Origin of the sequence: Bradyrhizobium sp. 62, assembly GCF_023073035.1 — a bacterium.
Classification (GTDB): Bacteria; Pseudomonadota; Alphaproteobacteria; order Rhizobiales; family Xanthobacteraceae; genus Bradyrhizobium.
Map to the genome: position 1 here is coordinate 255,470 of NZ_JADPIT010000031.1, position 57,671 is coordinate 313,140.

Sequence of the window (57,671 nt, forward strand, 5' to 3'; positions counted from 1 at the left end):
AATCGTGCCGGCCCCGCCGAAGGTCTGGGTGTCGAGGGCGTGCACCATGGCGTAGGAATTCGTAAGGTGGATCGTACCGTTCAGCGTCATACCGCCGCTGACGCGCAGCCGTGCAAAGTTACCCGAGACGGTAAGGTCGCCGTCGAGCGTCACCGCATTGGTAAAGGTGCCCGAAGCATTGTCCGCCGCGAGCATGAGCGACGCTGCGTCGGCGAAGACGACCGTGCCACCAGCGATCGTCCCGTAGAAATTCCACGAGCCGCTCGCCGCGTTCAGCGTCAGTATCTTTCCGGCGTTGTTCAACGTTCCGGTCAGGTTGACGGTGCCGCCGGTGCGGTTGATAGTCCCGATGGCGGCCGTCGCAAAAGCGCCGCCAAGGTTCAACATCGAATTGACGATGTTTATCGCGCCACTGTTGATCCAGTTGCCGCCCAGCGTTATTGTTGAATCGGTCGCCGAAGCTATGCCTGTGCTGGTGATCGAGACGTTGTTGGCGACTGCGGTGCCACCGTTCGCGGCCTGGAACATCCCGGCATTCGTGAAAACGCCTGCGACACTTGCCGTCAGGCTCTGCCCGGCAACGTTGGCATTGATCAAACCATTGTTGACCAGATTGTTGGTGCCGTTGGTCTCCCACTGCTCGCCGATCGTGCCGTTGCCGCCGACGACATTGAAGGTGCTGGCAAGCGTCAGCGTCGAGGCCCCTTCGATTGTCAGGCGACGCGGCGTCCCAGTCGCCCCTTCAAACGAAATCGTCCCGCTGCCGCCGAACGTCTGGGTGTCGAGGGCGCGCACCATGGCGTAGGAATTGGTCAGGTGGATCGTGCCGTTCAGCGTCATACCGCCGCTGACGCGCAGCCGTGCGAAGTTACCCGAGACGGAAAGGTCGCCGTTGAGTGTCACGCCATTGATGAAGGTGCCCGACGCGTTGTCGGCGGCGATCAACAAAGCAGCCCCATCGGCCAGGACAATCGTACCAGCGCTGATCGTCCCGTAGAAGTTCCACGAGCCGGTCGCCGCGTTCAGCATCAGTGTCGCGCCGGCGTTGTTCAACGCTCCGGTCAAGTTGACGATGCCGCCGGTGCGGTTGATGGTGCCGATACCAGCGGTCGCGAACGCGCCACCAAGGTTCAGCGTCGAATTGACGACATTGATTGCGCCGCTGTTGATCCAGTTGCCGCCGAGCGTCATCGTGGAATCGGTCGCCGACGCTATGCCTGTGCTGGTGATCGAGACGTTGTTGGCGACTGCGGTGCCGCCGTTTGTCGCCTGGAACACGCCGGCATTCGTGAAAACGCCTGCGACACTTGCCGTCAGGCTCTGCCCGGCAACGTTGGCATTGATCAAACCATTGTTGACCAGATTGTTGGTGCCGTTGGTCTCCCACTGCTCGCCGATCGTGCCGTTGCCGCCGACGACATTGAAGGTGCTGGCAAGCGTCAGCGTCGAGGCCCCTTCGATTGCCAGGCGACGCGGCGTCCCAGTCGTCCCTTCGAACGAGATCTTGCCATTGCCAGCGAACGTCTGGCTGTCGAGGGCGCGGACCATGGCGTAGGAATTGGTCAGGTGGATCGTGCCGTTCAGCGTCATACCGCCGCTGACGCGCAGCCGTGCGAAGTTGCCCGAGACGGTGAGGTCGCCGTTGAGTGTCACGCCATTGGTGAACGTGCCCGACGCGTTGTCGGTGGCGATCAACAGCGCGGAGCCATCGGCCAGGACAATCGTACCGCCGCTGATCATCCCGTAGAAATTCCACGAGCCCGTCACCGTGTTCAACGTCAGTGTCGCGCCGGCATTGTTCAAAGTACCCGTCAGGTTGATCACACCGCCTGTGCGGTCGATCGTACCAAGGCCTGCGGTAGCGAATGTACCGCCCAAATTGACGGTGCTCGCGGCGTTGGCATCCAGATGCAAGGTGCCGGTATTGGCCCAACTGTTCACGAGTGAGAGAATGCCGCCAGCCACGGCTTCCATTGTGCCGGCATTGGAGAAGCTGGCGCTATAAGATGCCGTCAGGGTCTGGCCGGCAGTGTTCGCAGAGATCAAGCCATTGTTGATAAGCTTGTTGGTGCCGTTGGTTTCCCACTGCTCGCCGATCGAACCATATCCACCAACGACCTTGAAAGTGCCCGCCAGCGTCAGTGTCGACGCGCCTTCGATCGTCAGGCGGCGCGGCGTGCCGGTCGTCCCCTCGAAAGAAATCGTGCCAGCCCCGCCGAACGTCTGGCTGTCGAGGGCTCGCACCATCGCGAAGGAGTTTGTCAGGTGAATCGTGCCATTCAGCGTCATACCGCCGCTGACGCGTAGGCGCGCAAAGTTGCCGGAGACGGTGAGGTCGCCGTTGAGCGTCACCCCGTTGGTGAACGTGCCCGAAGCATTATCCGACGCCAGCAAAAGCGAAGCCGCGTCGGCGAAAACGACCGTGCCTCCTGTGATTGTTCCCAAAAAGTTCCACGAACCCGTTACCGAATTCAAGGTCAGCGACGCGCCGGTGTTGTTCAAAGTGCCCGTCAAGTTGATCACGCCACCGGCCCGGCTGATCGCTCCAATCGCGGCAGTCGTAAACGTGCCGCCGAGATTTACGCTGCTGGCGGTGTTGGCGTCGAGGCGCAGAGTGCCGCTATTAGTCCAGGCGTTCGCCAGCGAGAGAATGCCGCCGCCGACGGCCTCCATGGTGCCGCTATTGGCGAAGGTGGTGCCGACGGCCACCGACAGTTGCTGGCCGTTGACGCTCGCGGAAATCAAGCCGTTGTTGACCAGACCATTTGCGCCGTTTGCTTCCCACTGCTCACCGATCGTGCCGTAGCCGCCGACAACATTGAAGGTGCTGCCAAGCGTCAGCGTCGATGCCCCTTCGATCGTCAGGCGGCGCGGCGATCCAGTCGTGCCTTCGAACGAGATCGTGCCGTTACCGCCGAATGTCTGAGTGTCGAGGGCGCGCACCATGGCGAAGGAATTGATCAGGTGGATCGTGCCGTTCAGCGTCATGCCGCCGCTGACACGCAGCCGCGCAAAATTGCCCGAGACGGTAAGATCGCCGTTGAGCGTCACACCGTTGGTAAACGTTCCCGCGGCGCTGTCGCTGGCCAGCAGCAAGGCGGCACCATCCGCCAAGCTGACCGAGCCGCCGCTGATGGTGCCGAAAAAATTCCATGATCCGGTCGTCGCGTTCAGCGCCAACGTCGAACCGACATTGCTAAGGGTCCCGGTCAGGTTGACGACGCCACCGCTGCGGTTGAACGTACCGATTCCGCCGGTAGCGTTCAAACTACCACCGAGATTGACCGTGCTGGCCGCATTGGCGTCCAGATGGACGCTGCCCGTGTTGGTCCAGGAAGCCGGCGTAATCGTCAGAACACCGCCGGAAATCGCTTCGACCGTGCCAGCGTTCAAAAAACTGATGTAAGAGAGCAGCGTCAGCGTCTGGCCGGAGGTCGACGACGAGATCAACCCGTTGTTGATCAGGTTCTTGGTGCCGCCGCTCTCCCAGTAGTCGCCGATCGAACTGTAGCCACCGACGACCTTGAACGTGCTTGCGATGGTGAGCGTCGACGAACCTTCGATGGTGAGGCGGCGGATCGAGCCGGTGGTTCCCTCGAACGAAATCGTACCGTTGCCTGCGAAGGCCTGGTCGCCAAATGAACGAACCTGCGTGCTCGCGCCCGCGACGTGAATCGTGCCGTTGAGCGTCAGCCCGCTGCTGACGCGCAGAACTGAGTTTGCGCCGGTGATCGTGGCGTCGCCGTTCAGCGTCACGCCGACCAGATTGCCTGCACTATTGTCGGTGCTGACCGTGATCACCGCGCCGTTGGTTTCGCTGATGACACCGCCCTGGATGGTGCCGCCGGCAAGGGCGATGTTGCGCGAGGTGTCGAAGGTGGCCGCCTGCAGTGTCGCACCGCTCGCGATGGTGATGGGGCGATCCGAGTTAAGGCTCGCGATCTTGACCACTCCAGCGGAAGAGCCGATCGTGATCGCGGGGTCACCGGGTGCCGCCGCGATTGAAGACGGAATCGCCCGCGCCCGGAACAACGCCACCACTCCAGTTCCGCGCGTCGGCCCAGGACGCGCCGTCGCCGCCGCCTGTCCACTGCACTGTCGCGAGCAGATGATCATAGGAAGCCAGTGCAGACTCTGCCACTGGCAGCGTGGCCTCGATCGGCCCCGTGCTCTTTTCCAGGACCCAGTCGCCGCCTTGCTGTAGTCCGCCGGTGTCGTCGATCGAAGCCGCGACATTGGCGCCCGTGAGTTCTGCGAAGCGGTTGATGAAGGTCGAACCGTCGTCGCCCGCAGCGATGTCACAGCCGTAGAGCAGAATGTCCGCGCCCGGCTGCAACGCCACACGCCAGCTTGCGAGCTCGTCCGCGTGTTCATTCAGTCCGGCCAGATCGAGTTGCGTTCCACCCAGGCCGACGCTGGCCTCGAATCCGTGCGAGAATATGTGCACAGCCGTAACACCAGTTCGACCGGCGAGAGTATCCGTGATCTGTGCGATCTCGGGCTTCGTCGAGTCGAGCACGACGATATCGGTGTTGGCTGCATCCGGGCCGTCAGAAATAGCTCCAACAATATTCTCGTAATCCGGCAACGCGGAGTCGATGAAGACGATCGGCTTCGAGTTGGCTATTGCGAAACCTGGCCCCTCAGGAACGTGGCCCGTCCCGGGCTGCAGGGTTGCATTTTCCTGGCCAGAATCGAAGTTAGTGGAAGGCACCGAAATTGAAGGTGTCTGCGTTACTGAAGATCCCACCTCGCTTGCCGTTGGGGGATTGCCGGCCATTGCAAATCCAGAGCCCTCGGGGACATGCATCGCCTCAGGGGCGAGCTGTCCGAGATAGCTCGTCGGGCCGGCGGCTGGTTCTCGGCTCGGAAGCTGGAACTGATAGCTACCTACGGCGTCCCCCGCACCTTCGACTTGTAACGTGAAGCTTGCCGCAACGACATCGCTTCCCACCATCGAAGGAGCCTGGGCATTGTCGAGGTCCGCGGCGGGCACATCCGGCAATACTCTCACATCAGCCGCAGGAGCGTACAGGGGCACAGCCGGCGGCAGCGACAGCAGGTCGGTCGGGGTCTCCGGCGTATGCATCGTCGCAGTCGGCGCAAGATCAGCCGAGAGCAGCACACGTGGCTCCATCGTCTCGAACAGAAAGCGACGAGACGCGCTCGCCATCAGCTCGTTCTTGCGATGATTGCTGGGTGCCGGTGCTCCGGCGAGTACGCATCGTACCCGCGACATCAGCTCGGTACGCGACTTACCGGATCCGAATCTCGAACGGCCACGCTTTTCAAAAAACATATTGCCCCAACGGAGAGCCGAAATACATGGCGCCTGGTTGCTGGCTAGGAGTGCAATTGAGGGTGCGTTCGAAAAAATATCGCCCGCGCGCGGGCCTAGAAATAAGTGGCCCGTCTCGTAAAAACCTCAACCGAATGTCAGCCGGGTACCGAGCCGACACTCTCCCCCTTGCCAATCACCACGCGAGTGCAAGTTAACGAAAGCTTAATCCAAGAAACGAACGGTAACAATCTGGAACTTTCCGACATCTGGATTCGAAGTTGCGCATCCCGCTGGGGAGACAATTAGCTGGCTCGCGCCCCTGATCGGGCAATACTTAACTGTGAAACGCGAGTGACCGATCCGGCTGTTGAACTTTTTCCCCCGAACAAAGACTAAGGCAGCCACACTGCCGTCCGGGCCTGCCGTATGAACGGGGAACTAGGGACCTCAAAATGTTAGTTTCGAACTGCCAAGATGATCCTGCAGGCCATCTCAACCTTTTGGTCGAGAGAAAGCTCAAGCCGCCAATGCTGCGTTAGGCGGTGATGGAACTCTGGCGGCGTCGTCCTGCAAGTTCTGCCGGCCCAAGATATACGCCCGAGCGCCCACACGCGCGGTTTCGTGTTTTAGCCACGGGTTTTGCAGATGAGAATTCGATGATCTGGTGAAGATCGTTTGATGGGCGCTGCGCTTATGTCCAAGTAATCAACGCTTCGTGTCCGCTGCTAACACCCTTTGCAGATCGGGCGCAGCCTCTGTTTCATTACTTCTTCTTCCGTTCCGTAGAAATCCGCGCCCGATTTGGTCCTTGGACTGGTTTCATTTTTTCCCGGCGGGTAAAGCTTGTCGTAGCAAATAAGCCGATCGGCCGGCACTTTCTGCTCCCTGCATTTTGGCTCGTCTGCTGGCGCAATCGTGGGCCACAAAGAGGCAAGGAACACAAAGCCAAAACATAGATTTCGCACGGCTATCCTCCAAAACAGATCTATCGCACTCTCGTAGCATCTTCTGCATAGGCTTGAGTAAACCGCCACCCAAATGAGCGGGGTGGACGCGGGCGAAAAAATCCAGCTACATCGTACGCGCGCAAGCATCTTGCCAGCAAATTTCCGCGTGAAGACAACCCGCTTCATCAAGGTCGCATGTGCTCTGGCTGCACTGCACTTCACGTGTTTGCCACCGCCCCGGTCGATCAACTCCGAATGTTAAAGGCTATCCCTAGCTGGGAGTATATTGCCTTTTTCATTGAGCTTCGCGAGCGGCAACACTCGACAAGGTTCGATTGAGCAAATAGGCCTCGTAGGTTCGCAGGACCCCGTTCTCAAGCGGGGTCGTCGCGCGCCAGCCGAGCCCTTCGAGGCGGCTGACATCGAGCAGCTTGCGCGGCGTGCCGTCGGGTCGCGAACTGTCGAAATTGATCTCGCCGGTGTAACCGATAACGCCGGCCACGACGCGCGCGAACTCGGCGATGGTGATGTCCTCGCCGGTGCCGATGTTGACCAGTTCGGCACTCGAATAGGTCTTCATCAGGTGTACGCAGGCATCCACCATGTCGTCGACATAAAGGAACTCGCGCCGCGGCGTGCCGGTCCCCCACACGACGACACTCTTCGCGCCCGAAACCTTGGCCTCGTGGAAGCGGCGGATCAAGGCGGCGACCACGTGACTCATTTCGGGGTGATAATTGTCGCCGGGGCCGTAAAGATTGGTCGGCATCACGCTGATGAAGTCGCACCCGTACTGGCTGCGATAGGCTTCCGCCATCTTGATCCCGGCGATCTTGGCGATCGCATAGGGCTCGTTGGTGGGTTCCAAGGGGCCGGTGAGGACGGAATCCTCGCGCAAGGGCTGCGCGGCGTGCTTCGGATAGATGCAGGAAGAGCCCAGAAACATCAGTTTCTCGACGCCGTTCTGATGCGCGGCCTGGATCACGTTCGCAGCGATCGCGATGTTGTCGTAGATGAATTCGGCGCGCAGGGTATTGTTGGCGACGATGCCGCCGACCTTTGCCGCAGCGAGAAAGATCGCCTGCGGCCGCGTCTTCGCGAACCACTCAAAGACCGCGGCTTGGTTGCACAGATCGACCTCGCGCCGATCCACGGTGACAAGCTTGACATCCTCTCGTTCCAGCCGGCGCACAAGCGCGCTGCCGACCATGCCGCGATGGCCGGCGACATAGACGCTCTTGCCTTTCAGCTCAAAAGGTGCGTTTGCCACTCGACGCATCCCATTTTGCGTTCGCCAGATCGCTCGCCATCATCTCCGCGACGAGCTCTGCAAAGCTTCGCTTCGGCGTCCAGCCAAGCACCTCGCGCGCCTTGCTGGCGTCGCCGACGAGGAGATCGACCTCGGTGGGGCGGAAATAAGTCGGATCGATCTTCACGACCGTCTTGCCGGTCTTGGTGTCGACGCCGGTCTCCTCGACGCCCCCGCCGCGCCATGCGATGCGACGGCCGACCTGCGCGAACGAGAGCTCGACCATTTCACGCACCGAGTGCATCTCGCCGGTGGCGAGCACGAAATCGTCGGGCTTGTCGGCCTGCAGGATCTTGTGCATGCCCTCGACATAGTCGCGCGCATGGCCCCAGTCGCGCTTGGCCGAGAGATTGCCGAGATAAAGCGTCTCTTCCAGCCCGACCTCGATGCGGGCGACAGCGCGTGTGATCTTGCGGGTGACGAAGGTCTCGCCGCGGATCGGGCTCTCGTGATTGAACAGGATGCCGTTGCTCGCGAACATGCCATAGGCCTCGCGATAGTTCACCGTGATCCAGTAGCCGTAGAGCTTTGCCACGCCGTAAGGCGAGCGCGGATAGAACGGCGTGGTCTCCTTCTGCGGGATCTCCTGGACCAGGCCATAGAGCTCGGAGGTCGACGCCTGGTAGAACCGCGTTTCCTTCTCCATGCCGAGGATGCGGATCGCTTCCAGCAGGCGCAGCACGCCGATGCCGTCGGCGTTAGCGGTGTATTCCGGGCTCTCGAAGCTGACGGCGACGTGGCTCTGGGCGGCAAGATTGTAGATCTCGGTCGGCCGGATCTGCTGCACCAGGCGGATCAGATTGGTCGAGTCGGTCATGTCGCCGTAGTGCATCAGAAACGGGACGTTGCCGAGATGCGGGTCCTGGTAGAGATGATCGACCCGCGCGGTGTTGAACGAGGACGAACGCCGCTTGATGCCGTGCACGACATAGCCGAGCGACAGCAAATATTCGGCGAGATAGGCGCCATCCTGTCCTGTAATGCCAGTGATGAGAGCGATCCGCTTGCTCATCTAAACTTCCCTCTGCAAGGTAAGATCTCGCCCGCGCCCTTTGCCGGCCGCTGTGGATTAGTTCGTGGTCCCAAGGCGACTGCGGTCACGTTCTCGACCAGATCGAGATCAACGTCAACCAACAGCTGAACCAGAAGGCAATGTCGGCTTCGCACATGGCTCATGGATTCTGGCATTCCGAATAGAACACGCCGTTCGCGGCAACGATCTGCTCTAGGCACTGGCGTTTATCCGTGACTTTGCCTCCGACCGAGAAATCAAAGGCCTGACCATTGAGTGCCAATACGTAGCGGCCAGGAGACAATGTGAGATTTGGATCACGCGGAAGGATCTGATACATCCCCGGCTCGTCCTTCAGGGGAGCAGCATGGTAGGGGATAGAGACATTGCGGATTACCCAGCTCTCCTCGCTCGAAACGACCGGCTTCCCCAATGCGTCGAACTTCGTCGCCTGCTTGACCTGCGCGACGACGCGCAGTTCGACCGGATCCTGGGATTCAGCCATTGGCGTTTCGCGGCGGAATACGATGAAGCGGATTTGTCCGTCCGGCAATCGTGTGTCACTAGGTCTGGTGATGGCCGCTGAAATCGCCACGCGCGGATCAGGAACTCGTCCCAACAAAGACTGCAGCTCAAACAGGTGATCCGCGCTTACGGCGTACACACCGTATGCGGTTGGGACCAGCGGGTCGACCTTGCGCTCAAGGTCCTTGCTTAAGGGGGTGAAACTGTCCGGGGCGGCACTGGGCTCACGCGCTACTGTCAGCTCGGATGTCTTCGCCGAGCGGTAGCTCTCCACGAATCTCTCGAACGACGGCGGAGACCATCCCCGCCGCTGTGCGACTATTAAGCCCGCGAGGCCGGCAAAGAAAAACAGCATCGCAAGGTAGCGCAGCGGAGTGGACGATGACCATCGCCGACGGCCGCTGCGCGTAGATGACGGCGCCGGTTTCGCGTTATTCCAACTCTGCTCGGAAATCACCCCGGCTTCAGCGCCAGACGGGCCGACCAGCGCCTCCGTGCGTTGAACCCGCACCGGACGGGGCAGCGGCCCGCCCCCGCTCGGATACTTCCTTGTGTACGCCTCAACACCCGAAATTGCCGTCTCTAGAGCCTGCATGAGACGCTCTCTTTCGGCAGGGTCCTCATGCGAGAGCTGATCGAGCTTGTGGCGCGCGAGGTCGTAGACAGCACTTCGAAGCTGCTCCGGATCCGATTGCAACAAATCGATCGTCCGCGCGAGCACCAGCGCAAATTCCACTTCGGGATGACCCGAAGCGATTTCTTTCGCCGAATTCTGAAGTGGAACTGACGCCATCCAACAGCCGCTCTTCCATCCTTCTTCAGCGAGTCCGGAGGGCTGGCTCTCGCAACGGATGATTAATCACACGAAGCGTCGCTGCATAAGCGGTACGCAAATAAATTCTTGCGGACGGTATCATAATACTTAGGTCAAGCGGTTAACCCGGGGAGTATGGCCGCTGTTTCAAAGCTAGAAAGCCGCCGGCGAGGTATCCGAACTGCACGCCGGTCAAACTAACAATTCCCCACACGAGCGTGGTGGCAATCCCCGCCTCCAGACGAAGGGCGAGCCAGCAGACAATCCCGAGCACAAGGGGGAGCACCAGGACCAGCGCGGCGACCCGGTATCGCGTCCCGATGGCCGCGCCGAACATCAGGGCCAGGCTGAACAGAATTGCTGCCATGCCCCAGCTTCGTCCGCGAGGAGTTAAGGATTTATCAAAACGACGCATGGGGTCCTCGAGCACGCGCCGAAAGCGCGAGAGGATCAGGATGAAGCATCATCCGCGTTTGGCTCATTGTTGAGCCTGATCGTCCCGGAGACAGCTCCGCAGATCTCTGGACGAAGCGTTAGCTCACGGCCGCCAACCAGCGATTGTGGGCGATCACGCGCCCGTCCGGCAGCACACGCCGCCACCAGGCAGTGTCTATGATCGATGTGCGGTAGCCGCGTTTTTCCAGCCAGGTCCTGCAATTTGTTTCCAGCTGCTCGGAATGTGTTTCGATGAGCATAGAGATCTGTCCGGCGTCGAGGAGGCTCCCGGCACTCCTGAGAACCTCCATCTCCGCGCCATCGACGTCAATCTTAATGAAGCCCTTTCCGTGCAGAGGACCACGGAGGTCAGCCAGCGAAACGGCGCCGTCATGCCCGCCGACCTGCTTAGTAAGAATTTGGCAGGCATCGAGCGGAAGACCATTGAGCCGGAGATGACGACGAAATGCCTCAACCTCAGCTGCATTTGGCTCAACAGCGACAACCTTTACGGGATTTGGCCGGGAAAGGAAGTAGAGTGACATTTCTCCACTTCCCGCCCCAATGTCGATGAACCACTCCGCGTTGGCCCCTTCTAGCCGTACAAAGGAGTACGTCTCACGCTCCCATAAGCCAAGCAGCATTTGGGTCTGTGAGCGAAGGTCCAGATCGAGCTTGATCCCGCTGTAGAGCCCGAATCTGACCCGGCGCGGGCTCCGGGTGTGCGGGACGAGGGCGTTCTTGACAGCCGAGAGTAGGCGCATCGATTCAGGTTAACCTTCTATTTCCGCTCTATCGAGGCAATCGCAAATCTGGCAAAGGCGTCTCATAGAGAGCCGGGTGATGGAGCTTATCAATCCCGGCTTAGAATTGTCTGAATTTAACGAATTTGGATCAAGGTCGTTGGAGTTCTCAGGTCCAGCCACAATGACAGCCCTCACCCTTAATTTTGTCGCGGTCCGGCGGAGGATCCGCACCGCGTTTGCGGCCTTCTTGTTCGCCCGAACGGTTCGCGTTGCCGAACAGCTCATTCTGGTCCCTCTTTTTCTATCAAGCTGGGGCGCGCGATCCTATGGCGAGTGGCTGGCATTGGCTGCGCTGGCTGGATTCGCGGCGCTGGCCAATGTAGGTGTCGGACAGGCGGCCGCAGCCGAGGTCATTTTGCAATCGACGCGGGGCGAGTTTGAGAAGGCATCCCGCACCGTCGCTACCGCCCTCGTCACGCTTACCGCCAGCATTGCTGTTGGTGTTGCGGTCCTGAGTCTTGCGCTGGCTTTGGCCGACCTGCGGACATTTGCGGGAATTTCGCTCGACGACATGCCCGAGCCAAAGCTTCTTGTGGTCATGCTAGGCAGCGCAACACTCGTTACCTTCCTCAGCGAGCCGCTCGCCGGCACTCTGTCGGCAGCTAAAGGCGCAGCCTTGCCGAATGCGATTGCAGCAGTCTCCAAGATGATCGAGCTCATCTGCATTGGACTGGCCCTCGGTTCGGGCGCGGGTCCGCTGGTCGTGGCTGCGCTCATGCTCATGGGAGCAATGCTCAACGTGGTGCTTCATCTGATCTGGACGGTGCAAAAAGCAACATGGCTTTCACTCTCGTGGACCAAGTTCGACTTCGAGATCCTTAGGCGCATTTGCAGGCCGGCTGCGGGCTTTTTCGTGATCTTCATCTGCGTCAACATTCTGGGCGTGTACGCGCCGCGCCTGTTGATCTCGCATAGTCTCGGACCAATTGCGCTCGCCACGTTCGGTGTGCTGGCGACATACACCAAGACCGCGAGAAATCTGGCCACGATGACCTCGCAAGCCACCCAAGTGGAGATCGGCCGGATGTGGGCGGGGGGCGACATCCAGAATGTTCGCCAGCTCATCCGGAAAATGCTCCGGAACGCCACATTAATTGCAGCAATGCTTCTGGTTGCGGAGCTCTTGCTCGCCCCTTTGATTATTCCGCGCTGGACAAGCGGGCATATCGCGTTGGACTGGGAGCTCATGTTCGCTCTCGCACTGGTCGCGCTGCTTGGATCCTATTTTGACGGAACTCTGCTTGCAGCCAGTGCGCTCAACCGGGTCGAGCTGATTTCGTTCGGCTACGCAACGGGCCTCGCTCTTGGCATATGCGCTGCGATCTTCCTGCTCCCTGTCTCAGGGCATCTCTGGATGATCGGACTCTGCCTCCTCTTGCCCGAGATCGGCGGAGTGATTTCCGGCCATCGCACACTAAGCAGATTGACTGGCAAGCACGCCTTGATGTGAGCAGGATGCGGGCAGCGCGCCTAAGTCTCCGAGCGCGGAATGCGCGACCCGATCGCGACGGCGGGGTGGCCGCCTACCATCGTCATGGGTGGGACGTCGCGCATCACCACAGCGCGCGCCTGCACCACCGCTCCGCGGCCGATCCTGACGCCCGGCGCAATGAAGCATTGCGCAGCAACCCAGACCTCAGGCTCGATTACGATCGGGCGCGCGAAAATGGAGAAGTCCGCCTTCAGGTGATCGTGTGAGCCGGTGCACACATAGGTTCCTTGCGAAACCACCACGTCGTGACCAATCTCGATCTCGCCCAAGCTGTATAGATTGACATCGTCCCCAATCCAGGAATTCGCCCCGATTGAAACCTTCCAGGGATAAACAATCCGCACCGACGGTCTGATCAATACCCCCTCTCCGATCCTGGCGCCGAAAAGCCGCAGGATGAACCGACGCCAGCCAAAGAATATCTGGGGTGTCGGCCGAACCAGGAGCGCCTCGACCATCCACCACAGCTGCACGAAGAGCGCCGAGCGGCCACGAAAACCTTTCGGATTGGCAAATCTGGAAAGATCCTGCACGCGGATTTCAGTATCTGGCATCTTCAGAATGCTCTCGCAATTAACCGCCGACCCACCTCAAATGCCGTTCATAATGTTCTGAAACGGCTGTTTCGTTAATAGGGCATAGCGTCTAAAGATCAGATTTATTCTGCCCGTTTGGCTGCTCGTTCAGCCGAAATTGCAAGGACTAAGGACATTGGGACGTGCGGGCGAAAGCAACGCGCCTTTCGTACATGGGGTTTGGGGGACTCGTTCTTTTCCATGAAAATTCTGGCGTATGGCCTCAACTACGCTCCTGAGCTGACCGGAATCGGAAAATACTCCAGCGAGCTTTGCGAGTGGTTGGCGGGGCGCGGTCACACCGTCGCGATGGTGACGGCTCAGCCCTATTATCCTACCTGGAAGGTGGCCGACGGTTACAATAACAGGTCCTATCAGCACGAGATCAGGAACCAGGTTAGCGTCCATCACTGCCCGCTCTACCTTCCCGGCAACCTGCCGGCGGGCAAGCGCGGCAGAATTCTGAGCCATGCATCCTTCGCAGCATCGAGCATTCCTAAGATACTGTCATCGGCTTACAGCTTGAAACCCGACGTCCTGCTGGCCGTCACGCCCTCATTCCTGATTGCGCCGACTGCATTCGCCGTCGCACAGCTCTCTGGCGCCGCAAGCTGGCTTCACATTCAAGATTTCGAGCTCGATGCTGCCTTCGAGCTCGGCATGCTTGAAGGCAGCGCGCTTCGGCGCACTGCCATGTCGATGGAATCCTTCATTTTGCGTCGCTTCGACCGGGTATCGACCATCTCACCCCGCATGATCGAGCGGCTTCACGATAAGGGCGCCTCGCCGAAGAACAGCATCGAATTCCGCAATTGGGTGGACACTGATTTCATCAGTCCCGCCGACCGGATGACCGAACTCCGCGAGCAACTCGGCCTGACGGATCGCCACATCGTCGCTCTCTATTCGGGAAGCATTGCCGCCAAGCAGGGTATCGAGACTCTCGCGGAAGCCGCGGCCGAGCTGAAGGACAAGGCGCCTGAAATCGTTTTTGTTTTTTGCGGCGGAGGAGCATTGCTCAATCACCTCGTCGAGCTCTCCTCAACCCTTTCCAACGTGAAGTTCCTTGACCTGCAACCCAACGAACGGATGCAGGAGCTTCTTGCGACGGCGGACATTCACCTGATCCCGCAACGCGCCCAGGTCGCCGACCTGATGCTGCCCTCCAAACTCGCACCCATTCTGGCCTCGGGCCGGCCAGCCGTCGCGATGGCGAAGGCAGGTACCCAACTTGCGACCGAGATCGAGGGCGCCGGCATCGCCGTTTCCCCCTCCGATCCGCGCGGGCTGTCCGAGGCGATATTGAAGCTCGCGCGAGACAGCGCTATGCGAGCGCGGATGGGAGAACGAGGACGCGTTCTCGCGTGCGAGCGGTGGCGCAAGGAAACCATTCTCGGCGCGTTTGAGAAGCAGCTCGGCGAACTCGTCGCCTTGAGGCGTAGCCATGACTGAAAGCTTTGAACCAAGCGTCAATATCGCGGTCTGTGGCGACTTCAAGCAACTTCAGCTCGTCCCTGAGCTGAATAAGGCGGCGCGTCTCCAGCGCGTCTACTATGCCTCACGGGTGTCAAACGATGCCGCGCGACTGCAGATCGCGCCATCGCAGGCGCGGAATCTGTTTCTTAAGGAATATCTGCTGCAGTTCCACGCGAGGTACCTCCACCACGCCTTCGCTGACACGGTTTATCCGCTCTATGATCGGCTATGGCGCGCCTCAGCCCATGCCGCCTGGCAGCCGAGCGACGTGTTGCACGCGGTGACCCAGGGCAAGGCGCTCAGCTTGCTGCGCCGGGCCAAGGACGAGGGAACGGCAATCCTCGGTCATCCCATTGTCTGCCATCCCAGTTTCTTCGAGCGAGAAATGCGGCTGGAGCTTGATCGCCTGTCGATCTCGCCGGCTCCCTTTCTCTCCGATATTGCCGACACGCTCGCCGAGATCAATCTTTGCGACAGGATCTACTGCCTATCCGGCCTGGTCCGCGACAGCTTCGTGGCTGAAGGATTTCCGGCCAGCGCCATCGACGTCATTCCGCTGCCGACTGACCTTCAGACATTCGCTCCGGCGCCGGAGCAGGTCAACGATCGGCCGTTCCGCGTTCTTTGCGTCGCTGAACTCAACCCGATCAAGGGACACATCTATCTCTTGGAAGCATGGAAGGCACTCAAGCTACAGAATGCCGAGCTTATCTTTGCCGGGACCATCAGGCGGGAGATGCGGGACGTCCTGAAGCCTTACGAAGGCCTCTTCAAATATCTGGGCCCGCTTGGCCGCAGCGACCTAGTCCGCCTTTACCAAGAGAGTTCGCTTCTGGTGCTGCCATCGGTACAGGACGGCTTTGGCTTCGTGGTGAGCGAGGCAATTGCGTGCGGGTTGCCGGCCATCGTGACCGAGCATGTCGGCGCTCGCGATGTGATCAAGCCCGGTGCGAACGGCTATGTCGTGCCGGTCCGATCGGCCGAAGCGATCGCCCACGCTATCCAAGAGGTCTACGCCTCACCCTCGCTCCGGCAACACTTGCGACAAGGCGCCATCGCAAGCCGCGCGACCTTTCCGAACATGACGGACACCGCCCGACAGATCGCGACCGCGTATAAACGAACCTACGTGACGCGACATCCCGGCGAGCAGATACTGGACTGAACTATCAAGCTGCGCGCGGTGCGACGCCGGCAACTGCGTAAAGCAAATCCTGGTAGCCCTCCGCGGCGCATTCCTTGCGCTCGGCAAAGCGCTTACGTGAAGCATTCTTGGTGGCGACAAGGGCGGCTGGATCATCGTTCCATCGCGCGATCTGCGCACAGGCGGCCGATACGAATTCGTCCGAGGGATCGATCAGCAGGCCGCAGTCGCCGCTGACGTCTACACCTATACATCCTCGCGCGAAGACCACCACGGCAGCGCCCGCCGCCATCGCTTCGAAAATGGCGTTTGGCTGCGCCTCGTTGCGATAGCTCGTCGGAAAGACGAACACATCAAGCTCCGAGAGGAAGCGGTCCTTGTCGGCTTCATAAACCGGCCCGACATAGTTCAGGTGTTCTCCGAGTTCGACGCGTGCCGCCTCGATCGCGGCAGCATCTGTCGTGTTCTCAGTCGGGCCTGCGAGCAGACCATAAACCGGAATCCCACGCGCGAGGCAGCCCCGCAGCACGTCAAGAAAGACATAGAGTCCCTTCTCGCGCGTCAGGTTGCTGAGTAAGCCCAGCCGGACGGCACCTCCGTCCCGAGCAGACATCCGGGAAAGCTCCGGAAGATGCACAGCATTGGATGAAATCAGAGCCCTCCAGGCACCATGATAATTCTCCTGAAACCGGCGCTGCATAAGGTCGCACAGGAACACGTGGGTAGCGCTCGATCCCGCGACCGAGACCAGCGCGGTCATCAGCCGTTGCGGCCGGTCGATCGCGGAAAAGCTATGGTGATGAATAAAGATGACTTGGCCCGAGATTCGGGCAAACGTGGTCAGGAGGACTGTATAGAGCAGCCCCAGGCCCCCGTCCGCGGGGATATACACGCAAGGATTGGGACGCACGCTGTTGAGGAGGATCCCGCCCGCCGCGACGACCACGGACAAGAGCCTGCGCCAGTGGTAGCTTGGGGATCGAGCAAGGGACCGTGAGGACAGGTCATAGCGGCGCACGTCGGCCAGCCCCTCAAGATCGGATGCAATGGACGCGGAGATCCTTGACAATCCATGCAGCGGGGGCGGAAAGGCAGCGGCGACAACTACGTTGCGCCTCCCTACACTGCGTTTCCCACGGCTCACGTCTCATTCGCCGATGCGGCGCCCCTGTTTGTCGTACAATTAACGGATTCGGACCAAGCACTCAATCCGCGTCCCTCGCGCTGATTGCCAATCCGGCCTTTGTTCTTTCAGGCACTCCAGATGATCATCCTGACGACACTCGGCCGATGCCTCCTCGGGACGCTCCTCGCCCTGATGGCAGTCGTGCAGGTGATCCAAGCCGACGAGCGACCCTCCGTACCAAAGATGGTTTTTGCCCACTACATGGTATGTTGTCCCGCTGCCGGCCTCGCGGCGACGGTTGAGGATTTCGAACGGGAGATCAGGACTGCACGAGCCAACGGGATCGATGGGTTCGCGTTGAATGTGCCAGGCTGGTCCAGAGAGCCTCACTATTTCGATCTTAGCCGGCGGATATTCAGGGCGGCGGAACGAAGCAAGCTGGCTTTCAAGCTGTTTATGTCCTTTGACAATGCGCCCGTCGACGACAGCGCGACGATGGTCGATGAATTGTCTCAGAGTCCCGCCTATCTGCGTATCGATGGCCGTCCCGTGGTCAGCACGTATTCGGGGACTCCGGAGTGGGGCACGCGACTGGCCGAACGCCTCTTGGCCTCAGGCCGCAGGCCCTTCCTCGTCCCGAACTACCAGTATCCCTCCGAGCACTTCTGGGCGCGCAACTACGGTCATCCGACGGCACAATTCCTCGACGACCTGTATAGAGCTCATCCAGAGCTCGATGGCTACTTCGTGTTCGGGCCCGATCTCGGTTATCCCAAGCCGCCCAGCGACGGAGCACTGGTTGCAGCGAGAAGTAGAGTTGCGGCGAAAATCTCGATGATCGGGATCATGCCCTACTATCGGGGGCTGCGCGGGAATTTCCGCCTGTTCGAGAGCGGGGGGTTTCAGGGCATGGCGGCACAATGGATTGCAGCCATCGAATCAGGGGCGGACTGGGTCGAAATCGTGACCTGGAACGACTGGGGCGAATCGACCTACGTCGCTCCCTACGGCGACACCGCGCAACAGAATCTCTGGAATTTCAACTGGGGCCCCCTGTTAAGTCACGAGGCATTTCTGAAGGCGAGCCGCTATTATATCGACTGGTTTACGTCTTCCAATCGTCCGGCTATCCGGCAACCGTCTCTGTTTTATTTCTACCGGCTTCACCCGAAATCAGCCTACGGTATTGCCTCTCCTGATACAGGCGAGCAGGGCCGTCCAAAGGGGTCTGACGATCTCGTCGACGGAGTTTATGTAACCGCCTTCCTGCCACGGCCGTTGACGGTCGAGCTGATCGCAGACGAACGTCGCCAATCAGTAACTCTGGCCGAGGGTGTGCACCACCACCGCTTCGAGCTGGCAAAGGGGCGTCTGGTGATCAGGGTCAACGACCATGAACGAACAATTACAGAAAAGCAGCTCGAGTTTCCGGTGACAAACCTGGGACAGATAGGGAATTTTAACTACTTCGCAGGTGAGGTTCCTCTACCATGAGGCGGACAGATGAAGCGCCCGAACGCGCGCAACTGAGCCATCCGCAAAATCCATCATGATCGAAATCGCTCTGGCAATTCATATCATCCTGTTCGTCGGTCTCGTCATCGGCTTGAACGAAAGAGGATTCGTCAATCTCTATTCCGGGCTTTCCCTGTATCTCGTCTTCCATTTTGTCGTTTTCGTGCAGCGGCCCTTGATTGTCTATCTGTTCGACCTGCGGTCCGAATTCGAATTCATGAACTTCATGCCGACAGAAGACGTGTTTCTGCAAACCCTTTTTGTTGCAGACGTTGGCCTCCTGAGCTTCATTGCGGCCTACGTGATGGCGCTCGGCTTTAGACCCATGGAGCCAACGTTTCACTACATCCGCCCCAGTCGGACGGAAGCGCGCTCCCTCCTCATCTCATTTCTGCTACTCGCCCCGCTGATCTTCTACTCGTTCTTCCTGGCCGTAACCATGCGCCAGACTTATGGCGTGACGGTTTTTCAGCAGCTAGGCGAAATCAATATGACCATCGATCCGGCGACAGGCCAAAAGCTGTTTGCCGATACGACGGCCTATGTGGTCAATGCACGCAATTTCGCGTTTCCCTTTGCGGCGCTATTGATCCAGATGAGGAGAGGCCGCTGGTGGTCCTATATTGCCTTGTTTTTCTGTGCGCTGATCGCATTGCAACTTGGGGAGCGCTGGGAGATCGTCATTTCGACGCTGGTGGCCAGCTTGATGACGCTCTACGTTCACAAGCGCCGCGCGTTCACCTCGATACACTATGCCGGGATGGTGATCGTACTCGCGCTTTTTGTGATGATCGGCCAGAATCGCGACAGTCTCATCAGGTTTCTGACCACGGGCGCGATTGAATTCAGTTTCGACATCGCCAAATCTTCGTTCGGGGCGCATCCGGACTTTGCAAATTTTGACTTCCTGTCCTTCGTCGTTGCGAAGGTACCGGCGGTGAGCGGCACGTACTCCTATTTCACGCAGTATCTCGGCATATTGACGCAGCCAATCCCAAGGGTGTTGTGGCCGGACAAGCCGGTGGGCTCACCGATCCAGTGGGTCAATCTTGCCGCCTATGGCAATTTCGGCTCGCGCACCACCTCGCTCGTCGGGGACGGTTGGATCAGCCTTGGCTACATAGGGGTCGTGGTCACGCTGGGACTTTGCGGCTCGTTCTTCGGAACCGCTTTCCGCCGCTTCTGCCAACCAGGTATTTCGATCTACTTCTACTGCGCCTATTTCTGGATGGTTGGCCTTTTACTGCAATGGGCGCGGGACGGAGGCTACAAGATCCTCGACTTCTTCCTGTTCTGCATTGGGCCGCTCGTGCTTGCCTATGTCATCGAGCGGATGTTCTTCGGTCGGCCGGTCCCAGTCGCGGATAGCCCTTAGCCAACGCCTGACAGTGCGCGCCAGCTCAGTAGAAGCGCTTTTCGGGTAGCTTGACCCCGGGGATGACGACTTCGATTGTGGTCGTGTCATTAAGATAGCGCGCAAGTCGCTCACGTTCAGCGAGAGGCACTTTAGTGAGCCCCTCGAGCAAACGTGACCTAAGGGGGGCGGCGACGCTGTTCAAGCTGCTGGCGGCATCGACGATCAGGCCAGCCGCAACCATGCCGGCGAATTCATCCACGACGCGTTTCGACATGGAATCCGACAACTGTGAAATGACAGACAGTGCAAGCCGATTGCGCTTGATCGCAACCCACCCCTCATTGGGCCCGAGGTCGTAGGAGAATACAAGAAGGTCGAGCTGAGACGGCGAAAATCCCTCGGTCGTGAGCTGGCACCAGTAATAGATCAGCCAGAAAAAAGAATCAGCGGGATCGATCTCCAGAAGATCGATAGTGCTGCTTTTCAGCTCCGCCAGGCGTCTGTCGAGCGAGAGGCGATCGCCTTGCGCCAGAGCATCTTCGACCAGCCGCAGCTTCAACACCGCGAGGCTTCGCCTGACAGAAGCCTTTGATACCGACCCACCCGCGTCCATGTTTGCGACTTCCGACGCAATCTCCGTAGTCGCGAAACGATGCCCTTGAACGACCAGCTCTGCAGTGGCCTCGACAGCCCTGCTACGCCATAGCACTGGAACGGTGACTGTTCCCAAGGCTATCGAAGCAATCGCGAGAGCGACTGTGAATGCCCGGACAATCCACGCCGGCACGGTCAGCGCTCGTCGCGATAACGCGAATAGTATTTGTTGTTGTAATAGCTGCCCTTCTGAGATTCATACCGGCTCAGCATCGAGATGTTCGCCTTGTTGAGCACGACCCCGACCATCTTCTCATGTACATTCTTGGCATCAGTCAGAGCGTGTGACACGGCATCGACCCGGGTCCGGCCCCACTCCACCACGTAGATGTAGGAGTCGACCAGACCGGACGTGCTCCGTACGTCAACCACGGGAGCGACGGGAGAAAGATCCACAATGATGTAGTCGTAGTCGGCCTTTAAACGTTCGAACAGCATGGCCATGGGCTGAGACGATAGAATCTCGCTGGTGTGAGCGATTTTGCTTCCAACGACCGCCGGCAGAAAGTCTAGCTTCGTCACAGGTTCCGTCCAGACCACCTCGGAAAAAGTCTTGGTGCCCTGAAGGAGTTCAAGCACGCCGAAAGAAGCGTGCGGAGCGAGCCGGCGCGTAAGCGAAGGATTGCGCAGATCAGCGTCGATGATGACAACTCGCGCGCCGCCCTGCGCGATCAGCTGCGCCAGACATGCCGCGATGGTCGACTTACCCTCGTTGGGAAGCGTCGATGTCACGGCCACCACTTTCTTGGACCGGTCCAAGTTTGCCAGATCCGCGGCCACCTTGAGCGCCCGCAGGCCTTCGGTAAAGCGGGAGAACGGGGCGTGTACGATTTCCGAGAATACCTCGGCATCATGATTGATCGCACGTGGCCCACCTGGGGAAATCGGAACGGGGAGCAAGCCGTCCTTCGCAGGAGCGGACGGCTGCAAGAGCGGCAGAATGCCGATGCAGTTCAGCCCAAGAACGGCCTCGACCTGGTCGCTGGTGCGGAAAGAGCGGTCGGAAAGATCGCGTAGGCGACCGACCAGCATACCGAGACCAAGCCCCAGGAAGCTCGAAACCAACAAGGTCAGCGTCGCCTTCGGCTTACTCTTCGTCAGGGGCGGCGAAGCGGCGGTGATGACGCGCGCTTCGGTGATGGGGAAGGACTGCTGCTGGACCGATTCAGTGTATCGTTGGAGGAAGTTGTTGTAGAGCGTTCGATAGGTCTGAGCGGAACTCTCGAGATCGCGTAGCGATACCTGCGCCTGATCGGTGACCTGAGTGCCGAACACGGCCTCGTTCACCCCTTTCTCCAGCGCCGACTCGCGCTGCTTGGCTATCTCATAATCGCTCTTGTAGGTCTGCGCGATGCGCTGCAGTTCATCTTTGATGGAATGCCGCAATTCCTGCATCTGGTTGCGCAATTGAATGGCGGCCTGATGTTGCGTGCCGTAGCGAGCCGACCATTCCGCTTCCCGGGCCTTCAGCTCGAGATATTGCTGCCGAAGTTTCGTAATGACCTCGTTCTTTAACGTATCGGTGACGGTCGCATCCGGCTCGACCGAGACGATCTCATTGATGCGGTCGAGGCGGGCCTTTGCCTCCGCGGTCTGGCCGCGGGTCAGAATCAGCTGCGTGTTGAGCTCGCTCAACTGCTGCTCGTTCATCAATCGGCCGCCGGAATTGACCAAATTGTTCTTGTTACGAAAGTCGACGACCGCGTGTTCGGCACTTGAAGACTGCTTGCGGAGTTCGGCTATCCGTTCCTGAAGCCAGACGCTGGCGCGCTGCGTTGCCTGGTATTTTGCATTGAGCTGGTCGTTGATATAGGCATCCGCCACGGCATTGGCGATCTGCGCCGCCTTAGCGGGATCATTCGATACGAAGGCAATTTCGATGATATAGGTCAGACCCACTCGCTTGACGCTCAGCCGACTTGCAAAGGCTTCAACGGCGCGTCGGCTCAAGCCCGTCTGCGAGCGAGGCGCATCCGGGTCCATCAAGCCTGACACCGCGCTGAGGAGTCCACCGACGAGTCCACCGCCGGGACCGACGAACTCGGAATCATCAGTCAGGCGCAGTTGCTTGATCACCGCGGATGCAATGTTCTCGGAACGCAGGACCTCGACCTGGCTTTCAACCATCGCCGAGTCCACGGGGCTGTCACCGATCAGTAATTGCTGCTGGAACACATTGTTCTTGTGCGTGTCGATGATCATCGTTGCTTGGCCGGTGAAGCTCGGCTGCGTATTGACCAGGTAGAGAACGCCTGCACCGAGGCATGCCAGCGTAACGGCAACGATGATCGTCGACTGCCGTCGTGCGAAAGCGATGAGGTCGGCAACGCCGTTGCTGCCCTGTCGCTGAGGCGATGCTTCGGGCTGAGCTAACTTGGACGCAGGATTAACGTAGAGCATGAATTACCTGGCAAAGCCTAGCCGCCCAATATGTCCGATCAACGGAGTAAGGATGCGGACATCCGATCAGCTTTTCGTCGCCCGCGCCTCAACATCCCAACGGCAATGATATAGTTGCAATCCTACTACTTCGATAACCAGCTGTTCGATGACCCGGCTTAGGGACTGACCGAGCTATTGGGATTCGTCGCGCTGGACACGGACGGAGAGTACGTGAATTGGCCCGTGTTCACGCCGTTGCCGTTGATGCCCTCGATCCCGCCGCCGGCGCCGGTCGCGACGCCGGTCGTCCCAGTTGCGCCGCCAACGCCGCCCGGTGATGCGCCAGCGCCAGCTCCTGCACCGATCGGCTCGTTGCCGGCTGACGCGGCATATGCCAGCACAAGGACGGTATCTTTGCTATCAGCGATCGCCTGCTGGATACTGTTTGCGTAGGCTTGATCTTTTGGTACGCAGATCCGGGCCGCTTGAGCGAGACCCGCACCGATGGCTTTTTTCTGATCGTCATTGGCATCTTTCAGTAGGCCAAGGATCACCGGCAAAGTGCTGGAATCGGTAGCTGCGAGATCGCGGATTTGGGAGATCATCGCTCCACCTCCGTTCGGAGCGCTACCCAGAACCGAACCGGGATCCCCCGTGAAAGCCGATACGCTGCTGCTCGGAAGTTGCTGATTGGCATTGTAACAGGTCGCTGCGAATGCGCTCGCGCTCCAGCCAGTGGCCAACGCAACAACGGCGGCAGAAACCAAAAGGCGACCGCGGATCAACGACATAGCAACTCTCCAACGTTCATGCGCCGCAACCTAGCATGCTGCACGAAGAGCATCCAACAATTATCGGACGAACGGGCTTTAACGGTTAATTAACCCGTTTTCGGTGTTTTGATACCGGCAGCCCAAATCTCACCATCCGGGGCCCGGGTCGCGAATGACTGTGCGGCACCAATCCCGATCACGGCCATGGTGGGGATCGCGAAGCCTGGAATTTGGAGAGAAAAGTCAATCGTCGCATGCACCAGAGCCATGGCCGTGAGCGACAACGCGGCTACTGGATACATCGTATCCCGGCGCCGGCGGCGGACTCCATTGACGAGCAGAAGCAGAACCAGAAACCAGGCCAGCACGACCACCCCCGCGAGGGGCAAGCCGCCTTCCGCCGCGATCTCCAGCAGGACGTTGTGGGCGCGGTCCCAGACCCCCCAGACGCTGCCGGTACGGTATGCGGGAAAGGCAAAGGGAAACCCGCCGAGCCCGACGCCCAGCCAAGGATAATCCGAGATCATCCGGACGGTCGAGCGATAGGTGTCCATCCGCCCTTCGTCGACAAGGCCATGCTCGTTGAAGCGGGTACCGGCGCTGCCACCTAGGGTCTGCAGCACGATGACCGCAAGTAGCCCGCCAAGCACCAGCGCTGCGGCCGGGCCTACCCTCCTCGGGAGGTCGCGCCAGAAGTAGAGGGTAAACGCCAACACCTGACCCGCGAGTGCGAGCACCGTGCCGGCCCGCGAGGCGGTGAGCAAAACCGCGCTCAGGCACAGCAGAGGCGGCGCAGCCCTGACGAGCCCCTGGAAATGGAGAAGCCGAAGCAGAGATTGGATCAGTCCGGACGGCGTCAGTGGGCCCGCCGGCAGACGTGGCCGCACCATCTGCCAGAACAACAGCGCACCGACGACACTGCAAACTCCATAGTAGAGGGCCGCGGCGTTACGGTTGACGAAGGGGGTGGTCAAAACCCCCACATAGGCGACCTTGTCCCACCAGAATAACTTCACGGGATTGATCACGAAAGACACGATCGCAAACAAGGCCAGGGCTGCGCCGGACCAGGCCACGACCTGGAAAATCCTGTTTGCGCGGACCCGGTCCGCACCGATCACATAACCCAAGAGGCCCGAAAGCAGAGCTGCCAGCGGTGATGCAACAGCAAACAGGGACTGATCTCGGAGGACCGAAACCGCTGGCGAGAGCGGCCTTCCGAGCAAGGCTGAAGCCTCCGCCCAGATGGGATGCGCCGGCAATCCCGTGCGGCTCGGCGGCAGGAGCTGAGCGAACACGACTGCCGAATATGCGGCGACAACCGCGACGACAAGCCAAATCCACACTCGCTGGCTGCGCCGCAGCGCTGCGACATCCCCGAAGGCAAGCCCGCCAGCGAGGACAATGCACCACAGCGTTGTGCCCATGGGCGCGGTTGAACCAACAAAGAGCGGTGCGCCCACTACGGCGATGGACAACACAAGAACTGAAAACAATGAAGTTGAAAACGATGAAGATATTGTCTGCATCGCAATCTCAATCCGCAAAAGCGGACCTGCAAAGTCCGTGTCGATGCGCTTGCGACCGTAGAGCCTCAAATCAAGGGTTGGTCGCCGTGGCAGCGGTAGCGGTACCGGCCCCTCGGATTGCGCCTCGCAGCGTGTAGGCATTGGTAGCAGTCACGATGGGATCGTTCACCGTTGCGTTAACCAGACGGATGAACTGAAGGATCTTCGCCGTCTCCACCGCCGTCGCGTTGGACGCATACAGAACGTCCTTGTTGCGGATCTGCATCTTGGTAGCGAGGAAGTAAGTCGCAGGATCGCGGAGATTGACCACATACACGACCGGAACGAGCGGCGTCGAGAAGCGGCTCACGTCGATGCCGAGCTTCTCGGCTACGTCACGGCTCTCGCCGCGATAGACGAAGACCGAGGCGGGATCGGCGAGCGAGTCGTTGAGGCCGCCAGCCTTTGCCAAGGCCTCGGCAAGCGATATCCGCCAGGCTTCGAAATTAAACTGTCCCTGTTGGCCAGAGGCACCAAACGCGACGAACGTCTGTGGCTCGCGATAGACGTAAATCGTATCGTTGGCGTCGACATAACCGTTGTTCGCGGGCTCGTAGACCAAAGAACCGAACGGAACGGTCATCCGGTTGCCGCCGCGCTCAAGCATGACCCAGGTGTCGAACCCCTGTCCCTTCGGACCGCCCGCACGGGTGATTGCATCGAGGATACGATCGCCCGCCGCGTTGAGGGGGAAGCGGCTGGGGTTGTTGACCTCACCGAAGACGCTCACAAGAGACGTACGCTGATCGATCAGGGACACCACAGCCTGCGGTTCGATCGCTCGATTCTTCAAACGATCGACAATCGTCTGCTGGACCTCCCCAGGGGTTCGATTTTTGGCCGGGATCGCGCCGGCAAACGGAACCGTAATGTTGCCTGCGGAATCGACGGTCTGGTTGGGCAGCGAGATGAAATTGCCCGGGCGCACTCCCGCCTCCCGCGGAATAAACAAGCCGCCGGCGGCAGCTTCGAAGATGGTTACGCTGACAACGTCACCGACACCGAATTTGATCTCCCGGGGCGCACGGCGACCGGTATTGCTGAACATCAGGCGCGGCGTTGCCTGAGATAGGACGCCAATGGCCTCAGGTGTCAGCCGAACCAGCGCGTACGGCAGACTGTCGGCATCCTTGGAGTTGGCCGATTTAACGTCCCCGCTTGAGGGGCCAGTAGAAGGCATAGCCGAGCAGCCTGCCAAAGCAAGTCCTGCAAGCACCAGCACTAACCAACTTCTGCCCCAACCCAAAAACATCACGTCCCCAGTTCCATCTGACCGTTTTTGAATACCACGGATTCCCCGGCCGCAATATGAATCGGCCCTCGTCAAGGTGAAGCGCTTGACGATTGTGGCATTCCGGCCACGCTGGACGTTTACGGCCGCGCGTCGGCTGGGCAATGGGCAAATATTAGACGCAAGCTGTGTGATGAGCCATCACAATCAAGCCGACGGTTAGCAGCCAAACTAAACGAGCGCCAGTTCGGTGCCCTCGATCCGCAAACAGCTTAAGCGCCCTGTTGCGTACGCTCCGGTATCGACATTGACCCGGTTGTCCCGGAAGTCGGGTACCTGAACGGGGGTATGCCCATGAATAATCATCTTCTCAAACGGCGCGTCCCAGCTCAGAAACTCCTGCCTGATCCAGAGCAGGTCCTGTTCCCGCTGGCGCTCCAGCGGCACGCCGGGCTTAACCCCGGCATGGACGAAAAAGAAATCTCCACAGGAAAAGAAGGCAGGCAAGCTCAACAGGAAGTTCCGATGGGCAGCCGGCAAAGCTTCTCCAAAGGCCCCGGCCAAGGCGGCCATTTCGTCCGGTTTGCGCGCAAGGGGCGTCAAGCCATAGGACCTGAGCGTTTCACGTCCGCCGAGGCCCGCCCATCCCTCGAACAGCTGGGGAGAACTCAAAAAGCGAAGGGCGAGATCCTCATGATTGCCTTTGAGGCAGACGACCTCGTGGTTCAGTTTCCGCTCGATCAAGAGATCGATGACGTGCCTTGACGCCCCCCCGCGATCGATCAGGTCACCGAGATAGACCTCGACAGTCCGCGAGGATGCGGAAGAGGCGCGATCGGCATCGATCCGTCCGAAGACTCCTTCAAGCAGGTCGGCGCAGCCATGGATGTCGCCCACCGCATAGATACGCACGCCCGCCGACAAGTGCGGCCGCTGGTTCGCTATAGGGTCAGTCATTCTCATATCACCAGCCGCAAGACCATCCGGTGCGGATTGTTTCTTGACCTGTCCCGGGTCACCGTTGGGTGGGAACAAGAATTCAGCAACCAGACTACATAATCGCCCGGAAAGCATAGCGCGAGGTCAAGCAACATGCGACCTGCGGCGTTGCACCCTCCAGAGCTCCCGATCAGAGGCAGCCTCTCCTCAGAATCCAGCGACCCTCGACCCTCTCATTTCGAGAATCCGACAATAGGGCCCGAAATTGAGCCGCTCATCCGGGGTGCGACTTAGCCCTGACCAACATAGTTGCCAGCACCCTACCGAAGCCCCGCTGATTCTAGTCAATTTGCGACGCGCCCCTCAGCGGGTTCGAAAATCTTTCCCTGTACTTGTCCAGACAACGAGGGACATTACGGGGGATAATATTCATGCGTCGGATCATCAAGGCGGTTGCCGCGCTCGCATTGCTAGGCGTGGTCTGTCTCGCGCCACGAGCGCATGCCGGCTTCGTCGGCCTGCCTAACATGCTGCGAGGTCAATTGCAGAAGATTGCGCTCGGCGGACCGACACTGGCGCCCTTCGCGCACACACGGTTCTGCATGCAATATCCTGGCGATTGCGCATCTTCGCACAACCGCTTCCGGCCTGGCCCGATCGCGCTGGACGAAACCCGCTTCAGCGAGTTGCGCGACCTCAACCATGAGATCAACCAGAGCATCCGATTCGAACGCAACGTCGATGGCATTGCCGGCGAACGTTGGCTGATCGGGCCGGATCGAGGCGACTGCAACGACTACGCCGTAACAAAGAGACACGCGTTGATCGCCCGCGGTTGGCCGGCACATGCGCTGTTGCTGGCCGAGGTCGTCACGACCTGGGGTGAGCATCACCTCGTCCTGGTGGTGCGCACGAAGAAAGGCGACTTGGTCGCCGACAGCATCGCCCAGGACATCAGACCCTGGGCCAAGTCGCCATATCAGTGGGTCCGTATTCAGTCACCTAAGACCCCCACCTTTTGGGCCATGGTCGGCAAGACCCAAGCCTAGCGGAAACTCAGGTTGCGGGGCCTCGCGCCGCCTGCCTCGCAACCTGACCTTGGAGCCGGGTTTCTGGAGCGGACCCGCTTGCCGGCGGGATTTCTTCGTAGCCGGGCTTGTGCCTGGGTAGCGACAAAGTGAGGCTGGTTCGCGTGCCCGAACTCGGTCCAATGAAGCTGGTCACCTGCTTGGTGTCCTCGCACGTGCAGCACGCGGCCGTGCTGCGGCGATATCCGGAGGTAACGGCGAGCGTTGCGGTCACGAGTTGGACCTGCTGGCGCCAGCGGAGGCCGAGCCGCTCCTGAATGCAATGATCGCAATATGCTCTTCCGGCACAGCGAACGAGGAACTCGTTGACCCGTTCCGGAACAGTTCTGTCACCCATTAGTACGCCCCCTCAAACAGATCCAGTCAGCGGAATAGACGCAGCAAGCCCCGCGCCAACTGCTCTAACCAGATGGCAGCAACATGCTCGTGACACGCACAATCACAGGTGCTGCAGACGGTTCGAAAGTGATGCTATTGCCAGCCCGTTCACTTCAAAATGCATTTCGGTCGAAAATCCCAGGCGCGGACGGAAATTGCCCATCACGCCAACAAACATCAAAGCCGCCTTAAAGCAGGCGCTGGACGAACAACAAACACCAAACGTTCTCGGATAATCCCCTCATCTGACAGATAAGTCTGTACGACTTTTCGCGAAGTTCAGGAGGTTAACTTCACGAATACGGCACCCGCTCAACCGCATTGCGTGGCGAAGCGTCGCAGCTGCTACGAATGGCCCTGATCTATCGGAATGTGACACAGATTGGCACCACAGGCTGTGATCTAAATCACACCCAGTCTGCCTCGCATCATTGCTGGCTGTGCAACAGCAATCCCGAGGCGGGCATACCGCTCCAGGGCAATCCGCTAACTGATCTTTGATTTCGCCGCTCAGCGATATTCCGGCGGCACATACCCGGAATAGGCAGCCCAGTATGCATGGCCGCCATAGGGGCCATAGGCGCCATAGAGCGGATAACATGAATAAGCGTCCGGGCACCGCAGGTAGCGGTGTGCGTGACGCATCTTGATGTAGGTACCATCACGCGGACGGAGCTCGACCGCCTTGTCGGCAGCGGATGCGGACGGGATAGAAGCGCCCAAAACCAGGCCCGTCATGGCCAGAGAAACGGCAACGAGCAATCGACGCATTCAAGTCCCCCTACAGAACGATCATCCTCACATCAAGCGAGGCTGCTCAATAAATTACCGGGCTGACGCGCCTATGTATAGCTGGCCGCCTCGTTCGAGCCTCTAATTCACGCGCATTGTTGCCGCAGTGCCGCAGCCGCATCTGACCGCGTTAGGCCAAGCAGGCGACGGACTTCGCAGATCAAGCCAAAATAGATCACCATTTCAGCTATTTAGTTAAAAGTGCGGCACCTTCACTGCTTCGCGGCAAGCATTCGCCCTCACGCCTGTCCCCAGGTTCACGTCGAATAGACCTGGTCGGTAAAATAGAGGTGTTGAACGCCGGTGAAGGTGAGTTCCTGACCGGTGTCGCCGAAGGTAATCGTCGTCGTCCCGCCGGATGTCGCGATGGTTCCATCCGTCGATGCTCGTCCGTCAATGAAAGCTACGTTGCCGGCACCACTTGCGGTGACTGTATCATTGCCCGTGTGAAATGCGATTTCGAAGGTTGTGTGGCCGTTACTACCCCCGGTCATCTGCGAAGAGCCAGTGCCGCTGACAAGGATGTCCTGACCAGATCCCCCTACCAAGGTATCGCTGCCGGCGCCGGCCCACAGCACCGCATCGCCTGAGCTCCCCTGGAGGAGATTTCCCTGTCCGGGCCCGCCGGCGAGGCTACCTGAAATGAGTTGGTCGTGCCCGCTGCCCGCCTGCAGGGTGTCCCGGCCAGAACCGCCATACATGGTGTCGTTGCCACCCCCACCCTGGAGGTAATTATTGCCGCTTCCGGCCACCATCAGTGTGTTGCCCGTCCCTACCGCAATCAGCACACTGTTTCCAGCGCCACCATACAATTCGTTGTACTGGCTACCGAGCGCAACCAGCCTGGCATCGCCTGCACCAGCATACATCGTGTCTGAACCCGAGCCGCCATAGAGCGTGGAAGCGCCCGTGTCTGCGAACAGATAGCTGCTGCCATCATCCGCATAAATCACGTCGCTGCCGCTGCCGCCGTGCAGCGTGTCCGTTCCGCTGCCGCCATAGATCGTATCATTGCCGGCGCCGCCGTCGACATAGCTGCTGGCTGCACCTCCGACGAAGACGTCGTTGCCGTCGCCGCCGTAAAACTGTGAGCCCGCGCCGCTGCCGGCGATCAGCAAATCGTCGCCGCTGCCGCCGTGGATGACATCGACGCCGCCCCCGGCCCAGACCGTGTTGTTTCCGCCGCCAAGAAACACAGTATCGTTGCCGGAGTCCTGTAGCGAAATCTGATTATCTCCGACTGCCGCGGATACACCGATATCGGCCGAGCCGTGAATGATGAGATTGGAGTTGGCAAACGAGTCCACGACAAACTTCAACGCGCTGTCGCTTGTGATCGTCTCCTGGGCGCCTGCGAGAATTGCAAGCTGAGTGCCGGCAGCAAATGGCGCGACGTTTCCGGTCCCGTCCGAGATCGACGCTCCATTCAGCAAAAGTCCCTTCGCATGCAGATAGTCGATGATCTGACCTGTCGCAGCACCGGTGATCGGCGTCAGGATCCCGATCACCTGGGACTGGGTGAGCTGGTCGGGCGTCATCTCGAAGGTATGCGTCCGGTTCGACGCATCGATGTAGCTCCCGAGGATCTGGCCGAAATCGTTGATCCCCCACAATCTCGTACCGTACACGGCAAGCGGATTGTCGATCGTCACATAGCTTGCCCCATTGGAGAGAAAGCCGTGAGCTCCGGCCTGGTCGGAGTACCAACCGACGACCTGGCCGAGGTCATTGACACCATAGGGAATGCCAGGGACAGGGAGGTCGTGATAGTTCGTGCCGTCGAATGAGAATGCCTGAAGCGTGCCGCCTGCATAGTATGGGTGCACGTAATAGCCGACGATTTCCGTGCCGGCAGCGTTGATGCCGTTGACGCGCGTGCCTCCCACCTCGGATTGCGGATCGGCAATCTGTTGCGCCGCGCCGCCGGGCGTCCAGATAAAGGCGATGTTCAAAGGACTGTAGAGAACATCCCCGTTCCCGATGATCTGACCGCTGTTATCGATCCCGACCGGATATGTGTCGGCGTAAACTGCCGCCGACGTCACTGTACCGTTGGCGCTCACCACGAAGGCAAACGGGATACCATTCGGGCCGACGGATGCGTAGCCGGTGACAGCGCCCGCATCGTTGATGCCGGTCACCCGGTTGATGTAGTAGGGGTTCGCAATTCCGTCGACAGTCGTGAGGATGCCGTTCTTCCAGATGAAACCATGAGCAACGCTTGCGGAATCCGTGTAGGTGCCGGCGAGCTGACCCGAGTTGTTGAGTGCATTGATGCTGCTGTAGGTGGGCAGCAAGGAGTCGAACGATACGAACGAATATCCAGAGGACATAAAAATCTACCTCAACAGCCGCAACCCATAATTGTGCACTTTTGAATAGATCCGAACGGCCCGCAAGGACAATTTCTGCGCCGTCCCATCCAACCCCATCGCACTTTGAGAAAGCCCACCAAGCTGTCCTCGGACGCGGACGCCTCATGGCGTCACGATCCAAGCGTTGACCTTCGGGCGCTATCGCAGAACGAACCCAATTCATCTCAAAAGTGGCCTTAAAGTCCTGCCAACGCAGAAAGAATTGCGCTCGCACCACACCTTACAGCGACTTCAATTTTGCGCTGGCGCGCTCGGCATAGCGATCGAGGGCCGCCAGGCGCCGCAGCGACGGGGCTACTTCGTCCTGCGACTGGAGTTGGTGGTGGATCGCCTCGAATAGGGACGATCGCTCCTTCTCAATTTGCACGAGACGGGCGCAAATCTCCTCGAAAGGCAACGAATTCAGTTGCTCCCAGTTCAGCTGGTTGCCCGGTTCACGGGCAGCAAGGCCGTGGCGAAGCGCATTCATCTTCGAACGCGCCTTGCCTTCTCGGGTACGTGGCCCGGTGCTGCGGGCCGCGTTTCTTCTATTTGCTGCGATCTGCTTCTGCGTCGCCATGTCCGGCTGCCTTTTTGATTTTCTCCTGCTCCCGCTCTTGCCGACCAAGCTCCGTGTCTTCTTGGACCTCGCGGAAAAAATTACTGATCGCTGACGAACTCAGCGGCATCTGCTGCTCGGGATCGCGCTGATCGTAAGCCCGGTCCAATTGCTTAAGAGCATCGTCGCGCTGCTTCATCGCCTCCTTCTTCATGCGCGCGATCTCCTTCAGCGACGGCAAAGCGCGGACAAAGGCCTCGCCTGCGACAGCGTGCGCACCGAAACCCGCGTTTGCGAAATTCGCATCAATTTTTTTGCGATAGTCGGGGTCCGCAAAATAATCCATCGCGGCCTCTTTCGCAGAACATTCGAGCTCTCGCTTGGCTTCCTTCGACGATGGCACGGCTGCAAACGCTTGCATCTGCAGGGACTCCACCGCCGCACGACGCTGATTGGCAAGGATGGTCGTTTCCAACCGCTCGAGCCAGATCAAGTTGAAGGCCGCCTTGCTCGCCTGCCACACCCATTCATACTCAACATCGCTCTTGGGACGGTGCGGCGGACGATAGTCGTACTCGTAGGAGCGGAAGAAATTGAGGAGATCGGTCTTGCTCGCGCCGGGCCAGATCGGCGGGTCATCCAAGCGCTCCCTCATCCAGAGCGGCATATAGGTGCGCGTCTCCTCGTCCTCCTGGAGCTGCTCATAGTCATAGGCTTCATCGTCCTCGTCGCTCTCCTCCTCACCGAGGGCCGGGTCCGCCTCCTCTGTTTCTTCCTCTGCGTCGGGCTTGTTGGTGCCCTCGCCGGTAGGCGACTCCGTTTCGATGCCGTCTCCCGTCACGTTCAGAGCGATATCGCTTTCATGCGCGTCGGAAGCCACGACCTCACATGCGCTATTGTCCTGATCATCAAGCATTTCCAGCTCCTTCATCTTTGAGAGAAGCTGACACAATAGAGGCTCAATCGAACCCCAGGGCCGAAACCCCGTGGGAATAATCGGGGGTGATGCTCGGGATAGCTTTAGGCCTCGTTGGACGTCTTGCGCGCGCCTTGGGCGAAACGAACAAGGGAGTCGGATGTTACCGGTGCGAGGTTGCGTTCTTGCAAGAAGCGTTGAAGCGGCGGCAAGGTCAGCGCCAGAAATTCATGGAATGGCCCGCCCTCTCTCGAGCGCAGGAACACACCCCGGCGTTCACGGCGAACGAACTCCTTTCGCCTCCTCGCTATCGGGCGCCCACTTCCGGCAAAGATCAGAGCTAGTCGCCCGGCCAGTTCCCGGTGCGCCGGGTGGGGTGAGCGGCCCACCGCACGCCTAGCCTGGACCTGGCGCAGCGCTCGTTCGGCTGCGGCACTCAGGTTTTCCTCGGTTGGCGGACCAAACACATACGGCGCTCGCGTTTGACTGGTCCCCCAGATATCCATGGCATAGGTACCGGGTGCCTCATCCTTCCGCTGAAGTTGGCCCGCCAGCTCCCACTGGACTGAAGCCGGTAATTCGCCTTGGTCGAAAATGCTCGGTCGCCGCCTAACGCGCTCCAATGTCGCAGCAAGCGTGCTATCCCTCGTTTGCTCGCTCTGGACCGCTGCGATCGTAAGCGCCGAGACGATCGGCGTCAGCTCGTCCTCCTCTTCGGGCGTCAATGGCGCATCTGCCGAGGGAAGCTCGTGGTCTTTCCGTGCATAAAAATCCAACATAGCCAGTATTTGCCGCGTGGACGGCGATAGGCCCTCGCGCATATACGCCAAGACCTCTGACATCGGCATGGCCGTCTCGGAGAGCAGAGCCTTGTGGTGCGTAGGCACGTGACCTCACTTGTTCAGTTGTCGCTCCTTGTGTGGCGCAGGCGAGAAGCCAAAGCGACCGGTTAATTCATCCCCGCATATTCAATTAACAGCAAAATCACGCGCGAGCGTTCCAACAGCCCCGGCTTGTGATAGAGAGAACAGCCTTCCCGCGTTGGCCAAATTCGCGGCGTCTTACTTGCATCCAAATCAGGCTGCACTCCGGTGCCGTCGACAGCGCCCGATTAGTTAGTCGAAGACCGTCACCTTCTTGCTTCAGAGAAAGCAGCAGCGATAAGACAAGCGAAGTCGACGCCTCATGCAATTGGGCGACAAAGCCTTAGCGTCGATCTTGTGGACATCGAGCAATCTCCTCGCCAGCGCATTCATTCCCGATCTAAATTTGCGTCCGGTACCTGCATGCCAAACCGCCCCTGCGACCCTCCTGCACATAAAGACCAGGGAGACTCGTGTGATCGAAATAAAAAAAATTTCTAAGGACCTGAACGCAAAGTGCCGAAGCCTTGCTGCGCTCCGGAAGGACTGTGAAGTGCTGCTCAAGGGCGGAGAAGCGGATGCCGGGCTCGCTACAGCGCTTCACGATACTGCCTCCGCCCTCGAGCAACGCTGCCGCGTCTCTATGGCCCAGAACATTGCGCTGCTTGAGATCCTCGCTGAGCACCTGGACTTTCGCACCACGCCCCTAGTGGCTATGGCGAAGTTTATCAAATCGGAGGCTCGCCTTTCAGCGGAACACAAGCTCATTAACTCAATCGTCGAACGCGTGCGGGCGTTGAAGACCCAGTCAGTGAATCCGCCCGCCCATTGATGAGGCGAGATTTTAGCGACGTCCGGAGGACGGCGTACCGGGCGGCCTGTAGTCCAATTCGGATCGATCGAGGTTCGCCGCGGCGGCAAATGCAACATTTAGCTAAACATGCAATGCGCCAGACAACTCACATCAATGCATTCATTCAGATGAGCCGCCCTCCCGCGCATTGACTCGCATAGTGCTGCGCATTCAACTCGCCAAAACATTTCGCGGCCACACTAGCAATTCATTGTTCGGCCACTACGTTGCCTTTCGGAGAGCGAGGCGGACAACAATCGATTGCGTTCCAGGAAGTTCCTGCGCAGCAGCTCGCGGCGAGCGACTGTCGTGCCGCAAATCAAACGCACAGAACATTTTTTTAGCGGGCAGGATTTTGACGATAATGACAGATTCTGTTCAAGCATTCGATCGGCACATTCTCTTTTCAGCAAGTGAATACGTCGCATTAGTCGCGAGGCACCGAGCAGCGGATTACCCTGTACAGCAGCTTCTTGGGGTCGAGATGGATCAACTGCTGAGGACTTGTAGCCGGAGAATTGAATCCGAACGGTGCCGACGTCTCCAAGGAGTAGCCCCCCATCTTCGGAGGTTTGTCGGCGACAGGAAGCCTTTCAACTGCGCGATCGACACAGCACAGGCGGAGGCCGTCCGCCTTTGTTATTCGACGCCGCCTCTTTCCGTGCTTGACGCCCTCTCCTATGACAACCTGGTCTCGTTGGCTGACCTTTACGAGGGATGGAGCCAGGATGTCAGGCTCGATCAACGGGCGATGATCGAACTCCTGGGTTGGTCTGACGGAATGAGGATGTTGGCGGATGCCGTCGGAAAAGACTACGAGCCTCTTCCGCTTGCAGGGGGCGCAGAAGTACCGCTCCTCAAATTCATTGCCGACAAGATGCGTTCGACCCGCCAGAAGTAGGTTTTCGAAGTCTACGCCAACTTAGAAAAGGTGGGCCCTCATGGCATCCAAACCGGATCTGGCGCCCGCCGCCGAGAAATCGCCCTGCACGCATGCGTCGCTCTCTTCAAGCGAACGGATACAAACTAGCGAGGAAGTCCAGTGCCATCGTACGCTCTGCCGGCCGTAGTAGGTGCTTGCTTAGAACAGGGTTGAGTTGCCAATCCGGCCGGTCGAACTGGTTGCTCGCCCAAATTTGTGGGCAAGCGTTGCCCAATCGGTCCTGCAACCAAACGAAGTAGTAGTCCTCGTCCGTGGCACGCATTTGGACTATGCCCGCGTTCCACGCCCAGATGCCTGGTCGTCGGGCCATTCAATTGGCGTATAGGTCAGGCCGCGGCGCTCTATTTCGCGAGCAAGAGCTTCCGCGCGCTGCCGTGCGGGCAAGCCAACGAAACGCGTGCCAGCTAGCCTATCGGCTTGCACCTCTCGGCGAATGAATTCGTGCATCCGCAGGATGAAATGATCAGAAAGTCCTTCGAATTCGCTCATGCCACTCAACGGCCCTTAATCAAAGATACAGGCAACCAAAAAGGTAGCTGGCTGCCAAGCGGTGAACCCAATCGCCTCCAGCGAGACAGCTGTGGTGACGAGGGCTACAGCGGCGAAGGAGAGTGGAATGGCGAGATCGAGCAACTTGCGAGGTCTGTCTGCAGCTGCGGTTTGGTAATCAGTTCCGTCGGACATCCGGATATTCCTCTATTCGAGGTGATATCGAAGTGCCCGCTGTAAGCAAACGTTCGCTCGGGTTAACCTGACCGCTCAACCTTAATGGCGCCGCCCCCCCTTGTCGTCCATATAAGCCCCTGAATCCTTGCACGCCACGCTTCAGTCATTTTAGAGCTTGGCACTGGTCGAACTTAATTCACCTGCGCTGCCCTCCCTTCAGGAGGGTGGACCGCGCCGACCTCGGACGAAATGTCGAAATGCATCAATCGCTCGGCCCAGCGGAGATGTCGGCCTGGTCTTACGGGGCGGAATGACGACCAAGACGTACAGCACATTCAACAGCAGCCAACTGCCGAGCGCCAGCAAAAGGACTTCCATAAAAAGCTTCCGGGACAGCCGGCAAAAACAAATGATCATAAAAGTAATTCAATGAAACTTAGATCGCTCTCAAGTTCAAGCGCAACCTTTGGTCAAGCCGCATTCCGCCGTCCATTCCCTTCGAAGCTGTGGCGCTCCTCACGGTGGTCCCGTTCACTCATTTTGACAGAAAAACCCGGCGCGCCTTTGCGCCGGGTTTGACGTTCCAGGCCTTTCGACCGTTACTTTTGCGTCGTGGTCCCGCTCCCTGAAGAGGTGGTGCCGGGTGCGGTCGTGGTCCCGGTGCCATTGCTGTTCATGGTCGAAGTGGCGCCGGGGTTCGTCGTCGTGGCGGTACCGCCTGATCCGCTGGTCGCCCCCACGCCCGAGCTGCCGGTGCCAGCGCCGCTGGAACCTGAACCCGAAGATGCACCAGAGGCACCGGCGCCCGCGCCGCCGCCTCCTGCGCCACCGCCGCCGCCGCCGCCGCCTTGCGCGAGTGCTGTAGTGGACATGGCAAGCGATACGGCCAGAACGATGATAGATTTACGGGTCATGGGTCTTCCTCCGTTGTGATGGACCGAGTCAAGCGGCCGCTATCCACGTTGGTTCCTAAGACCTTCGCTCATCCACCTTAGTGATTGCCGACGGAATCTGCTCGCGTTGAAATCTTCCATGCGCAGAATACGCCAAGTGGGAACGATGGCACCGGCGCGAGAGACGCAAGCAGTCGCCGCGGTGAAAACACCGCCATCGATTGCGACGCGTGCGAAAGCTCCATCGTGAACGAGAGAATGCCAAGGCTCCGCGTAGCGGCCTCGGTCTAACCAGTCCCCGGCCCCTCCGAGCCGGGGCCGTCTCTCCATGAGCCTATCGCCTGGTTGGCAGCTCGCGCAGCTAACTCCCGGTCCAGATCTTTCAGTCGTCCGAGCAGGTTCTCGACGATTTCCATGCAATCGGAAGGTCCCAACGATTGCACCCCCCGCGCCGCTAGCTCGCGCTCCAACATGGCGGCTATAATAATTTGAATGCTCACGAATTCTCCGCCGACTTCGCCCCAGAGACGGTACGGCTCAACTTGGAAATGGGTTTCGCTAAAGCGAAAGGCCGCAGGGTGGTTCCAGCCCCCACTGCGGCCATCCCGGGCAAATTAAAAACTGGTACTTAAATCTCGCCGGTGTTCTCACAGTAGAACACCGTGTTCCGGAAAAGGATTCCGTAAGACTACCGGATTCGAGTTGGCCCGGCTTGTCACCCGTGCCGTCAGCCTGTCAACACGCAGTTCCGGCCTTCGCCTTTTGCCCGATACAACGCAACGTCAGCACGCGCCAAAATATCTTCCGGCGCATCGTTGGTCCGAACTTGCGCTATACCGGCCGAGAACGTCACTCGCATTTCGTCTGATATAGAACCCCAATTTAAGTCTGAAATGATCTGCCGCAATCGGTTCATTCCTACGAGCGCTTGATCCCTGGTGCTATCCGGCATGATCACAAGAAATTCTTCGCCGCCGTACCTGCCAAGTTTATCTATCGACCGCATATTGGCAGCAAGGCTGATCGCAAAGCCTCGCAGTACCTCGTCACCGGCTGGGTGACCAAACGCGTCATTGATGCGCTTGAAGAAGTCTATGTCCAAAATGGCGACAGAGCACGGAGTACCTGCACGTTGTGCCCGCGCCATTTCGTCGTTCAAAGCGCGCATGACATAACGCCGGTTAAATACGCTGGTGAGTTCATCAATTTGTGCGAGCTCTTCGATCTTGGCGTGCGCAACCTTCAGTTCATTCCCGCGCTTGTAAAGTGCCTCCCTGAGAGAAGCACCATAAAGACCAGTGAACGCGCACCTGCCAAGAGCGGTTACAAAGCACAGCAGAGTTAGATGCCGCTCTGCAAAGGATTCCATCGGCATCGCGATGGGCTGGTTCGTCAGCGTGAAGACCGACGTGAGGCCAATCGCGGCATAAGCCCAAACAATGGCGGTCTGCCGAGCCGACATACGCAGTGCGCCGAATCCAAGCACCACGAAGATGATGCAGGCGAAATAGAATCCTACTTCAGGAATGAAATAGATCGCGGCCAGTTGAATACCTATGCTTCCGAGGCTTTGCGGTACAGTGAGGTAGTGATCCTGGAAGCGGTCGTTGACGTGCAATTCGGAGAGGATCAACGTTATCAGGGTCCATCCAACTGCGACGGCGAGATACCACCCTGAAGCCGAAACAGGTATGGTGCCGCTTAGGGAGTAGAGAAACAGGATAGCAGCATCCAGGATGAAGCTGGCGATCTGTGCAAGGTACATCTGCCGCCGCAAGCGGGCGCGTTTTTTGACCCGGTCGTCGACCTCTGTGTGAGGTTCAACGGTCGCTCGCTGGAATGCCGATTGCGCCATGCCAAGTTATCCCGATCCTGCGTCAGGAAACCGTAAAGGCGTTAAAATTCAGAGCGCTGCGGTTGGTTAGCAGGAAGTTAAGGTGCCGCACCAGGGCGGCGCCGCGGTAGTCGGATTGTTAATGCGCGGCCTTCCTTAGTCGGACGCCTTGCCCCCCTCCGTTCTCCCCGAGGAATTCTACGCCGCCCGTATGGAGAGCATCCAAGATCTTGGTGCCGGTGTCAGCTCGTCCACCGAGAGCGCCGTCGCAGGCCTCTAAGCGTTTGATCGTTGGAATGGACACTCCCGCAGCAGCAGCGAGGTCCTCTTGCGACCACCCCAAGAGCGCGCGAGCGGCTTTGATTTGGCGAATTGATACTTTTGGTATTGACATTAGCCGCTCTTCGAATAGATACTATTGGTATCAATTAGTATCTGACTGGAAGAGAGGATTACAGCGATGCGCACCGTTGCCAACCACGCAATCGACCGACGATCATTTATCGGCGGATCCGATGCCCGGATCATAATGGGCGACGATCCAGACAAGCTAACGAGGCTTTGGCGAGAGAAGCGCGGCGAGGCCCTGCCTTTGGACCTTAGCGACGACTTGATCGTCCAGCTCGGCACCATAACCGAGGACCTCAACCGGACCTGGTACGAGCGCACGAGCGGTCACACTGTCGAAGACGTTCAGCGGAAGGTCCGGCATCCCATTCACAAATGGATGGGCGCGACGCTGGACGGCCGTGTTCAGCAAACCGGCGCAGTATACGAGGCCAAGTTCATGCTGCCCTGGAATTTCTCCGAGGAAGCCGCTGCCGACAAGCACATGGCCCAGCTTCAACACAACATGTGGGTGATCTCAGCACGCTCCGCCGTGCTGTCCATCATCACAGGCGGCGGCAAGTGGGTGGAGATCATCGTTCATGCCGACCCCCTCTATCAGCATCTCCTCCTGACAGCAGAGAAGAAGTTCTGGCGGTGCGTCCAAACCGGCGAGACGCCTCACCTGTTCGGGATCGAGACGCCACGCCCTCGGCTTGAAGCGATCAAGGTAGTCGACATGGCAACATCGAACTCCTGGGCCGAACTGGCCGTGACGTATCTCCGGACACGGGGCGCCCATGGAGACCACGAGTTGGCTAAGGCGGATCTGAAAAAGCTCGTGCCGGAGGATGCCAGGGAAGCCATTGGGCACGGCATCAAGGCCAAACGTTCGAAATCTGGTGCCATCAGCTTTGAAGCTCTTTCATCGGAGGCTAGCCATGCATCAATCCAGTGAACGGATCGGCGCCATCGCTGCAGCTTTGGCCAAGGCTCAGGCCGAGCTGACGAATCCCGAAAAAACGTTGACGGCCACCATCCGGTCTCCCTTTCCCCGAGAAGACGCCCGATCATTCCGATATGCATCCTTGGCTTCGGGCCTGGACATCGTTCGCAAGACTTTAAGCCAGCAGGAGATCGCAACCATCCAAACGACCCGGACCATGGCGGCTACGGGACAAATCCACCTGACGACCCTCCTCGCTCACGCCTCGGGTGAATGGATCTCCTCCGACCTGCCGGTTTGCTCCGGCAAGGACATCGAGTCGCCGCACCGGATGGGTGCGGCACTCACCTATGCGCGCCGCTATGCCTTATTTGCCTTGGTCGGGATTGCTGGCGAGGACGACCTGGATGCGCCCGACGTAATCGCCGGCCCGCCGGCTTCGACTGAGCTGCGCCCGGCATCAGCCTCCAAAGGAAAGCCACCCAAGGGCGTCCTACATCGGCCGTCGGTTCTGGAGGGTCAGGAGTCGGTAGCCCTCCGCGAGCGGCTTTTGGCGCAGCTCGCCAACGCCGCCGACCTCCTTGCGTGGGCCAAAACCAACCTGCCGCTCAAGAACACTCTCCAGGAGGTAGATGCCCGATCAGTCGAGGCTGCTTACCGGGAAAGGATGGAGTTAGCCGTTCAATCCACCCTCAACCCTGAAGAGGAGCAGCCAGCGCGGGAACCTGTCCAAGCGCTTGCCACCTCCGAAGCTGGCTTGGCCGCTTCCGCGGTCGATCCCGCCCAGCCGACCCAAATTGCCAACCAATGCGGCCTCGCCATCCCCAAGGAACCACCGCGCAAAAGGAGCAAGGCCCATCTTACCTTCGTCCGCGAGCATCCCTGCCTTGTTTGCAAACAGTTGCCGTCGGACGCGCATCACCTGAAGTTCGCCCAGCCCAGAACATTGGGTCGAAAAGTAAGTGACGAATTTACCGTCCCCTTATGTCGCCTGCATCATCAGGCTTTGCATGGGCACGGAGACGAACGAGCGTGGTGGGCCAACGTGCAGATATCACCCTTACCCGTTGCAAGGGAACTCTGGATGGCAAGCGCGGCAGACACGATCAACAAGGTCGCCGCGGATCGCGAGCAAGCCTCAAACATCGCAGTGGAGGCCCACCAGTAATGAAACCGCTTTCAGATTCGAGGAAAAACAGAAAAGCTTGCTCGGTGATTGCCTATCATTACCAGCAGCCGCCTGAAATCCGACGTGCCGCAAACCGATCCACGTTCGTGGCGCCGGTCGATTTCTCGCCGAGCTCATTGCGTTCCTCGGAGCGCTTGAGACGCTGCTTTGCGCTTTATCTTTGGCCAAGCCCATCGACAACGCCCAAGCGTTGATGCGATCGTCTAAAGACGTACAGCTCAGCTCCGTCGATGAGATCCGTCCAGATCTGCCATAGACCTGTTTTTCCGGCGGTTACCCCGTGAGGTGCAAAGGCATCTTGCCCAACCTGACACCGGAGACGGTCGACCAAAGCCATGGATACCATGCCGTTCGATAGGCCGGTATAAAAGTCCAATTACAACTACGAAATTACGTGAAACCTGGGTATAGTATGACTAGTCCCGATCTAAAATGGGTGAAATTCGACTTCACAGATCGGCTATGCACGTTTCTATTTGGGCGATTGGCTGCAGTTAAGTCGGAAAAGCTTTTTTTTGTGCAAGTTGGAGCTAACGACGGATTCTCCGGCGATCCCGTCAACAATTTGGCGAAACGACACAATTGGTCCGGGCTAGTCATCGAGCCGGTGCCTGACTTATTTTCGGAATTGTCGCTCAACTACAGCGACTTCCCGAAAATCGAGTGCCTGCAATTGGCCTGCGGCGAGCGACGGGAGGAGCGACCATTCTATCGTATCCGTTACAGAGATGGTAAGCCCATATACTCGAACAAGGGACTTTCATCGTTTCATCGCGAGATCATTCGAGGTCATTTTTCTTCTGACGCTGATTTCGAAGAGAGCGTCGAACGTGTCCAAGTGGGCGTCGTTCCACTTAATGACCTTTTGGAAGAGAGAGCGATCGAGAAGGTCGACCTGCTGATAGTTGACACTGAAGGGGCCGACCAAGAAGTGCTCGCCGGTTTCGATCTATCAATTTACGCGCCAGATCTTGTTATGATGGAGCACTATCACCTAGATAAAATATCCCGCAATGGTTTGGCGCAGCGGATGCATGAAGATGGCTATCGGCGGATAGTCGGCGCCATGGACACGTTCTTTGTTAAGCCACACCTTTTCTCCGATATAGAGATGGAGATGCTAGGGGCTTTTCACGCGCCAATCTTGGCATGGCGATGGGAGGATAATCATTTCGACAAAGCCTGACGCCTTCTGATCGCGCCGGACCGACAAGAACAGCTACTAAGAGAAATCTGTCGTCTGCAAAGCACCCATTTCTTCGCCGAGGGCACTCTCCCAAGCCGCGGGGGCCAGGCCATAGGCATCAAGTAGACGCGATAAGTCCAGTCGGGAGTTGGCCGGGCGGACCGTTTTGGTGGGATAGTCCTTGGTAGCTATTGGAACGATCTCAGCAGCCTTCAGGTCAACACCGTGAGACCGGAGCCCCTCTACGATTGCACTGGCGAAGCCGTGCCAATTGGTCGAGCCCGAATTCGTGAGATGGAGGAGCCCCTCTGCGCGTGCGAAGACAGCAGGCAGCTCCTCTGCCCGGCTATTTCCCAAAATCTGAACTAGCGTTGACGCAATCGTACGCGCAGTGGTGGGCGTGCCGAACTGGTCCGAGACGACCCGAAGCGTCTCTCGCTCCCTGGCAAGACGGATTATGGTGCGCATGAAGTTGGCGCCTTGCGCCGCATAAACCCAAGCGGTGCGTATCACCAGATGCGGGCCGGCGGCCCGACGAACCTCGTCTTCGCCCACAAGCTTGCTGCGTCCATAGACCGAGAGCGGCCCGGTCGGATCGTCCTCGCGCCAGGCGCGGCTGCCGCCTCCGTCGAACACGTAGTCGGTCGAGAAATGCACCATCGGAACGTGATGGACGGCCGCCCAGCGTGCCATGGCGGCCGGTGCGTCTGCGTTGACGAGAAAGGCGAGCTTCGCTTCGTCCTCGGCCTTATCGACGGCGGTATAAGCGGCGGGATTGACGATGAGATCGGGCTTGATCGCATCAAGCTTGGCAGCAAGCGAATCCGGCTCGGACAGGTCGAACTCCGCCCGCGAAGGAGCTACGACCGTATGTTTGCGCTCGAGGAGCGGCAACAGTGCTCCGCCCACTTGTCCGTTAGTTCCAGTCAGGACAATACGCATCAGATCTGCCCATAGATCGGAAGGTTCTTGATCTCCGACAGAGGCGCCGCCGCCGCGTCCTTCGCGGACAGCGAAGGACTTTCGACGCCCCATTTGATCCCGATGGCAGGATCGTCCCAGCGGATCGAGACTTCATCTTTCGGGCTGTAGGGGTCATCGCACTTGTAGAAGAAGTCCGCGGTTTCGGACAACACGAGGAACCCGTGGGCGAAGCCTCGGGGCACCCAGAGCTGACGGCGGTTCTCCTCGCTTAATTCGACGGCAACGTGCCGCCCGAAATTCGGGCTGCCGACGCGGACGTCGACGGCGACATCGAGCACGCTCCCACGCATGGCGCTGACCAGCTTGCCCTGCGCGCCCGGATTTTGCAGGTGCAGGCCGCGAAGGACGCCGCGGGCCGAGCGCGACATGTTGTCCTGAACGAAGGGACGATGTATCCCGGCTTCCACATAACGCTGAAACTGATAGGTTTCCAAAAAGAAGCCGCGTTGGTCACCGAATAGCTTTGGCTCGATTATCAGAACTTCCGGAAGCTCAGTCGTAATAACATTCATATTTCCGCGCCTAAATACCCGGGCGTGTGTGGTTTACCCTAGGTTTATAACAAACTTGTGCAGCGCACGCCATCTGCTACGTTGCGAAATAGTTAAGCTATGAGAGGGGCTATGAAGGGGATCATTCTCGCCGGCGGCACAGGCTCGCGCCTGTATCCGGTGACCACGGTGGTATCGAAGCAGCTGCTGCCGGTGTTCGACAAGCCCATGATCTACTACCCGCTCTCGACGCTGATGCTGGCCGGGATCCGCGACGTTCTCGTCATCTCCACGCCGCAGGACAAGCCGCTGTTCCAGCGCCTGCTCGGCGACGGCGCCGAGATCGGGATGCGGTTCGCTTATGAGACGCAGGAGACGCCGCGTGGGCTCGCTGACGCCTTCATCGTCGGACGCGACTTCGTCGGCTCGGATTCCGTCGCGCTGGTCCTCGGCGACAACATCTTCTATGGCCATGGCCTGCCGAGCATGCTGTCCAGCGCCTCAGTGCGCAAGACCGGCGCGACGGTGTTCGGCTATGTCGTCAACGATCCGCAGGCCTATGGCGTGGTCGAGCTCGATGCCAGCGGCCGGGCGCTGTCGATCGAGGAGAAACCGAAGCAGCCGAAATCGAACGTCGCGGTGACCGGGCTTTATTTCTACGACAATGACGTGCTGGACATTGCCGCCAACGTCAAACCCTCGGCGCGCGGCGAGATCGAGATCACCTCCGTCAACAACGCCTATCTCGAGCGCGGCGATCTCTTCGTCGAGGTGCTCGGCCGCGGCTTCGCGTGGCTCGACACCGGCACCCACGCCTCGTTGGTGGAGGCGAGCCATTTCGTGCAGATCCTGGAGCAGCGCCAAGGCCTGCGTATCGCCTGCCCCGAAGAAATTGCGCTGCGGCAGGGCTACATCTCGCTGCAACAGTTCGAGAAGGTCGCCGAGAAATGTGCCAAGAGCAGCTACGGGGAATATCTGAATTCGGTTGCAAAGTCCTTCGCTCAACACCGACTGATCGGTTGAAGGAAACAAGTCCATGCGCTTCAAGGGCTCCACGATCTTCGTCACGGGCGGCGCGGGCTTCATCGGCTCGGCCGTGGTCCGCCACCTGCTGCGCGACACTCAGGCGCGGGTGGTCAACATCGACAAGTTGACCTATGCGGCAAACCTGGAGTCGCTGCCCGGCGCGACCGGCAATCCGCACTACGCTTTCGAGCAGCAATGCATCTGCGAGCCGGTGGGCCTGCGCAAGCTGTTCGAAAAATACCAGCCCGACGCCGTGATGAACCTTGCCGCCGAGAGCCATGTCGATCGCTCCATCGACGGCCCCGGCGAGTTCATCCAGACCAACATCGTCGGCACCTTCAGCATTCTCCAGGAGGCGCTCCGCCACTGGCGCAGCCTCTCGGGCGAGAAGCGCGATCGCTTCCGCTTCCTGCACATCTCGACCGACGAGGTGTTCGGGTCGCTCGGCCGCGACGGCCTGTTCACGGAAACCAGCCCTTACGCGCCGAACTCGCCCTATTCGGCGAGCAAGGCTTCGTCCGACCATCTGGTGCGCGCCTGGCGGGAGACCTACGAACTGCCGACGCTGGTGACCAACTGCTCCAACAATTACGGGCCTTATCATTTCCCGGAGAAGCTGATCCCGCACATGATCATCAAGGGCCTGGCTGGCGAGAAGCTGCCAGTCTATGGCGACGGTTCGAATATCCGCGACTGGCTCTATGTCGAGGATCACGCCAAGGCGCTGACGCTCGTGTTGGAGCGCGGAAGGATCGGCGAAACATACAACGTCGGCGGCCGCAACGAACGCACGAACCTGCATGTGGTAGAAAGCATCTGCGACCTACTTGACGAGATCACACCAAGCGCCGCCGGCACACGCCGCAAGCTCATCAATTTTGTCACTGACCGCCCCGGCCATGACCGCCGCTACGCCATCGACGCATCCAAGCTTGAAAATGATCTCGGCTGGTGCGCCGAAGAGAACTTCGAGAGCGGCATCGCCAAAACGGTTGGCTGGTATCTCGAACAGCAACCGTGGTGGCGCGCTATTTTGGATCGAGGATACAACACCAATCGTTTGGGCCTAAAGCGTTAGCGATATCCGACGCGATCCTGATCGTCGAACCAACTAGCACCAACCAGCCCAGTCACTTGTCCCTAGTTAGCACTCTCGTTACGGCGTCGAGAATAGCACTACCGTCTCCTAGGGTCGGATTTAAAGTCGACCCACCTTCATCATGCTCATCCCAAGAATATATCAAACCAGTTCTTGCCGGGCACGTAGCGGGGTTTTCGTCCACCCACGTGATCAGTTCTCGAACATGAGCGGCGATCTCCTCTGGCGTGCCGGCCACATAGTAAAGATCATCGCCCACATAAGGCTTTTGCCTCGATGCCTCCCAAGGAACCGGGCGCTCAACTCTCGGACGACGATCGGCGCCGGTCAAAACCGTCGGCACCACGCTCTGCCCTGTAGACGCGAGTTGGCTCCAATATACCTTGTCCGCTTCCGCAAGTTCAGCATACGGGCCCGCAACGGGAGCTTTTGTCGCCTTGGAATAGATTCCGACGGCGTCTGCACCGACCAACTCTGCAGCGTAACGGATCGCACCGGTCAAGAACACAACGTAAGGATCGGACAAACGCGCGGATCTGCATGAGCTTCGCATAGCTCCAATCGCCGATGATAACGTTGATAACGGCGCGGGATCAGGCAACAAATAAATTAGCGGTCGCCCCCCAAGAACTTTCTGATAATCTCTATCTCGAAAATAATCTAAATACTCATCCGGTGAATTGCTGAGCTCCTTCACAAACAGAGAGCAGTTCGCGAAAATCATGCACCACTTGATGTTCTTCTGGATCTGAGTAGCTCGATAAAGCCGCCATGCATTTTGCATGTCGTCCTTTTTGCCGTACCAAATGAACGCCCAATAGTCCAGCCCGGCCCTGTTCGCATAGGTTATCTCCCTATCGATCTGTGTTTGCGTTGCGCAACCTCCGAAATCGATCTGGTCCAGGGACACGACACGAGCACAACTCGGTGCCCTTTTCTGCCACCTCAGCGGGCTTAAAACATCTTCCAAGCTCTCGCGCGGACCGACCTTGGATTGAATGTACCAAGGGTCCCAGCGTATGGCGCCCACCGCGATATCCCTACGAGCGGCTTGCGCGACTTCTCGGAGGGCCAGGTGCGCAGCAGCAGCTATTGGCGTTGTGACAAGAGCACGCCGACTTAGAACGAACATATCTCGTACCTTTCGCTATCCGCGTGACAGGTGCTAGCGCCGTCCCTTCCCCGATAACGCAATGAAGATTCAATCCGACCGCCGTGATCTCGCCTGCGACACACTATCAACCCGCTTCACCTCATCTTGAGGGGTACGCGGGAGAACGAATGTATTCGGGTGAAGAACTTTTTTGATGAGTCGTCATGCGACCATTGATCCGCGATGAAGCAATGTTCCTAGCCGACCTGCGATGAATAGTACTTCAGCCAGATAGGAAGAACTCTTCGGCTCATTGTACACTATCGCTATCGCCGAGATCTTCTTCAAGTTGCCCCACTGGAACTTCTTTAAAACACCTAGCTTCCAGGCTTCCTCATCCGCAGATTATTTGTCGCGAGAAATTCTGCATACTTTGGATAGAGATCTCGGTAACGGTTAGTGAAGGCCGCCCTATCTACCAGATCGTAGAGGTTCCTTACGTCGATCCGCTCGATATCGACGATTGAAATGCAAGGCAAAGCCAAGAAACGACACATGTCTTCAGTACGAGTATCGTGGCAAATCACGACTGACGGCACACCCCGCTGCAAGGCAACCATACAGCCATGGAAACGATTTCCAAAAACGAAATCGTATTCCTGAATGCTCTCCAGCCAATCATTGACATCAAAGTAGACGCGAACGTGCTCGGCCGCCCAACTACGCACGTCGTCTTCCGATGCGACGTCCTTCAAAAATGTCGTTAATTCTTCCAACGGTTCATAAACCGTGGTTTTTGATTGGAAATCTGCCAGTCTTATCTCCACTTCCTCGCTTTGGGCTACGAAGTCGCCATTCCATTCGATCCCGGCACGATAAATATCCTGGACTAGACGCCGCATTCTGTCCTTGTCGAATGAGTGAACGATGACGTCGCGGGACGCGTTCACGGCGACGTGCTTGATTTCATCGAATGGCTGCTGCTTGAGAACAATTCCTTTTGATCCGCTCATGTAGTACGAGGGACATCCGGTAACTGTGACGTTCTGGACACCGCGGCGAGCGAGAACTTCTGCAGTGTAGGGACCTCTCACACCAATCTGCGCGGCGCGTTCAGCAATGACTTTGACGAAGCGCTCGGTACCAGGCAGCAAACTGATGTTCGGATCGTAGCTGTTCGACTGAGCTCCCAGTCCGACGATCGATACCGGCAGATCGGCCCCCTCGATATATTCCGCCATTGCTCCGAAATCGAACCTGGGAAACAGGAAGTTCGCCGCGGCGATGACGATCATATCGAAGCGCTCGTGCACCTCCCTAGGATCGACCCGATGATCCCACGAGATATAATCATATTCGATCTGGCTTAGCAGGCCATGGGCGATCAGCTGATTGCCTGTATTGCCGCCCGTCTTTGCCAACTTTGAAATCGGATCTTCTCCAATTTCGCTCGATATACTTGGAGTCGCTCCAAGAAGAAAGATATTCACAGGGCCCTCCGGGAGTTATCGATTGAGTGATGGCCGGGCACGCCGGCTTGACGATCACCCACTTTCCAGTCGTGCAGCCATTTCGTACCGCACCTGTCTTCGGCTGATCAGGCACCTCTAATCGCTGATTCCCACTGACCTGCGTCCGCTTCGTAGTCTGGCGCCGGGCACCGCCCCTCGCCGCCGCCGATCGAATGGAAATGGGCTTCCGCAGACTTGACCCTGCCATCCTTCACTGCTGTAGCGACGTCTGGGTATTTGCTCAGATACCAATCCGAGTCGACCGCAGAACCGCCTCCGAGGCGCCCTTCAAAATAGCCGAAACCAATATAATGCATATGGGCACTTTCGAGCTCACCGCGCCCGACCGCCTTTGCGACATCTGGATTTTCCCGCAAGTAGCGTTCCTCGTCGAATTCTGAAGCTGCCAGGGCGACTTGCACGAGGAGCTTTAAAAACCTCGCCGGAACGTTGATCTGACCGTTCCCGTCCAGTGCAAATTTGTCCACGTTCAATGCATTCAGTAAGGATTCACAAGACGGCACAAACATTCATCACCCAGTCTTTTTGATTTCAGGTCGGTCGGTCTCCTTCGCCGGGGTCCTTGCAGCTCGCTTCGGCTTTTCGATTTCCGGCGACGCACCGAGAAGTTGCGCCGTAACTTCTTCGACATACGCAGCTTGCGAGGTGATTTCGCGCTTCTGCAGGCTAAATCGCTCACGCGCGACACGGTGCATGCGCTCGATTTCCGCGATATGCTTCTGCGCCGTCAACGAATGTGTCACGCTGGCGGCGTGACGACGGTGTACGTTAAGGGGATCGGCGACATAGGCGATCCTGGCGCCCGGGGTGGCAAGCGCCTCGATATATATGCGCCAGTCGCCAGCCATACGCAGGTCCTTCAGGTCGACGCGGCACAACTTTAGCGCGGACAGCAAGGCGTCGCGGCGCCAAAGTACGGATGAGACGTTTAGGATGGTGTTCTTGACACTCAGGAACCGCGATGCGAAATCGTGCCCGTCGAACACCTCGGTCCGGGATAACGCCCCCGGCTCGATAGAAGCAAAGTACGGCTTATAGCTCGCGTAAATATGAGCGCCGCCGGCATCGATCGATTTGGAATCGGTGAAGCCGAATGCGATGCCAGGATCGTCCTTCATCAGCGCTAGGAGGCTGGTCAGAAAGCTCGGCTCTGATAAGTCATCGGCCTCAGCGATCCACAGGAATTCACCTCTCGTCATCTCGACCGCTTTGAGCCACTGCGCAAATACTGAACCAGAATTCTGCTCGTTGATGACGAGCGTGAGATCGCGCTGGCGCTCGTCTGCAAGCTTCACGATGACGTTGATGCTGTCATCAGAGGAGCAATCGTCGAGCACGATGATTTCCTCGACCGGATGGTTCTGGTCAAAAATGCTGTAAAGCCGCTCGGGCAGACAATGCGCGTAATTGTAGTTGGGAACCGCAACCGAGACGGCCGGCAAACTCGGCACGGCAAGGTGCACTAGATCTCGTACGTAGTCAGCGAAGGCGAAGTCGGTCTGGATGAGCTCTGCCATTCGCGCTCTCGTGGCTTCGGTGGGCGGCCAACGCAGCAGAGTGTCGATCGCCTGCGCCATCGTCGGCACGTCGCAATAGGGAACGACTTGGCCGACCTGTTCCTTGCGCAGGAAGTCGGGAATTCCGCCGGAGTCCCGGAACGCGACGACCGGCACGCCGACACTGAGCGCTTCCAGCGCGACCGTTGGAAATGGATCCTCGCGCGATGTTAATGCGTAGACGTCCGATGCCGAATAGAGCGCCTGCATATCGGACCGGAAACCGGCAAGGTGGAACCGGCCGGTCGCCTCAGCGCGCTCGATTTCGGGCCCGAGCCATTCCTTGAGGGCCGGGTCGATGCCGCCGGCCCAGAAGAAGTGGACGTTTGGATTGTTCTGGCGGACGAGATTCCAAACCTGCAGGAAGAGGTCAAAACCCTTCCGCAGATCGGCATAACCGACGCCGAGGACCACCTTATCGGTCGGCGCAATGCCAAATTCCTTGCGCATCAGTGCCGCTTCCGCCGGCGAGCGCTCGATCTGCTTGTAGCTCCCCTGGGCACGAATGAGGAAACGCTCGTCGGACACATCGAGATCGAAAGCCTCGACCAGCCTGTCGCGGACGAACTCGGAGGCAAACACCACGTGCTGCGCGCTGCCGATCGCCATTCGCGCGACGTCTTCGAGATTCTTCTCCCGCAGAATCCGCGGCAGCTCGTGCACCAGCGAGACCGTGCGTAGGCCCCTCTCGGATAGGAGTTTCGCGGCACGGCCACTCGCCGTGGTGTTGACGATCGCCGAAATAAAGCCTTTCTCGCGGAAATGCTGTATTGCCGACGGCAGCTCGGAAGCTTGTTTCAGCACAGTCAGCGGCGCCACCGCACGGTAGTCGCTCTCCATCTCTCCAGCGGCGAGCAAAAGATACTCTACCTCCATGTTGAAGGCGCTGCGCAGACTCTTGCCTATGTTGAGCAGCAGATGCTGTGCGCCGCTTGGGAAGGCATCGTGGCCGACCAGCAGGATCTTCGGTGCCGACAGGTCGCGCGACAGGCCGGTCGTCGCGCGCGCGGTTGCGTTGAGATATGCCAAGCCAAAGTGCAAGTCGGGCTCGAGGTATGCACCTTCGCACCACTCATTCCATGCGTTGACGCAGACGAACGGCTCGCCGAAGAATGTATGTTTCTGAGCCTGCTCGACGAGCTGCGAGAGCCAAGCCTCGTATTTTTGCGGCGTCGAACCCTGGATCACCAGCCCGGAACCCTGCCGGCGGGCGTCATTGTCCCAACTCGGCACTATGGTCTTGATCAGCGGGAAATTCGGACGTGGTTCTTCCAGCGAATATTTGGCGACGTCGTCATAGCTGTAGATCTGGCCTGCGTAGGTGTCGTCCAGAATCTTTGCGTCAGAGTTTACCAGAGGCACGTGCTTGGTGAGCTTGTGCGGCGGGAACTCGATCGCGCCGTCCATGCCATTCGGACCTGGATCGTAATCATCAAAACTCTGGCTCATGATGATGATCGGATCCTCGTTGAACTTCGTCTTGAAGATCGTGCGCCAGCGGGCGATGACGGCGGCCGTGTCGGGGATCAGGCGCGGCCGGTAGATCATCAGCAGGGGCCGACCCTGGACGCGGATGTAGCGTTTGTCCTTGAAGTGGCGATTGTACTCGGCGAGCATCCGCTCGTCGTCCTCGGAAAGATAGTCCTGCGAGATCAGAACCTCACCTTCCATGCCGTCCCAACGCCGTGTCCAGTTCTCGTTCGCCCACATCAGGCAGAACGGCATATCTATATCGCGCGCCTTGAGGAATTGTTCGAGCGGCTTCTCCAGCAGACGCTTGCCGTTGAACCAGTAATAGTAGAACACGAAGCCGTAGACGCCTGCCGCCTGTGCGAGCCTGGCCTGCTTGCGCATCGTCTCGACGTCGGCCAGAGAATAGAAGCCGAGATCACGCGGGATCCGGGGCTGATAGTGATCTTTGAAGCGCGGCACCCCGCGTGCGATGTTCGTCCACTCGGTAAAGCCCGTCCCCCACCATTTGTCGTTCTCGGAAAAGGCGTGGAACTGGGTCAGGTAATAGGCCAGCACCTTGGCGCGCGGCTGCATGCCCGTCGGCAACGGCCGCAACTCCTCAAAGAGCGCGCTCGGCTTGGTAAAGCGCTTGATTTCGGCAGGTATTGTCGCCTCGTTTTCCGGCGGTACTGGATAAATGCCGTCCTCATCGCGATGTTCCAGGTAATGCAGCAGCGGGTTTTGGTCGGTCTTACCCTTAAAGTAGCGCTGGATGTAGAACTTGGTGTCGAAAGCGGCGGAAGGGTTACGGCCCTCCTTGTAGCCGTGAAAGATAAAATGCTCGAAGGGATCGACGTTGGCGGCGGCGACATCCTGATAGGTCTCCAGATAATACTGCGCGTCAAACTCGGGAATGGGGCTGAACGGGCCAATCCGGTTCGTCAGATAATGAGCAAGCGGGCTCTCGCTCTTAGGAATGGAGTATCGTTCCCGGTACCAGGTTGGTTGAAAATACGGTGCCGGTCGAAGTCCCGCAGGCTCACCGTGCCTGGCGTAGTGCAACAGCGGATTGCTAGCCGCCTCGCCCGCCTCCGGATGGGCTTTGAGGTACCACGCCGATTCGAAGATGGAATTCGGCTTTCGTCCTTCCTTGTATCCATAATGAAAGAAATGTTCGAAAGGATCCGCGCCGCTGGCGGCCACATCCGGATTTGTCTCCGTGTAATATTTTGAATTGAATAGGCCAAGCTTCTCAAGATACCGCTTGACCTCGGAAAGTTCGAGGTCAGCATTCGCGTCCGCTGGAGGGATGTTGCTCGGCTTCACTGTCGCCTTGGCTTCAGCCCTACCGACGCCGGCACGCCGGGCTCGAGTCTCTTTCTGTCCCGCATCACGCGCGAGCTTGGATAAAAAATTGGTCATTTATATTCTTCTGAATTGCCTCAGCCAGCGCCCCCCAGAATCGCTCTGATCGGTCCGCAACCAGCAAACTCCAAGGCGCTGACGCGCCGAAAAGCAGCACCCATAATCTGGCAACGAGCACATCCGATTTCGACACTGGACATCTCCATGTCCGTCGACATTAAGGTGGTCATGTTGCAGGAATGTGAAATGCGGAACGGCTGCCCCAGACTTTTCGTCGTCAAGACATGGATCCCCCTTGAGACTGGCACGCCAGTGCAACTCATGGCTGTGGGAGCCTGTTATATTGCGAGATCGTGTCCCTAGCGTAGTGTAGCTGGCTGCGGCTCACCGCGTTCACCGGCGAAAGCCGGGCTAGTCAGATGGCAATCGCCGGAAGGCCTGACGGCTGGATCATCGCTCAAGGGCGATGGTTTCCGCTGTAGCGGGCGTGCTGGACACGCCATTCTTCGTTGTGTCAAAACGCATCGCGTCGATAAGGCGGACGATGGCGTCCTCATGGGAGAAGATGCCGACCACCTCGGTGCGCCGATGATTTCGCCGTTGAGCGCTCGATCGGGTTATCGAGTGCAGCTTGGTTCGATGCTGCAGCTGGAAGGTGATGTAGGCGAGCACATCGGTCTCGCCTTTTCGAGGAAGCCAGCAAGCTTGGTCAACTGGGGGCGGAGCTGGTCGGCGACCTTGCGCCAATGCACTGTTGAGTCCTCGGCAAATGTGGTGGTGAAAGGCCGAGACGACGCGCCGCCCGCCCTTGCCCGCATGCGCCAAGCGGTGCGCTTGAAGTGGACGCGGCAGCCCTGCCAGGTTGCGTTGAGCACCTTGGCCACTTTGGCCTTGATGCCCCTCGCGAGCGTCGCAGACGACCACTTGACGCCATGGGCCTGCGGCGGGTGAGCTTGCGCAAGAACGCTGTCCAGGATGTCTCGGCCTCGGAGGGCCCAATATCCGTGCCGAGCACTGCACGCCGGCCATTATGTTGACGCCAACCGCGACAATCTCCGCCGCCCAGGCGACGGCATTCTGACGCACCTTCACCTAGGTCGCGTCGACCCAGAAATACCTCCAGTCACCCTCGACCAGACGGGTAAGGAATGCCTTCATCTTGTCGTTGATCTCGCCACCCATCCGGCTCACCTTGCTTCTCGGCCATGCGCTTGCTTTCGGGGAAGCCCGCGAAGTAGGGCCTTGCGCACCTCAAGCATGCGCCGCCCGACCGCGCCAGCCCGGGTCTTCCAGATCCAGTCGCGGTAGCCGTCGCGCTTGGCAAGCGCTCGGGATTCTTCTCGCCGTGGGCAGCCCCCGCCTCGCTTCCAACTTCCAGCTCCATCAGCCTTTCAGCGGCAAAGCCGATCATGTCGCGCAACAGATCGGCATCACGGTCTTCTCCACGAGCGTGGGCAGGTCCGTCATCGGCACTCCTCGGTTGCATTGGCGTGTCGCAACCCGCTCCCACCGAGAACTGCCAGTGACCATGGAAAGCCGCCCGCATGGTACGGCGCTACTGGAGGCGCGGCCGAGCGGCTTTGCTCTAACGAGCTACTCCATCGCCGGGAACACGACCTACCGCAGCGCGGATCAAAGTAGACCCGAAGAAATTTGGAGCTAGCGTTGAACGACCCGCCGTGTAATATAAGGAAACAATTTTGAAACTCATCGCATTGTGCCGCAATGAATGTGAAGTGTTTTTTTCCGAACGGACATTATCATTCTCCAGTTGTGGACCCGCTGGCCATTCCTGACGCGGTGCATGTTCCACCGCCACCACAGTCGCTACTTGGTATTCCGATTTCAATTGAAGACATGCTTGAGCGCTGGACTAGAGCGCTACCGGAAATTTCGCGAGCAAGGTTCGGAGCAGCGGCGCCATTAGAGAACAAGCGCTTTCATCTGGACGGCCCCTTCCCATTCGGCGATGCTCTTTTTCTAAAAATGCAGATTCTTCTCAATCGGCCCTCCAAAATCATTGAAATTGGCTCGGGATTTTCGACAGCGTGCATGCTGGATGCAGTTGATGAGTTCGGACTTGACACAGAGATCACTTGTGTCGAGCCGTATCCGGCTCGCTTGAAGAAATTGCTCGGGCCCGAAGGGTTGGAACGAGTTACATTGATCGAAGAGCAAGTCCAAAACGTTCCTCTTATATTATACAATAGGCTCGGTCAAAATGACATTCTATTCATCGATTCTAGCCACGTTCTGAAGACGGCAAGCGACGTCAATTTTGAACTTTTCGAGATTCTTCCGCAGATCGCAAAGGGAGTAGCAATCCAGATCCATGATTGCAGATACCCTTTCGAGTATCCGAAGCAGTGGATGACTCCGGACTGCAACTATTCTTGGAATGAGGCCTACGCGATCCGCGCCTTCCTGATGTACAATGAAGCCTTCAAGATTGAATTTTGGGGCAGTTTGTTCAAAAGGACTTTCCGTGCGGAGATCCAGCGCGATTTTCCTTCCTTTCTTAGCGAAAACCCAGGTACTTCTCTATGGTTGCGGCGGGTCGCTTAGACCTTAGCCACGTTCGACAGTAGGATAGAAACGCTTGTAATCAGAAACTTCAGCGGCTTTCTCGAAATATCTTTGTGGCGCAGGTCTTCGCCCCCGTGTAATTCTTTCTTTGCGCGGGCGACCAAGACGGCCACGCCGCCTCCCAAGCTCACAGTTGATCCTACTAACCGGCAGCGAGGGGGCCCGCTGTTGCCGGGGAAATAATGTAAGATATACAAGGTGCCATTTTTTATTTTTTCAGCGAAGAAATCGCGATCCGAGTTTGACGATCAATCGGTCCGCTGGCGCCGAAGCGGTTCATTGGCTCCGCTTTGCCCATTCTTCAATGCGCTGCGAGAAGCATAAGGACCGGAAACTCGTCTCGGCCCGACGACAAGTAGGTGCAGACCGCCGTGTCGCGCTTGAGCTCTGCAATCGTCATCTTCGGGCCGCCAGACCGCAAGTAGACGGCGGAATTCCAGCTAAGGACTGGCAGGCGGAGCGGCTCAACGACTTCGATCTCGATGTCCTCGGGATAGAAATTCCTGATCTGTAGGCGCTCAAAATGGAAGAACCAACAGGTAATCTCGCCTTCCTCGTTGCCGCCGTGTATCACCATTGCCCCGCCATCTGACCTCGATCGGACGATTGCTCCTCGTCGGAATGGCGAATGGGCAGCAGGAGCTTTGAAAAAGGACATCAAGGAACTCGATGAATGAGACCTTTGTTCAGGGTATCACATCGGTCGCCCCACCGTCGCCCGCCGTCCCTCTCAGGAGAGCGCGCGCGGACTAATCTCTTGTAAAGGGCTTCCCGATGGTCTGACCGTCTGACGTGCGGACTTCAATAGTTTGGGAGCGGGAAAACATGCCGGCCGGAGGCGTATACTGGAAGCTACAGCGACCGGCAGCGTGGCCTGCCTTCTCGAGATCGGCGCGATAGATGTTTGCCGTAGTGGTTCCAACGAGTTGACCATCGAAGTAGATACTTAGATCAGTTTCGACCGGTGGTCCGTTCTCGCTGGCCAGAAATGCCCAGCCGACAATCCGATTGTCGGCATATTTATCGACCCAGCCACGTGCTTTTAGCGCCTGTGGAGAGGACTTCGTTGCGTCCGGTGATGAGAGTTCGGATGTTGTGGTGGCCTTCGCTTCACCTGCCGTAGGAGGCTGCTGAACCGGAGGTGAGAAACTCAACCGGCTCTTCTTGCCCTTCCTGAAATACGAGAACATTTGCTAACCCGGTTTGCGGCAATGACGATCAGCATCTAGCAGAACAATCGACTTGCCGCGCGGCAAACCGATTTCATCGTTAACGAGGCGGCACGGTCGCTTTCTTTAGAAAATCACTTCGATCTATGATGCTTGCTGCACCCCCAAAA

46 protein-coding genes and 1 pseudogene are annotated in these 57,671 nt (G+C 58.6%); 14 read left to right on the forward strand and 33 right to left on the reverse strand.

All coding sequences use genetic code 11. The annotated features are described in order from the left end of the window. The 7 genes from IVB47_RS29035 to IVB47_RS29065 all read right to left on the reverse strand — a co-directional run. Positions 1 to 4,041 (reverse strand): hypothetical protein (locus tag IVB47_RS29035; protein WP_247466470.1); only part of this gene is annotated, 4,041 nt, incomplete at its 3' end. Then, positions 3,983 to 5,173, reverse strand: coding sequence for a DUF4347 domain-containing protein (locus IVB47_RS29040; protein ID WP_247466475.1), 1,191 nt, complete (start codon positions 5,171 to 5,173; stop codon positions 3,983 to 3,985). The genes IVB47_RS29035 and IVB47_RS29040, both read right to left, overlap by 59 nt. A gap of 1,350 nt (positions 5,174 to 6,523) precedes the next feature. Then, positions 6,524 to 7,507: a GDP-L-fucose synthase gene (locus IVB47_RS29045; protein ID WP_276576885.1), complete on the reverse strand. Its 984-nt coding sequence runs from the start codon at positions 7,505 to 7,507 to the stop codon at positions 6,524 to 6,526. Further along, complete coding sequence (gene gmd / locus IVB47_RS29050; protein WP_247466478.1) at positions 7,479 to 8,549, reverse strand: GDP-mannose 4,6-dehydratase; 1,071 nt, start codon at positions 8,547 to 8,549, stop codon at positions 7,479 to 7,481. The genes IVB47_RS29045 and gmd overlap by 29 nt, the downstream gene beginning before the upstream one ends. A 160-nt stretch (positions 8,550 to 8,709) precedes the next feature. Then, the gene (locus tag IVB47_RS29055) at positions 8,710 to 9,867 is read right to left on the reverse strand and encodes a hypothetical protein (protein ID WP_247466480.1); all 1,158 of its coding nucleotides are present in this window, start codon (positions 9,865 to 9,867) and stop codon (positions 8,710 to 8,712) included. Between the two features lie 142 nt (positions 9,868 to 10,009). Further along, entirely contained in the window at positions 10,010 to 10,255 is a 246-nt protein-coding gene (locus IVB47_RS29060; RefSeq protein WP_247466482.1) for a hypothetical protein, read from the reverse strand. 166 nt (positions 10,256 to 10,421) lie between these two features. Beyond that, positions 10,422 to 11,087 (reverse strand): FkbM family methyltransferase, encoded by a 666-nt coding sequence (locus tag IVB47_RS29065; protein WP_346730819.1) that lies wholly within the window; start codon positions 11,085 to 11,087, stop codon positions 10,422 to 10,424. Between the two features lie 79 nt (positions 11,088 to 11,166). Between IVB47_RS29065 and IVB47_RS29070 the strand changes: the two genes are divergently transcribed. Further along, a complete protein-coding gene (locus tag IVB47_RS29070) occupies positions 11,167 to 12,579 on the forward strand; it encodes a hypothetical protein (protein ID WP_247466486.1) in 1,413 nt (470 codons plus the stop codon). 20 nt (positions 12,580 to 12,599) lie between these two features. Here the strand turns inward: IVB47_RS29070 and IVB47_RS29075 are convergent, their stop codons facing one another. Then, the gene (locus tag IVB47_RS29075; protein ID WP_249806907.1) at positions 12,600 to 13,175 is read right to left on the reverse strand and encodes a WcaF family extracellular polysaccharide biosynthesis acetyltransferase; all 576 of its coding nucleotides are present in this window, start codon (positions 13,173 to 13,175) and stop codon (positions 12,600 to 12,602) included. A 222-nt stretch (positions 13,176 to 13,397) separates the two neighbouring features. Here IVB47_RS29075 and IVB47_RS29080 point away from each other — a divergent pair, with 222 nt between their 5' ends. Next, positions 13,398 to 14,648 (forward strand): WcaI family glycosyltransferase, encoded by a 1,251-nt coding sequence (locus IVB47_RS29080; protein ID WP_247466488.1) that lies wholly within the window; start codon positions 13,398 to 13,400, stop codon positions 14,646 to 14,648. Next, entirely contained in the window at positions 14,641 to 15,837 is a 1,197-nt protein-coding gene (locus IVB47_RS29085) for a glycosyltransferase family 4 protein (RefSeq protein WP_247466490.1), read from the forward strand. Before IVB47_RS29080 ends, IVB47_RS29085 begins: the two co-directional genes overlap by 8 nt. Positions 15,838 to 15,841: 4 nt before the next feature. Here the strand turns inward: IVB47_RS29085 and IVB47_RS29090 are convergent, their stop codons facing one another. Next, a complete protein-coding gene (locus tag IVB47_RS29090) occupies positions 15,842 to 16,762 on the reverse strand; it encodes a glycosyltransferase (RefSeq protein ID WP_247466640.1) in 921 nt (306 codons plus the stop codon). Between the two features lie 318 nt (positions 16,763 to 17,080). Between IVB47_RS29090 and IVB47_RS29095 the strand changes: the two genes are divergently transcribed. After that, positions 17,081 to 18,436 (forward strand): glycoside hydrolase family 71 protein, encoded by a 1,356-nt coding sequence (locus tag IVB47_RS29095; protein ID WP_247466492.1) that lies wholly within the window; start codon positions 17,081 to 17,083, stop codon positions 18,434 to 18,436. A 55-nt stretch (positions 18,437 to 18,491) separates the two neighbouring features. Then, a complete protein-coding gene (locus IVB47_RS29100; RefSeq protein WP_247466494.1) occupies positions 18,492 to 19,832 on the forward strand; it encodes a hypothetical protein in 1,341 nt (446 codons plus the stop codon). Positions 19,833 to 19,857: 25 nt separating this feature from the next. Here the strand turns inward: IVB47_RS29100 and IVB47_RS29105 are convergent, their stop codons facing one another. From IVB47_RS29105 to IVB47_RS29130, 6 genes are all read right to left on the reverse strand, one after another. Continuing rightward, positions 19,858 to 20,427, reverse strand: coding sequence for a hypothetical protein (locus IVB47_RS29105; protein WP_247466496.1), 570 nt, complete (start codon positions 20,425 to 20,427; stop codon positions 19,858 to 19,860). A gap of 176 nt (positions 20,428 to 20,603) precedes the next feature. Beyond that, complete coding sequence (locus tag IVB47_RS29110) at positions 20,604 to 22,868, reverse strand: AAA family ATPase (RefSeq protein ID WP_247466498.1); 2,265 nt, start codon at positions 22,866 to 22,868, stop codon at positions 20,604 to 20,606. Positions 22,869 to 23,026: 158 nt separating this feature from the next. After that, positions 23,027 to 23,641, reverse strand: coding sequence for a hypothetical protein (locus IVB47_RS29115; protein ID WP_247466501.1), 615 nt, complete (start codon positions 23,639 to 23,641; stop codon positions 23,027 to 23,029). An 89-nt stretch (positions 23,642 to 23,730) separates the two neighbouring features. After that, positions 23,731 to 25,221: an O-antigen ligase family protein gene (locus IVB47_RS29120; protein ID WP_247466504.1), complete on the reverse strand. Its 1,491-nt coding sequence runs from the start codon at positions 25,219 to 25,221 to the stop codon at positions 23,731 to 23,733. Position 25,222: 1 nt separating this feature from the next. Then, positions 25,223 to 26,443, reverse strand: a complete 1,221-nt coding sequence (locus IVB47_RS29125) for a polysaccharide biosynthesis/export family protein (protein ID WP_247466642.1) — start codon at positions 26,441 to 26,443, stop codon at positions 25,223 to 25,225. A 210-nt stretch (positions 26,444 to 26,653) separates the two neighbouring features. Further along, on the reverse strand, positions 26,654 to 27,379 hold the full coding sequence (locus IVB47_RS29130) for a metallophosphoesterase family protein (RefSeq protein ID WP_247466507.1): 726 nt from the start codon (positions 27,377 to 27,379) through the stop codon (positions 26,654 to 26,656). 413 nt (positions 27,380 to 27,792) lie between these two features. Between IVB47_RS29130 and IVB47_RS29135 the strand changes: the two genes are divergently transcribed. Then, complete coding sequence (locus tag IVB47_RS29135) at positions 27,793 to 28,410, forward strand: transglutaminase-like cysteine peptidase (RefSeq protein ID WP_247466510.1); 618 nt, start codon at positions 27,793 to 27,795, stop codon at positions 28,408 to 28,410. Between the two features lie 927 nt (positions 28,411 to 29,337). On the opposite strand, the gene IVB47_RS29140 is transcribed toward IVB47_RS29135, so the two are convergent. The 5 genes from IVB47_RS29140 to IVB47_RS29160 all read right to left on the reverse strand — a co-directional run bounded on the left by IVB47_RS29140 (position 29,338) and on the right by IVB47_RS29160 (position 34,296). Then, a complete protein-coding gene (locus tag IVB47_RS29140) occupies positions 29,338 to 29,598 on the reverse strand; it encodes a hypothetical protein (protein ID WP_247466513.1) in 261 nt (86 codons plus the stop codon). Between the two features lie 278 nt (positions 29,599 to 29,876). After that, the gene (locus IVB47_RS29145; protein ID WP_247466515.1) at positions 29,877 to 31,952 is read right to left on the reverse strand and encodes a hypothetical protein; all 2,076 of its coding nucleotides are present in this window, start codon (positions 31,950 to 31,952) and stop codon (positions 29,877 to 29,879) included. Positions 31,953 to 32,214: 262 nt separating this feature from the next. Beyond that, positions 32,215 to 32,553: a hypothetical protein gene (locus IVB47_RS29150; RefSeq protein ID WP_247466519.1), complete on the reverse strand. Its 339-nt coding sequence runs from the start codon at positions 32,551 to 32,553 to the stop codon at positions 32,215 to 32,217. Beyond that, positions 32,522 to 33,448: a hypothetical protein gene (locus tag IVB47_RS29155; protein ID WP_247466522.1), complete on the reverse strand. Its 927-nt coding sequence runs from the start codon at positions 33,446 to 33,448 to the stop codon at positions 32,522 to 32,524. Before IVB47_RS29155 ends, IVB47_RS29150 begins: the two co-directional genes overlap by 32 nt. 104 nt (positions 33,449 to 33,552) lie before the next feature. Beyond that, on the reverse strand, positions 33,553 to 34,296 hold the full coding sequence (locus IVB47_RS29160; protein ID WP_247466525.1) for a hypothetical protein: 744 nt from the start codon (positions 34,294 to 34,296) through the stop codon (positions 33,553 to 33,555). Between the two features lie 490 nt (positions 34,297 to 34,786). On the opposite strand from IVB47_RS29160, the gene IVB47_RS29165 reads away from it, so the two are divergent. Both IVB47_RS29165 and IVB47_RS29170 read left to right on the forward strand, forming a co-directional pair. Next, on the forward strand, positions 34,787 to 35,143 hold the full coding sequence (locus IVB47_RS29165) for a hypothetical protein (protein WP_247466528.1): 357 nt from the start codon (positions 34,787 to 34,789) through the stop codon (positions 35,141 to 35,143). A gap of 385 nt (positions 35,144 to 35,528) precedes the next feature. Continuing rightward, positions 35,529 to 36,065: a hypothetical protein gene (locus IVB47_RS29170; protein WP_247466532.1), complete on the forward strand. Its 537-nt coding sequence runs from the start codon at positions 35,529 to 35,531 to the stop codon at positions 36,063 to 36,065. A gap of 546 nt (positions 36,066 to 36,611) precedes the next feature. On the opposite strand, the gene IVB47_RS29175 is transcribed toward IVB47_RS29170, so the two are convergent. The 4 genes from IVB47_RS29175 to IVB47_RS29190 form a co-directional block, all read right to left on the reverse strand. Continuing rightward, positions 36,612 to 36,791: a hypothetical protein gene (locus IVB47_RS29175; RefSeq protein WP_247466535.1), complete on the reverse strand. Its 180-nt coding sequence runs from the start codon at positions 36,789 to 36,791 to the stop codon at positions 36,612 to 36,614. Between the two features lie 581 nt (positions 36,792 to 37,372). Next, the gene (locus IVB47_RS29180) at positions 37,373 to 37,687 is read right to left on the reverse strand and encodes a hypothetical protein (RefSeq protein WP_247466537.1); all 315 of its coding nucleotides are present in this window, start codon (positions 37,685 to 37,687) and stop codon (positions 37,373 to 37,375) included. Between the two features lie 706 nt (positions 37,688 to 38,393). Beyond that, complete coding sequence (locus IVB47_RS29185) at positions 38,394 to 39,521, reverse strand: sensor domain-containing diguanylate cyclase (RefSeq protein WP_247466539.1); 1,128 nt, start codon at positions 39,519 to 39,521, stop codon at positions 38,394 to 38,396. Between the two features lie 118 nt (positions 39,522 to 39,639). Then, the gene (locus IVB47_RS29190) at positions 39,640 to 39,894 is read right to left on the reverse strand and encodes a helix-turn-helix transcriptional regulator (RefSeq protein ID WP_247466543.1); all 255 of its coding nucleotides are present in this window, start codon (positions 39,892 to 39,894) and stop codon (positions 39,640 to 39,642) included. A 66-nt stretch (positions 39,895 to 39,960) separates the two neighbouring features. Here IVB47_RS29190 and IVB47_RS29195 point away from each other — a divergent pair, with 66 nt between their 5' ends. From IVB47_RS29195 to IVB47_RS29205, 3 genes are all read left to right on the forward strand, one after another. Beyond that, positions 39,961 to 40,785: a YqaJ viral recombinase family protein gene (locus tag IVB47_RS29195; protein WP_247466546.1), complete on the forward strand. Its 825-nt coding sequence runs from the start codon at positions 39,961 to 39,963 to the stop codon at positions 40,783 to 40,785. Continuing rightward, complete coding sequence (locus tag IVB47_RS29200; RefSeq protein ID WP_247466550.1) at positions 40,769 to 41,941, forward strand: ERF family protein; 1,173 nt, start codon at positions 40,769 to 40,771, stop codon at positions 41,939 to 41,941. The genes IVB47_RS29195 and IVB47_RS29200 overlap by 17 nt, the downstream gene beginning before the upstream one ends. Before the next feature lie 457 nt (positions 41,942 to 42,398). Beyond that, positions 42,399 to 43,148 carry an FkbM family methyltransferase gene (locus tag IVB47_RS29205; RefSeq protein WP_247466553.1) on the forward strand — a complete coding sequence of 250 codons (750 nt, stop codon included), beginning with the start codon at positions 42,399 to 42,401 and terminating at the stop codon, positions 43,146 to 43,148. 36 nt (positions 43,149 to 43,184) lie between these two features. Here IVB47_RS29205 and rfbD read toward each other — a convergent pair whose 3' ends face one another. Together rfbD and rfbC are read right to left on the reverse strand one after the other, a co-directional pair. Beyond that, positions 43,185 to 44,090: a dTDP-4-dehydrorhamnose reductase gene (gene rfbD / locus IVB47_RS29210; RefSeq protein ID WP_247466556.1), complete on the reverse strand. Its 906-nt coding sequence runs from the start codon at positions 44,088 to 44,090 to the stop codon at positions 43,185 to 43,187. Continuing rightward, the gene (rfbC, locus tag IVB47_RS29215) at positions 44,090 to 44,644 is read right to left on the reverse strand and encodes a dTDP-4-dehydrorhamnose 3,5-epimerase (protein ID WP_247466559.1); all 555 of its coding nucleotides are present in this window, start codon (positions 44,642 to 44,644) and stop codon (positions 44,090 to 44,092) included. Before rfbC ends, rfbD begins: the two co-directional genes overlap by 1 nt. Positions 44,645 to 44,755: 111 nt before the next feature. Between rfbC and rfbA the strand changes: the two genes are divergently transcribed. Beyond that, positions 44,756 to 45,646, forward strand: a complete 891-nt coding sequence (gene rfbA / locus IVB47_RS29220) for a glucose-1-phosphate thymidylyltransferase RfbA (RefSeq protein WP_247466562.1) — start codon at positions 44,756 to 44,758, stop codon at positions 45,644 to 45,646. Between the two features lie 13 nt (positions 45,647 to 45,659). Continuing rightward, positions 45,660 to 46,727, forward strand: coding sequence for a dTDP-glucose 4,6-dehydratase (rfbB, locus tag IVB47_RS29225; protein WP_247466565.1), 1,068 nt, complete (start codon positions 45,660 to 45,662; stop codon positions 46,725 to 46,727). A gap of 52 nt (positions 46,728 to 46,779) precedes the next feature. Here rfbB and IVB47_RS29230 read toward each other — a convergent pair whose 3' ends face one another. The 5 genes and pseudogenes from IVB47_RS29230 to IVB47_RS29250 all read right to left on the reverse strand — a co-directional run bounded on the left by IVB47_RS29230 (position 46,780) and on the right by IVB47_RS29250 (position 55,232). Beyond that, a complete protein-coding gene (locus tag IVB47_RS29230) occupies positions 46,780 to 47,658 on the reverse strand; it encodes a hypothetical protein (protein WP_247466568.1) in 879 nt (292 codons plus the stop codon). Between the two features lie 560 nt (positions 47,659 to 48,218). After that, a complete protein-coding gene (locus tag IVB47_RS29235) occupies positions 48,219 to 49,331 on the reverse strand; it encodes a polysaccharide pyruvyl transferase family protein (RefSeq protein ID WP_247466571.1) in 1,113 nt (370 codons plus the stop codon). A gap of 107 nt (positions 49,332 to 49,438) precedes the next feature. Then, complete coding sequence (locus IVB47_RS29240; protein WP_247466574.1) at positions 49,439 to 49,882, reverse strand: hypothetical protein; 444 nt, start codon at positions 49,880 to 49,882, stop codon at positions 49,439 to 49,441. Between the two features lie 3 nt (positions 49,883 to 49,885). After that, positions 49,886 to 53,803 carry a glycoside hydrolase family 99-like domain-containing protein gene (locus tag IVB47_RS29245; protein WP_247466577.1) on the reverse strand — a complete coding sequence of 1,306 codons (3,918 nt, stop codon included), beginning with the start codon at positions 53,801 to 53,803 and terminating at the stop codon, positions 49,886 to 49,888. 302 nt (positions 53,804 to 54,105) lie between these two features. After that, positions 54,106 to 55,232: pseudogene (locus tag IVB47_RS29250) on the reverse strand (transposase). Between the two features lie 239 nt (positions 55,233 to 55,471). Between IVB47_RS29250 and IVB47_RS29255 the strand changes: the two are divergent. After that, entirely contained in the window at positions 55,472 to 56,311 is an 840-nt protein-coding gene (locus tag IVB47_RS29255; RefSeq protein ID WP_247466579.1) for a class I SAM-dependent methyltransferase, read from the forward strand. 322 nt (positions 56,312 to 56,633) lie between these two features. Here the strand turns inward: IVB47_RS29255 and IVB47_RS29260 are convergent, their stop codons facing one another. Together IVB47_RS29260 and IVB47_RS29265 are read right to left on the reverse strand one after the other, a co-directional pair. After that, positions 56,634 to 56,990, reverse strand: coding sequence for a hypothetical protein (locus tag IVB47_RS29260; RefSeq protein ID WP_247466582.1), 357 nt, complete (start codon positions 56,988 to 56,990; stop codon positions 56,634 to 56,636). Between the two features lie 91 nt (positions 56,991 to 57,081). Beyond that, a complete protein-coding gene (locus IVB47_RS29265) occupies positions 57,082 to 57,522 on the reverse strand; it encodes a hypothetical protein (RefSeq protein WP_247466584.1) in 441 nt (146 codons plus the stop codon). Positions 57,523 to 57,671 lie beyond the last annotated feature (149 nt).

Excerpts from the sequence above, each read along its gene's own strand:
- IVB47_RS29040 (WP_247466475.1), bottom strand. The coding sequence starts at position 5,173 with ATGGCGAGCGCGTCTCGTCGCTTTCTGTTCGAGACGATGGAGCCACGT.
- IVB47_RS29045 (WP_276576885.1), bottom strand. The coding sequence starts at position 7,507 with ATGCGTCGAGTGGCAAACGCACCTTTTGAGCTGAAAGGCAAGAGCGTC.
- gmd (WP_247466478.1), bottom strand. The coding sequence starts at position 8,549 with ATGAGCAAGCGGATCGCTCTCATCACTGGCATTACAGGACAGGATGGC.
- IVB47_RS29055 (WP_247466480.1), bottom strand. The coding sequence starts at position 9,867 with ATGGCGTCAGTTCCACTTCAGAATTCGGCGAAAGAAATCGCTTCGGGT.
- IVB47_RS29060 (WP_247466482.1), bottom strand. The coding sequence starts at position 10,255 with ATGGCAGCAATTCTGTTCAGCCTGGCCCTGATGTTCGGCGCGGCCATC.
- IVB47_RS29065 (WP_346730819.1), bottom strand. The coding sequence starts at position 11,087 with ATGCGCCTACTCTCGGCTGTCAAGAACGCCCTCGTCCCGCACACCCGG.
- IVB47_RS29070 (WP_247466486.1), top strand. The coding sequence starts at position 11,167 with ATGGAGCTTATCAATCCCGGCTTAGAATTGTCTGAATTTAACGAATTT.
- IVB47_RS29075 (WP_249806907.1), bottom strand. The coding sequence starts at position 13,175 with ATGCCAGATACTGAAATCCGCGTGCAGGATCTTTCCAGATTTGCCAAT.
- IVB47_RS29080 (WP_247466488.1), top strand. The coding sequence starts at position 13,398 with ATGAAAATTCTGGCGTATGGCCTCAACTACGCTCCTGAGCTGACCGGA.
- IVB47_RS29085 (WP_247466490.1), top strand. The coding sequence starts at position 14,641 with ATGACTGAAAGCTTTGAACCAAGCGTCAATATCGCGGTCTGTGGCGAC.
- IVB47_RS29095 (WP_247466492.1), top strand. The coding sequence starts at position 17,081 with ATGATCATCCTGACGACACTCGGCCGATGCCTCCTCGGGACGCTCCTC.
- IVB47_RS29100 (WP_247466494.1), top strand. The coding sequence starts at position 18,492 with ATGATCGAAATCGCTCTGGCAATTCATATCATCCTGTTCGTCGGTCTC.
- IVB47_RS29105 (WP_247466496.1), bottom strand. The coding sequence starts at position 20,427 with ATGGACGCGGGTGGGTCGGTATCAAAGGCTTCTGTCAGGCGAAGCCTC.
- IVB47_RS29110 (WP_247466498.1), bottom strand. The coding sequence starts at position 22,868 with ATGCTCTACGTTAATCCTGCGTCCAAGTTAGCTCAGCCCGAAGCATCG.
- IVB47_RS29115 (WP_247466501.1), bottom strand. The coding sequence starts at position 23,641 with ATGTCGTTGATCCGCGGTCGCCTTTTGGTTTCTGCCGCCGTTGTTGCG.
- IVB47_RS29125 (WP_247466642.1), bottom strand. The coding sequence starts at position 26,443 with ATGTTTTTGGGTTGGGGCAGAAGTTGGTTAGTGCTGGTGCTTGCAGGA.
- IVB47_RS29130 (WP_247466507.1), bottom strand. The coding sequence starts at position 27,379 with ATGACTGACCCTATAGCGAACCAGCGGCCGCACTTGTCGGCGGGCGTG.
- IVB47_RS29135 (WP_247466510.1), top strand. The coding sequence starts at position 27,793 with ATGCGTCGGATCATCAAGGCGGTTGCCGCGCTCGCATTGCTAGGCGTG.
- IVB47_RS29140 (WP_247466513.1), bottom strand. The coding sequence starts at position 29,598 with ATGCGTCGATTGCTCGTTGCCGTTTCTCTGGCCATGACGGGCCTGGTT.
- IVB47_RS29145 (WP_247466515.1), bottom strand. The coding sequence starts at position 31,952 with ATGTCCTCTGGATATTCGTTCGTATCGTTCGACTCCTTGCTGCCCACC.
- IVB47_RS29150 (WP_247466519.1), bottom strand. The coding sequence starts at position 32,553 with ATGGCGACGCAGAAGCAGATCGCAGCAAATAGAAGAAACGCGGCCCGC.
- IVB47_RS29155 (WP_247466522.1), bottom strand. The coding sequence starts at position 33,448 with ATGCTTGATGATCAGGACAATAGCGCATGTGAGGTCGTGGCTTCCGAC.
- IVB47_RS29160 (WP_247466525.1), bottom strand. The coding sequence starts at position 34,296 with ATGCCGATGTCAGAGGTCTTGGCGTATATGCGCGAGGGCCTATCGCCG.
- IVB47_RS29170 (WP_247466532.1), top strand. The coding sequence starts at position 35,529 with ATGACAGATTCTGTTCAAGCATTCGATCGGCACATTCTCTTTTCAGCA.
- IVB47_RS29175 (WP_247466535.1), bottom strand. The coding sequence starts at position 36,791 with ATGTCCGACGGAACTGATTACCAAACCGCAGCTGCAGACAGACCTCGC.
- IVB47_RS29180 (WP_247466537.1), bottom strand. The coding sequence starts at position 37,687 with ATGACCCGTAAATCTATCATCGTTCTGGCCGTATCGCTTGCCATGTCC.
- IVB47_RS29185 (WP_247466539.1), bottom strand. The coding sequence starts at position 39,521 with ATGGCGCAATCGGCATTCCAGCGAGCGACCGTTGAACCTCACACAGAG.
- IVB47_RS29190 (WP_247466543.1), bottom strand. The coding sequence starts at position 39,894 with ATGTCAATACCAAAAGTATCAATTCGCCAAATCAAAGCCGCTCGCGCG.
- IVB47_RS29195 (WP_247466546.1), top strand. The coding sequence starts at position 39,961 with ATGCGCACCGTTGCCAACCACGCAATCGACCGACGATCATTTATCGGC.
- IVB47_RS29200 (WP_247466550.1), top strand. The coding sequence starts at position 40,769 with ATGCATCAATCCAGTGAACGGATCGGCGCCATCGCTGCAGCTTTGGCC.
- rfbD (WP_247466556.1), bottom strand. The coding sequence starts at position 44,090 with ATGCGTATTGTCCTGACTGGAACTAACGGACAAGTGGGCGGAGCACTG.
- rfbC (WP_247466559.1), bottom strand. The coding sequence starts at position 44,644 with ATGAATGTTATTACGACTGAGCTTCCGGAAGTTCTGATAATCGAGCCA.
- rfbA (WP_247466562.1), top strand. The coding sequence starts at position 44,756 with ATGAAGGGGATCATTCTCGCCGGCGGCACAGGCTCGCGCCTGTATCCG.
- rfbB (WP_247466565.1), top strand. The coding sequence starts at position 45,660 with ATGCGCTTCAAGGGCTCCACGATCTTCGTCACGGGCGGCGCGGGCTTC.
- IVB47_RS29240 (WP_247466574.1), bottom strand. The coding sequence starts at position 49,882 with ATGTTTGTGCCGTCTTGTGAATCCTTACTGAATGCATTGAACGTGGAC.
- IVB47_RS29245 (WP_247466577.1), bottom strand. The coding sequence starts at position 53,803 with ATGACCAATTTTTTATCCAAGCTCGCGCGTGATGCGGGACAGAAAGAG.
- IVB47_RS29255 (WP_247466579.1), top strand. The coding sequence starts at position 55,472 with ATGAATGTGAAGTGTTTTTTTCCGAACGGACATTATCATTCTCCAGTT.
- IVB47_RS29260 (WP_247466582.1), bottom strand. The coding sequence starts at position 56,990 with ATGTCCTTTTTCAAAGCTCCTGCTGCCCATTCGCCATTCCGACGAGGA.
- IVB47_RS29265 (WP_247466584.1), bottom strand. The coding sequence starts at position 57,522 with ATGTTCTCGTATTTCAGGAAGGGCAAGAAGAGCCGGTTGAGTTTCTCA.